Origin of the sequence: Nostoc sp. (assembly GCF_036917375.1) — a bacterium.
Lineage (GTDB): Bacteria > Cyanobacteriota > Cyanobacteriia > Cyanobacteriales > Nostocaceae > Nostoc.
On the sequence record NZ_JBALDN010000015.1, the window covers coordinates 115343 to 173013 of the forward strand.

The following is a 57671-nucleotide window of genomic DNA, read 5'->3' on the forward strand; positions in this document are numbered from 1 at the left end:
TTATTAACTGCCCACGCCAATAAATTGACCCCTTCTACAGTGGTTTGGCATAACACAGGTAAAGCACTATCAGTTAAAAGAGGCGTTAATTTGACCAATTCTGTCTGCAAGAGATTGATAGCTTGCCGTCTTTTAACCTTTAAAAAAGATTGGGTGATTTGTGAATGCTCTGATATTTCCATTAGAGATAGAAGAAAGACTGAACTTTTGATAGTTGTCTGAATCTAAATTTTGGAAGTTAATAAAGATGGTGAAATTTTATTCTTATAGCCACTCTGAGTAATAGCATATAATACAACTTCTTGATTGTTCTCTTCATAAATTACTTTTGCTTGAAATGTTAAGCCTACTTTTTCCATGACGCGAATCGAAGCTAGATTTGCAGCAAAACCAACGGCAACTATACGTTCTACTCCTTCATCAAAACCCTTTTTAATTAATGCTTTTGAGCCTTCTGTTGCGTAACCTTTACCCCAAGCAGTTTTTCGTAGACGATACCCTAGCTCAATATCATTGGCGTTCACAAATTGAGGGTTGAAGTAAGAGGCGTGAATGATAGGTTTAAAGAGAAACCAGCCAATAAATGCTTTACTGGACTTTTCTATGACTCCCCAGTAACCATAATTATTATATTTCTGATAATACTGAAAAAGTTCAGGTAAAAATTCTGTTGTAATAATTGAGTATGGAGTTGGCTGTCCTAAATTGGTCGTCAACCTTACGACTTCAGGATCGCTATCTAATTCAAATAAGTTATCAGCATCAGCTTCTGTGAATTGCCGCAAAATCAAACGTTCGGTTTCTAATAAAATCTCCATACTAGCCTCACATTAATTATGTCTAAAACATACTTGTTATCAATTTAAAATTGATAAGATGCTTTGCGTTTTGCTAATTTTAGCTTTTCGACAGAACTTTTTTCTAGTTCTTGTTCTTGAATTATCTGTTTTTTTCGATCGGCATTGACAATAATTTGAATTAGCTCCTCTACTCTGCTATCAGGCTGTTCTACAACATGACGTAGGATAATTTCAAAATGATTGTTCATGCTAGCAATCGTCACAGCATTAAACAAATCTATCTTATACTCCATTGAACCTTTAAAACCTTCTGAATTTTCCCAAATACTAAATTTCAAATCAAATTTAGAAGTACCAATATCTACCTCTTGAGGATATATATTCAAGTTGCTGATTTCGATAGCTGGTATCGGTGCATTTTGCAAAATAAACATTACCTGAAACAAAGGGTTATAACTCAGGTTGCGTTCTGGTTGTAACTCCTCTACCAGTTTCTCAAAAGGTAAGTCTTGATGGGCGTAAGCATCTAATGCACAAGCACGTAAACGTTGCAGGACTTCTCGAAAACTAGGATTTCTACTAAAATCTGTGCGGAAGACTAAGGTATTGATAAAGAAGCCAATTAAGTTTTCCGTTTCTCGCCAGTTCCGGCCTAATACGGGTGAACCAACTAAAATATTCTCTTGTTTACTATAACAGTAAAGCAATGTTTTAAACACTGCTAAAAGTGTCATAAATAAAGTTACACCTTCTTGTTTATTTAAGTTTTTTACTGCTTCTTTGATTTCTCCTGTAATAGTGAAAAACTCTTTTTTACCTTTGAATGTCTGAATTGCTGGTCTAGGTCTGTCGGTGGGAATTTGAAGTAAAGGTGCGCTATTATTTAGCTGCTGTTTCCAATAATCTAACTGAGGCTGGAGAACGTCTGTTTGTAACCATTGTCTTTGCCAATAAGCATAATCGGCATATTGGATGCTCAGTTCAGGTAAAGGTGAAGGTTTACCAACAGAAAACGCAGCATAAATTGTTGCTAGTTCTTGAATAAGCACACCAATTGACCAACCATCAGAGATAATGTGATGGGTGCTAATTAACAACAGATGTTCATCTTCTTTGAGATGTAGAAGTGTTGCTCTTAATAGCGGTAGTTGGGAAAGGTCAAATGGTTTTTGGCTTTCTTGCAAAATTAAACTTTGAATATCAGAGTCGAAATTTTGCATAATTGATAATTTTAATTCTAGAGTCTCATGGATAACCTGAATAGGTCTTCCGTTTATAGTAGAAAAGGTTGTCCGTAAACTTTCGTGACGCTTGATGATTTCATTCAGACTTTGTTCGAGGATCGCTGGATTAAGTTTACCAGTTAATCGAATAGCGATCGCAACATTATAAAAAGGATTTCCCGGTTCTAACTGGTCAAGAAACCATAAACGCTCTTGTGCTAAACACAGAGGTAATTCACAATCGCGAGAAACAGGTTGAAGTTGTGTGTTTATAGAGGTTATGTCTGTAGCCAATATCAGTTTAACTATCTGAGCAATACTCGCTTCAAACAAATCAATAGCCGAAATAGATACCCCTACATCTTCCTGAATGCGATTTTTCAAATCAAATGCTTGTAAGGAATCTATACCCAAATTGCTCAAAGGTTGTTGAATATTTACCTGCTCTAAGGGTACTGATAAGACTTGAGCTACCAACTGTTGTAAGTAAGTTTCTATATTTGTCGGTTGCTCTTTGGGCAAACTCACATCATAACTATCCAAAATACTGCTTTGGACAACATTGAGAGTCCCTGCTAAAAATTCTGCTTTGGTAGCGCGACGTTGTATTTTACCACTAGAAGTTTTAGGAATAGTACCAGCTTTAATTAACACCACTGCATAAACTTGCATCTCGAATTCTTGAGAAACCGCCTGACGAATAGCAGCAGTAACTTCCTCTAGATTTGGTTTGGCGCGGAATTCTAACTCCTGCACTACTACCAACTTCTCTTCGTTCTCTACCTCAACTGCAAATGCAGCACTACTACCCAAACGTAAAGCCGGATGAGAGCGTTCTGCGGTGAGTTCAATATCTTGTGGGTAAAGGTTGCGGCCGCGAATAATAATTAAATCTTTGGCTCTACCCGTAATAAAGACTTCGCCACTATCCAAAAAGCCTAAGTCGCCGGTGCAAAGAAAAGGCCCTAACGCTTCGCTAACTCCTGTATCTTGCAAAAAGGCACGAAAAGTCTGTTCTGTCTCTGTTTGACGATTCCAATAGCCTTTGCCAACACTGGGGCCAGATACCCAGATTTCCCCTATTTCTCCATCTTGACAGCGAGTTAAAGTTTCTGGATTGACAATTACAATCTGTTGTTGTGGTACACTCCGGCCACAACTGACTAATGCTATTGAATTATCGTCGTTAGTAACCGCATCAATTACATAATTACGTTCTAAAGCGCTCTTATCTACGTGTTTGCATCTGACTAACGCAGACTTGACGCTACCAGATACCATCAAAGTGGCCTCTGCCATGCCGTAACAAGGATAAAAAGCTTCTGGACGAAAACCGCACTCAGCAAAGGTAGCTGCAAAACGCTCCAAAGTTTGCTGGCGAATTGGTTCTGCACCGTTAAAAGCTACACTCCAACTGCTTAAATCGAGAGTTGAACGTTGTTCAGGAGTAATTTTTTCAATACAAAGTTCATAAGCAAAGTTGGGAGCGCCACTGCTAGTTCCTCTATAACGGGAAATTGCTTGTAACCAACGATAGGGACGCTGGAGAAAGGCTGCTGGCGGCATCATGATACAAGGAAAACCCCCATATAAAGGTTGTAGTACGCCGCCAATCAGTCCCATATCATGATAAACAGGCAGCCAAGTGACAAACTTACTACTGGCGGAATGTTCCATATACTGACGCGTCACCACAGCATTGTGCAGTAGGTTGCCATGATTGAGCATCACACCTTTGGGTGTACCAGTGGAACCGGAAGTATATTGCAAAAAAGCCAGAGTTTCTCTATCAATCAAAGGCTCTTGCCAAGACTCTTCTATACCAGGTGCGAGGTTATCAGTAGTCAGCCAGCGAATACTATCTAGATCGAATTTATCAGCAAGTAAAGACTTCAACTGAGACAAGATAGCCGTTGTTGTCAGAATTACCGCCGTTTGTGCATCTTTTAAAATCGCCAAGATTCTGGGGGTGTTGCGCTGATTGCGTGGTGGATAAGCTGGGACTGCTACCACCCCAGCATATAGACACCCAAAGAAGGCCGGTAAGTAATCTATGCCAGGTGGGTAAAGTAGTAACGCCCGTCCAGTTAATTCTAAAATTTGGAGTTGAGATGCGATCGCTCTACTATATCGATCTAACTCTCGATAATTTAGAGTCACTGCTTGTGCTTCTCCATCGTGCAGAAAGGTAAAAGCCTCAGTGTTTGCTTGCTCTACCGACCTGTAACGCAGTAGCTCCACAACTGTAGAAAACTTACAGACCATTTCTTCTAAATCGTTGACACATTGAGTCATTGCACTTTCAAAATCCTGATGCACAAAGAATTCTCGGATATCAAGCCGTTACAGCCTTTGCCAAAAGAATGACAAACTTTAACCGCCTTCTATTGGCGTAGAGCTTATTTTTCAGTGTTGCTGAATCGACGGTATGAATCTGGATGTAGAGATACGTCCCTACAAAGATTTTGAAATTACGCAAAATTATTTTTCATACCGCAATCAGCAACACCATTTTTCCAATCCCCCACCGTTATTGCTATTAATTTGCAATTACTTTTATGACTTTAAAGCAACTTTGCTCAGATAGCAAGCAAATTTTAATTAAAAACTATTATTACCTTTTACTCAAAAAAATAGCTTATAAAAGTATATCGATAGATAGATGTAAAAAGCTTAAGTTAGGTAATTCTAACTTTATGCAGACTATGGCAATGCCTTATAAAGGCTTATATATAAGGGTTTTTTGCCCAAAGCTAGTCAGATTTATAAAATTCCAAAGATTTGATAAATGCTTGCTCAGGCGTAACCTTTATGATAATGTCTCCTAATAGCACTAGAGTTAGATGCAAACTAGTCGCAGATAGCTTTTGAGATTTCTAGAGCTAGTGTCAAGCATTATTGATAATATATCGCGTCATTAATATCAGACGTGATATTTTTCATGGGCTGTGAGAATGAGTATCAATATGCAACTAAAGCTTTACTTAAAAGCCTGTTAATTACAGGTTCAGTTCAAGGAGAAACAAGAATGAAGGGTGGGTTAATGAGTGAGATACGTTCGGTGGCATTAGCATTAGCGGTAATTAGCAGCTTAGTACAACCAGCCCATGCAGGAACACAGACAGCCGAACTATCTAGTCAGAAATCTCACTCTACCAGAGCGGCACAATTGCTTGTGCAAAGCAGCGACGTTAATAAAGTTACAGGCATTAAAATAAATTCTACTGATAAAGGCATTGAAATCATTTTAGAAAGTGCCAACGCCGAAGCACTCAAACCAGTCAATAATAATCAAAGCAACAGTTATATAGCAGATATACCCAATGCAGTGCTAGCACTGCCCGAAGGTGGAAACTTTAGCCAAAATAATCCTGCACCAGGCATTGCATCAGTCAGCGTCACTCAAGCTAACACCAATACCTTGAGAGTAACGGTAATTGGTGAGGGAAGTTTACCTAATACAGAGTTATTTGATAGCGACCAAGGTTTGATTTTTGCAGTTACACCAGTTGCATCAGCCACTAAACCACAGCAGCCAACACAGGCCGTGGCAGAAGTTACAGAAGTCAAACTTAATCCCACCAATAACGGTTTAGAAATCATCTTGGCAACTCCAGATGGTGAAAAATTACAAGTATTGCCTAAGACTGAAGGCAACACATATATTATCGAAATTAACTCCGCTCAACTGCGCTTACCCAGTGGTGGCACATTCCGCCAAGAAAAACCTATTGCTGGAGTTAGTGAAGTCAGTGTGACTAACTCCGATGCCAACACTATCAGAATGGCTGTAATTGGAGTAGACAGTATCCCAAAAGTAGAGTTATTTGATAGTGACCAAGGTTTGATTTTCGGTGTAGCTTCAGCTGCATCCTCTACCCAAGCACAGACGCAACCCCAAACACCAACAGAACCAACCCAGCCAGAACAGCCATCGGCCTCTGACGAGCCAATTGAGTTAACAGTCACAGGTGAGAAAGACGGGTATCGCGTACAAGATTCATCAACTGCAACAAAAATAGATGTTCCGCTACGTGACATACCTGCATCTGTACAGGTAATACCCAAAGAAATCATTCAAGACCGACAAGTAGTCAAACTCAACGAGCTAGCAGACAATGTTAGTGGTGTACGTAGTCAAGAGACTTATGGTGGACTTGCATCTCAAGGCTACTTTATTCGTGGTTTTGCGACAGAATTTCAGACTCTGCGTAATGGCTTCAAAGATTTTGGCTTTATTAGTCCGCGTGATGTTTCTAGTATCGAACGTGTAGAATTCCTCAAAGGGCCAGCATCAATTCTATATGGTAGTATCAGCAGCCCTGGTGGTGTCGTCAACACAATTACTAAACAGCCCCTACCAGACCCTTTCTATCAAATCAATGGCACTATTGGTAGCTACGATTTTTATCGCACATCAGTTGATTTGACCGGGCCACTTCTAGAAAATCGTTCTGCTCTCTACCGTCTGAATGTAGCTTACGAAAATGCTGATAGCTTCCGTGACTTTGTTAATAATGAAAGTACTTATGTTGGGCCAATAATTACCGTAAAAGCGGGAGAGAATACAGATATTACCTTTGGTTATGAATACCAAAAGTACGACTACACTTTTGACCGAGGTTTTCCGAATAATAACAGAGTAGTTTTCGACCTCCCCATCAGCCGATTTTTAGGCGAACCCAGTCTCAATAGAGGTGAATTTACATCTAATAACTTTACTTATGTTCTAGAAAGCAAATTTGGCTACAACAATAATTGGAAATTCCGCCAAGGCTTCAATGTCGTCAACGTTAACGGTAGTGCAGGAGATGTTCAAGCTAATTCTATTAATGATGATGGTTTCACTGTGGCGCGGGGATATCGAGTTAGTAATGATGAATCAAACAACATTTCATTTCAAAATGAAGTTAGTGGCAAATTTAATACCGGATCAATTCGTCATAACATTCTTGTGGGGCTAGAGTTATCCAATTACGAATACCAGTACGAATTTTTTCGGGGAACTATTGCAGATTTAGATATTTTTAATCCGATTTATGGCGCACAGCCAGAATCCGTGGAACGGGCATTTTTTGAGAAGTATGGTGGAAGTAATATTGGGCTATATTTGCAAAACTTAGTTGAGATAACACCAAATCTTAAATTGCTAGCTGGTGGACGTTTTGACTGGGCTGATTCCTTTTATAGAAACCTGGAAACAGGTACAACTATCAATGAAACTTCAGATTCTAAATTTTCACCACGAGTTGGGATAGTTTATCAACCTACTGATTCCACTTCAATTTATGGAAGTTGGACAAATTCCTTCAATCCGCAAGTATTCGGGAGAAGTATTAATAACGAAGCATTTAAACCAGAAACAGCAGAACAATTTGAAGTTGGCATTAAACAAGAATTTCTTGACAAACGTCTCTCGGCAACTTTAGCTTATTTTGACATCACAAAGAAAAATGTTTTGACAACAGATCCTACAAATTCTGACTTCCAAATCCAAACAGGTGAACAAAAAAGTAGCGGAGTTGAACTCGATGTAGTTGGAGAAATTCTTCCTGGCTGGAAAATAATTGGCACATATACTTATACAGATGCCTTTATCAACGAAGATAATGACCCAACATTAGTTAATAATAGATTAGCTGGCGTACCCTACAACAGTGCTAGTTTGTGGACTACATATGAATTACAAAAAGGTAGTTTACAAGGTTTAGGGCTAGGATTTGGTCTAGTTTATGTAGGTCAGCGCGAATCTGCTGTACCTAATAATATCAAAATTCCTTCTTATTTGAGAACAGATGCCAGTGTTTTCTATAAACGGGATCGTTGGCGAGTTGGTGTCAACATTAAAAACCTATTTGATACTAAATATTATGAGTCTCAAGGATTTTACATTGTTCCGGCTGCACCATTCACTGTCCTGGGAACTGTTTCTTTCGAGTTTTAATTTGGGAGTTTTTGTAAAATGTGATACTTTCATTTCCTAAAAATTTTACTGAATGGGCGGGGTTTACCTGCCCAAAATTTGCTTTATTGTTCATACATAATATTGGTTCATCAATAACTGAATTGTTTTGCTTACATAAATAATATGGTTGAGGTCAACAAATATCTACCCTAAAAAAATAGGGTGATAATGAAAGTTCTAATACTAGATTATCCGGTTATTTCATCATGGCTAATTCTTTTTGTGCTTTAGAGTCTCGTGATGTTGGAGAAGATCCAATTGCCAATGCTTACAATTTTGATTTTTTTGTGATGATTGAATGTCCAATTCCTTGGATAAATGAGACATTTAATTCTAAACAAGTTCCTGATAATCTCCGAAATATAGTCAAAGAATTTGCAGAATCTGAGATAACTGTAGAGTTTTTATTAATTTATAGCAAGGAATTAAAAGAGCCAGACAAAACAAGAGTTTTGATATTTAATCAACCCACTGGTTTTGCTCAAGGATATAGCAAATCAGAGTTTTTATTATCTGATATTAATGAAGCAGCACCTCTGATTAAAAAATGCTTATTGGAGAAAGATTTAGATACTTGTATTGACGAACTTAATACAAGAGATATTTTTATATGTACTCATGGTAGCCGCGATCAATGCTGTGCTAAATTTGGTAATCCCTTTTATCGGCAGGCAAAAAATATAGTTAAAGATTTAGGAATGAATAATGTCAGAATCTGGCAATGTACTCACTTTGGCGGTCATCGATTTGCACCTACTGCTATCGATTTTCCAGAGGCTAGATACTATGCTAGGTTAGATTCTGAATCATTCACTTCCATTTTGACCCGTACTGGAAATCTTGAATTTATTCAGCATACTTATCGTGGGTGGGCAATATTACCAGAAGCTGCACAGGTTTTAGAAAGAGAAATGATTCTTATCTATGGTTGGCAATGGTTGACTTACAAAGTTGATTATCAGATTATCCAACAAAGTGAGAATGGAGAATTTAATCATATAAAACTAAATTTTATTAAACCAGATGGTAACTTGGTTAGTGTAAAAGCTGATGTGTTAGTTGATAAAGGTAAGACTCTATATCTAAGTGATTGTCATAGTGAAATTGTCGAAACAATTCCTCAATTTTATATAGAAAATTTGTTGGTAGATGTGCATGAATAAAAACTACATAATATGAAAAAAAGATACGTATATTACTGCAATTTATGTATTTTGATGGCTCTTTCGTTATTCTTTTTTGCCGCTTGCCACAGTGGTTTAGAGCAAAACATAGGTGAATATAAATCACACTTATCAGGAACAGAATGTCGTTTATTTAAGCATGAATTAGGTGAAACTTGTGTACCTACTAACCCGCAGCGTATTGTTGTTGCAGAGCAAATTACATTAGAACCTTTAATAGCATTAGGATTGAAACCAATAGGTGTACCTGACCGTGCTTTTGTAGCTAGTAAAACTAGTTTTCTCAAAAGTCAAATAGCTGGTATAACTTATATAGGCAAAGAGGGTCAGTTGAATTTAGAAAAAATATTGAAATTGCATCCAGATTTAATTATTAGCTTGTATGATATTAACTCAGAATCCTATCAATTATTTTCACAAATAGCTCCTACAGTTAAATTTAAATATGTCCATGCTCAATGGCAAGAATCTTTTCGGCGGATTGGTCAAGTATTAAACAAAGCTGAACAAGCTGAAAAATTACTCAATCAATACGAACAGCGATTAACAAAATTGCGGGCTAATCTAGATGTTCGCCTAAATAAACTCAAAGTTTCTGTTGGTCGGTTTCATGGAGGAGTACAACTACCTGAGTTTCGTTCTCAATTTTCATTCCCTGGCAGTATTTTAAAAGAAGTCGGAATTGCTATACCAGATGCTCAACGTCAGTTAATTAAAAATCCTGACGATACTTTGGTAATACTGAACTTAGAACGTATAGACTTACTTGATGCTGATGTTTTATTTGTAGCGGTAGATCCTGGGGCTAGAGAATTATTCCAAAAATATCAAAAGACTCGTCTTTGGCAAACTCTTAATGTTGTTAAAAATCAGCAAGTTTATAGTGTTGATTCTAGTTACTGGATTTTTGGAAGTATTCTATCAGCAAATGCAATACTTGATGATTTATTTAAGTATTTGCTCAAGGCAGCGTGACAGTGAATTAATTAGTCAATCATAAGGAACGCTGCTCATGAAAACAGAAATGAAATTTAGTAGTTTTCGTAATTTTATTATTGTCTGGATTGGTCAGTTTGTTTCGGCTATGGGCAGTAGTATGACCAGCTTTGCCCTGAATATTTGGGTCTGGGAATCTACAGATCGGGTAACAACATTAACACTTGTAGGTTTCTATACGTTACTTCCCAGTATTGCGATCGCTCCAATTAGTGGAGTGATTGTAGATCGGTGGAATCGGAAGTTACTGATGATTGTAGGAGATAGCGTAGCTGTAGGAGTAACAATAGCGATCGCACTGCTATATCTGACCAATCATTTGCAAGTTTGGCACTTATATATCACAGGAGCAATTACAGGAGTTTTTAATGAATTACAGTCTCTAGCCTATTCTGCATCTGTGGGATTAATGATACCTCCAAAGCATTATTCCCGCGCTAGTAGTATGGAATTTTTATCAGGTTATGGTGCAAAAATTATGGCGCCAGCTTTTGCTGGTTACTTATATCATGTAATCGGATTGGTGGGAATTTCGCTGATTGATATCCTGACTTTTACTTTTGCAATTATTAGTGTGCTTTTAATACACATCCCACAACCACCATCTAGAGAAATTCACAGTCAACATCCAGAAAATATTTGGCAGGAATTGGGATTTGGTTGGCGCTATATCCAAGCACATAAAAGCCTTCTAGCTTTGTTAATGACCGGAATGGTGTTTTGGTTTTTTCACGATGTCGGTGGTGCTGTTTACACACCGATGATTCTGGCACGTTCGGGCAATAATACTCTTTTGTTGGGCAGTTTAGCCTCAGCAGCAGGTATAGGTGGTGTGATGGGAGCATTAATCATGAGTGTTTGGGGTGGATCTACTAAGCATCGAGTTAAGGGCTTTTTATGGGGAATGGTTGGTGCAGGGTTGAGTAAAACTATTTTTGGGTTGGGAAATACAGCCTTCGTTTGGATTGGCGCTCAATTTTGTTCTTCGCTCAATTTCCCCTTAAATGGAAGTTCAGAAAATGCCATTTGGCTAGCAAAGGTTACTCCTGAAGTACAAGGTCGAGTTTTTGCGGTGCGATCGCTACTTTTACAGGTATTCTCAGCTATAGCCTATTTAATTGCCGGGCCTCTGGCGGATAAAGTTTTTGAACCAGCAATGAAATCAGATGGTCAGCTAGCATGGCTGTTTGGCAATATATTTGGCATCAACAAAGGTGCTGGAATGGCACTGTTATACGTTCTATGTTCTTTATGTATGTTGCTGGTGGGTGCGTTTGGATTTAATGTCCGTTTGTTAAGGAATATAGACGAAAGGCACTAAATTTTTCCAGTCAAATTAATTTAATCAAAACTATCATGTTGAATATTAGGGTGTATTTGTGGCTATTTAACCAGCCAATACTGAAAAGAAAATTATTTAGATTTTTAGCTTTTATCCTCAGTGCCATTTTAGTTGTCGTTTTGGCAAATAACAGTTTTGCCACTGCACCCAAAACTACAGACATATTATGGGATACTTACGGCATACCACATATATATAGTAAAGATACTCCAAGCGCTTTCCAGGCATTTGGTTGGGCACAGATGCAAAGTCACGCTAACTTGCTGTTGCGCCTCTACGGTCAAGCTAGGGGAAAAGCAGCCGAATATTGGGGAGAAGAGTATTTAGAATCTGATAAATGGGTACTGACGATGGGAGTGCCCAATCGTGCAAATTCTTGGTATCGGGCACAAAGTCCAGCTTTTCGTAGTTATATAAATGCCTTTGCCACTGGGATAAATACTTATGCCAAAGACCATCCCGATCTAATTGATGAGCAAGTAAAAATAGTATTACCTGTAAAGCCAGAAGATGTATTAGCGCATTTGCAAAGAGTGCTGTATTTTACTTTTATCGTCAATCAAGAACAGGTAGCAGATATGGCTCATACTCAATCTGAAGCTGGTTCTAACGGTTGGGCGATCGCACCGAAACATTCTGCCAGTGGAAAGGCGATGTTGCTGGCAAACCCTCACACGTTATGGTCGGATTTATTTGTCTGGTACGAAGCCCAAATTACGACCCCAGGGATGAATGCTTCGGGAGCAGCGCTGGCGGGAATTCCGGTTTTAGCGATCGCCTTTAACGATTATTTGGGTTGGACTCATACCGTCAATACCCATGATGGTTGGGATATATACAAGTTGAAATTGGCTGATGATGGTTATCTTTTTGATGGCAAAGTCCGTCCTTTTACAACATCAAAGTTTTTGTTAAAAGTCAAGCAAAAAAATGGCTCGTTAGCCGAACAACCATTATTAGTCAAAAGTTCCATCCACGGTGCAGTCGTTCAAGAAAAAGATGGGTTTGCTGTGGCGTTGCGGGTTGTCGGTGCAGACCGTCCCGGTGTGTTGGAGCAGTGGTGGGATATGGCACGTTCTCAAAACTTCAGCCAATTTCAAAAGGTATTGAAACGCTTGCAACTACCGATGTTTACTGTCATGTATGCAGACCGAGAAGGGCATATCATGCACCTATTCAACGGTCTGGTTCCGATTCGTCAACAGGGAGATTTTCAATACTGGGAAGGTTTAATTCCTGGTGACACATCCAAAACTTTGTGGACAAAAATGCACCCATACAAAGATTTACCGCGTGTAATTGACCCGCCTAGCGGTTGGTTGCAAAATGCCAATGATGCACCTTGGACAACGACTTTTCCACCTGCCATCAAAGCAGATGATTATCCTGCTTATATGGCTCCACGAGGAGAGATGTCTTTCCGGGCACAAAGTTCTGCAAAAATGCTGGCTGAAGATCCAAAAATCTTTTTTGAGAAAATGATTGAGTACAAACATTCCACCACAATGGAACTTGCAGAACGCATCCTCGATGACCTAATTCCTGCGGCTCAAAAGTATGGCGATGAATTAGCCCGTCGTGCTGCTGATATTTTGGCTGCTTGGGATCGGAATGCTGATGCTGATAGTCGAGGCGCGGTATTGTTTTCCTTTTGGTGGGAAGAAATGGATGAAAAGCAAACCTTCAGTATTCCTTGGAGTGAGAACTCTCCACGCACCACACCCGATGGTTTAAAAGACCCAGAAAGTGCGGCGAAAGCGCTACAAATAGCAGCAGCCAAAGTCGAAAAAGCTTATGGAAAGCTAGATATTGCTTGGGGTGAAGTCTTCCGAGTGCGTAGCGGCAACTTAGATTTACCTGCTAATGGTGGCGCTGGGGATCTAGGAATATTCCGCGTCCTCCATTCTGCTCCAGCTAAGGATGAACGCTTTCATGCCGTCGCTGGTGATAGTTATGTTGCAACCGTTGAGTTTTCGCAACCAGTAAAAGCAATGGCTCTGATCGGCTACGGTAACGCGACTCAACCCGGTTCGCCCCATATTACCGACCAACTACCACTGTTTTCTCGCAAGCAACTGCGTCCTGTTTGGCGAACTCGGAAAGAAGTATTAGCACATTTGGAGGAACGCAAAACTTTTTGACAGCTATGAGTTATGAATCAATTGCCTGTCTGTACAGTTGGAAAATTTTTCTACCTCTACCAGCGTTGTCAGAAAACAAACAACAATTACACTGCTTGAAGCCAGTAATTTGAACAATGAGTAGATCGGTTCCCTCACCAGCCAGAGGATTTTTATCATTCCTAACATTTCCCATTGCGGGTTTAATTGTCGGATTGCTAATTCTTCTGATTTGTCTAATTTTCAGCGTTTCATTTGGCGCAGCAGATATTCCCCTGCATCAGATCCTTACTGCGTTTATTCAGTTTGACGGTTCCAGAGAACATTTAATTATTCAAACTGTTCGCTTACCGCGATCGCTTTTAGCAATGTTGGTGGGTGCTGCAATGTCTACCGCTGGTGCAATTATGCAGGGTGTGACTCGTAACCCATTAGCCGATCCTGGTATTTTGGGGGTAAATGCAGGTGCAGCTTTTGCTGTAGTCATTAGTATTTTTCTATTTGGAACATCCGCACCAAGTGTTTATATTTGGTGTGCGTTTATTGGTGCAGGTGTCGCGGTTGTCAGTGTCTATATTTTTGCTTCTTTGGGACGTAACGGTATAACTCCCTTAAATTTGACAATTGCAGGTGCCGCTATTAGTAGCTTACTTTCTTCACTCACAACAGGAATTTTAATAGTCAGTCAGCGAACTTTGGAAGAAATTCGCTTTTGGTTGGCTGGTTCCTTGGCAGGTATGAATGAAGGTATTATTTTTCAAGTCTTGCCTTACATTTTTAGTGGCACAATCTTGGCATTTGGTTTAGCAAGACAAATCACTATTTTAAGTCTCGGAGAAGATATTGCTAAAGGTTTGGGTCAACAAACTTTATGGATAAAAATTGCCGCTGCTGTTAGTGTTTTACTTTTAGAAGGTAGTTCCGTTGCTGCTGCGGGGTCAATTGGATTTATTGGATTAGTTATACCCCATATTGTTAGGTTTGTAGTTGGGGCGGATTACCGTTGGATATTACCTTATAGTGCAATTTATGGGGGAATATTGCTGTTATTGTCCGATATATTGGCGCGATTATTAATTCGACCACAAGAAATACCTGTGGGAATTATGACAGCTTTAGTTGGTGCGCCATTCTTCGTTTACTTAGCCAAATATCAAGTAAAAAAATGAAGAAAAATTCATTGATTTTTCGTTCTACAAAACTAGGATTTTCCTTTCGGATTCAAAACCAAGTTCCCAGCATTTTATTTATCTTGATAATGATCGCCTTAGCAGCGATGGTAATTAACACTTCAGTGGGAGAATATCCAACACCGCCACTAGCTGTAATTCAAACTGTACTGGGAATAGATACAGTAAATCCTGATTATGCTTTTGTAATTAATACTCTACGTTTGCCCAGAATCTTAACCGCTTGTTTGGTCGGGATGGCTTTAGCAATTTCTGGCACGATCGTGCAAAGTTTAACTCGAAATTCTTTAGCTGACCCCGGAATTATTGGTATTAATTCAGGTGCAAGCCTTGCAGCGGTAAGTGTAATTGTATTATTACCAAATTTTCCAGCAGGAATTTTACCTTTATCAGCTTTTGTAGGTGCGTTAGTTGCATCTTTATTAATTTACTTTTTAGCATGGGATCGGGGGCTTCATCCCGTTCGCTTAATTTTAATTGGTGTGGGAATTTCGGCTGTAGCTAGTGCTTTTACTAGTTTAATCGTGACATTTGGTCAAATTGACGATGTAAGTCAGGCTTTAGTTTGGTTAGCTGGTAGCGTTTACGGTAGAACTTGGGAACAGGTTTTTGCTTTTTTACCTTGGATAGTTATATTTGTACCTTTGGCTTTAATCAAAGCACCAGAATTAAATGCTTTAAATTTAGGAGATGATATTGCTAAAGGTCTAGGTAATAAAGTTGAATGGCAGCGTAGTTTATTATTATTAATTAGTGCAGCACTTTCTGGTGCAGCAGTCGCAACTGCGGGAACAATTGGATTTGTGGGATTAATTGCGCCCCATATAGCCCGTCAATTAGTAGGTGGAAATCATCAAGGTTTGATTCCAGTAGCGGGAATGACAGGAGCAATGATTGTGGTTTTATCTGATTTTATCGGCAGAATGATTTTTGCTCCTATCGAAATTCCTTGTGGAATTGTTACTGCTGTGATTGGTGCCCCATATTTTATTTATTTATTAATTAACAATCGAAAAAGTAAGACATAATTCAGTATACTTAATACTAAGTAAATAGAAATAAATTCTTTTTTAGGTGTAGCATTAATAAAAGCGAATAGTGTGATATATCATCTCTAGGTAATTAGTTATGATTCTCATAGTACTTGCACCCTACGCGCCAGTTGCTCATGCCATGACCGCGCTGGCTTCCTTTAATCCCCTATCTACCTGTGGGAAGGGGAAACGTGCTAATTTCGTGGGGTGGGATTCTTTGGGTTTAATTAAGTAATCAAGCAGATATGATATTACATACTTACAAAATTATCAAAGATTCTCTTAAGTTTAATTATGTCAATGTCATTATTGAGCGATAATTTACATTACCAACTGTCAGCGAAGAATTTGACTTTGGGTTACGATCATATAACTATTATTAAGCATTTAGATTTAGATATATCACCAGGAAAAATAACTGCTTTAGTTGGTGCAAATGGCTCTGGAAAATCCACTTTATTACGGGGTTTAGCCAGATTATTAAAACCTCGTGTTGGCACAATTTTTTTAGATACAACAGATGTATTTAAGCTATCAACAAAAGAGGTTGCTAAAAAATTAGGAATTCTTACCCAAGGCCCCGTTTCACCAGAAGGATTAACCGTTCGAGATTTGGTAGCTTGTGGAAGGTTTCCTTATCAAAATTGGTTGCAGCAGTGGACAAAAGAAGACGAAAAATTAGTAGAACTAGCGTTAGAGATTACTGGGATTAAACATTTGGCAGAACGCGAGTTAGATACTCTTTCCGGTGGACAGCGACAACGTGCTTGGATTGCAATGGCACTAGCTCAAGATACAGATATTTTATTGTTGGATGAACCAACTACTTTTTTAGATTTGGCACACCAAATAGAAGTTTTAGATTTATTGTATGATTTGAACCAAAACCAGCAACGAACGATTGTCATGGTGTTACATGATTTGAATCACGCCTGTCGTTATGCTGATTATTTGGTAGCGGTGAAAGAAGGTCAAATTTTTGCTGTTGGCGAACCTAATTTGACGATCACTGAGAAGATGGTAAAGGAGGTGTTTGGATTAGAATGTCGGGTTATCCCAGACCCAGTTTCCGGTACACCGATGTGTATACCAATAGGAAGAAAGGGGAGAACGTAGAAACAAATCAAAACCTTACACAGTAGAATCCAGTTCAGTTAAGCATTTCTTCTTTCTTGTGTTGCATAGTAGGGAATAATTTTTCTGACTAGTAGTCTGGCAAGTCAACAATGCTTGGTGAGACAGATTTTTGATAAGCTATTTGAAGTGTGGCTGCGGGTAACATCATGGCAAAGAAGTATACAGTAAATTTGAGTAAAGAAGAAGTAGAAAAACTGCGATCGCTAATCAAAACAGGCAAGAGTAAAGCAAGGAGTATGACTCGCGCCCATATACTGTTGATGGCATGGGAGGGAGAAATTGACAAAGCGATCGCAGAATGTCTAAGAGTACACGTTTCAACCGTAGAGCGTACTCGTGCGAGATACGTAGAGGGAGGAATTGAATTAGCTGTACAAGACCGGCCTCATCCACCAAAACAACGAAAATTAGATGGTGAACAACAAGCATTTCTGATTGCAACAGCTTGTTCTAAAGCACCATCAGGAAGAAATCGTTGGACGATGAAACTATTAGCAGAGCGCATAGTAAGTTTAAACATCGTAGATTCAGTTTCTAAAGAAACTGTTCGTTCCTATTTAAAAAAAACGAAATTAAACCTTGGTTAAAGGAACAATGGTGCATTCCCAAAGTAGATGCCGAGTATGTTTTACGGATGGAAGATTTACTAGATTTATATAGCCAACCAGATGACCCAAAACATCCAGTAATTTGTTTCGATGAACGCCCATATCCTTTATTAGAGGATATTAGAGAACCGTTACCACCTGAACCAGAGCAACCTCTTCGTTATGACTACGAGTATAAACGCAATGGGAGTGTCAATTTATTTGCAATTTTTGAACCTCATAAAGGTTGGCGGCATATTGAGGTTACACAACAGAGAACGAAAAAAGATTTCGCTTTACAAATGAAGAATTTAGTAGATATTCATTGTCCACAAGCCGAATCAATTCGTCTGGTAGTTGATAACCTCAACACACATAATCCAGCTGCTTTGTACGAATTCTTTCCACCAGAAGAAGCACGTCGAATTGTCCAAAAACTAGAATTTCACTACACGCCTAAGCATGGGAGTTGGCTAAATCAAGTTGAGATTGAGTTATCCGTTTTAGCACGTCAATGCTTAGAAAGACGAATTGCTGACGTTCAAACACTATCTCAAGAAATCGCTTCTTGGCAGAGCGATCGCAATTCTAGTAAAGCAAGTGTAAATTGGCGCTTTAAAATTACGGATGCACGTAAGAAAATGGGACGGTTATATCCGGATGTCTCACCAAGCATTGTTGACTTGCCAGACTAGTAGTTTTTTCATGATGATTTCTTAGAATAGGGCAGCGTAAACTCCACAGTTTCGCTAGTGATTACTTTGTGCGTGGGGTCAGCTAGTTCGATCAGCACCTTGTGTACGCCAGGTTCTAGTCCGACCAAGATGATCGTTTCTCCACTGGCATCGACAAAGTGCCACGGCGCGTCGTCAACGGTGATGTGGATATGACCGATGCGCGGCGATACTTCGAGGGCACCTTTGCCAAACACTGGCAACACACGCAAATTCTCCGTCCGGTACTGGATGAAGACGCGTCCCTGTGCTAGCGGTTCGGGAAGCGGTGGATCGACAATCAGCTTGGGTGGTGCTTCGTTTTCAATCGCAATCAACGGTGATGATCCGATAATGTCTCTAGCGCTCGGTGTGTGGCTGTTCATAGCAGGTAATTACCTGAGAGTAGTTTGTATTACGGTCAAATGGCACTAAAATAAGCCGAAAGTCTTGTTTCACCTCGTTCCCAGCCTACAGGCTGGGAATGTATTTCGAGAGGCTCTGCCTCTCATCAACCCTTTGGAGGCGGAGCATATCAGAATTAGTTCCTAGCCTGGAGGCTTGTTCCAGTCACGGCAAGGGCTATGTCTTAACTTAGTCCCATTCCGCTTTACCCTTTTCCCCTGCGCTAACTCGGTAAGCAGCAAAGCGATGGAAGAGCGTCTTTTCCTTTCCCCAAAAACATCGATCGCATCCTATTGCAGATGTTTCTTCAATTGAGCAGCAGCTTGAACAAACAGAGAGCGGACTTGTGGCAGCTCGGCTAAACCATTGAGCAGTCCAAAGTCATGAATCATGCCGTTGTACTGCACCGTTGTCACCTCTACCCCAGCTTCATCGAGCTTGCGTCCGTAGGCTGTGCCTTCGTCATGCAAAATATCGCTCTCTGCAACCACAATTAATGCTGGAGGCAAGCCTTTGAGTTGCTCAACCGTCGCTTGTAAAGGAGATGCGTAGATGTCTTTGCGCTTTTCTGGGTCAGGGATATACATATCATACATCCACTTCATCGTGGGTACGGTTAAGTACCGTTTATCGCCGAATTGATGATAAGAATTCGTTTCAAAATCGGCATCGACGATCGGCCACATCATGATATGTAGCTTGATGTGTGGCCCTCCGTTTTCTTTCGCCTTCAAAATAGTGACTACTGTCATATTTCCGCCGACACTGTTGCCGACCACTGCCAGATTCTTGCCATCCACCCCAATCTCCTCACCATGCTCGGCAACCCATTTGGTCGCAGCATAAATCTCATTGATCGCCTGTGGGTACTGAGCATCTGGCGTGCGCGTGTAGTTGACAAAGACCCCTGCAAACCCTGAAAGCACAACCAGATCGCGAACCATGCGCTTGTGTGTTGGATAATCACCCAACACCCAACCACCACCATGAATAAAGATGAAAACAGGCAATGTGCCTTTGACGCCTTCCGGTCGCACGATATTGAGCGTAATCGAATAACCGTCAGCGATAATTTTCTTCTCAGACTCTTCAATGCCTGAAAGGTCTACTGGAACAGAAGCCTGTGCATCCGCGAGTACTTGACGTGCTTCGATTGCAGTGAGTGTCTCCAGTGGCACACCTCCTGAATTCAGCACTTTCAAAAATTCCTTCACCCCACTAGAAAGACGTGGATCGTTTGCAACTTCCAAAATTTTTGTTGCTGGCGAGTTTGTTTGAGCAACCATGACATTCTCCTTTGATAAGTAGTAAACAATCTGTTGAAATGACACTGCTAAGTGAATTGATTTAACAGTGATAGTTGATTCAGCAGTGATTGTGAAATGGCAATCACTTTCTACTGACATCGTTTCCCAGCCGGAATTATTCTTACTGGTGAAAAGGTTGTTGACCTAGCGGGTCGCTGCCTCGATCGGTTGTTTCCACACCGCAGCAGCATAGAGCGAGTTCTCAAAGTCGGGGGCGATATCGCCTGTGATACGTGCCTCATGATGCGCCCAGTCCTCAAAGAACAAGTCGTGACTGATGCACGATACTATTGCAGGTATGTCGCGGCGGATGCTAAATATGTCACCAATTGGCAAGCCAAAGCTGACGAAACCAGCAGGATTAAATACATGAATGTCTTTCAGGTAAGGGGCAGTGCCAGGTACTTTTTCTAGGTATTCGCGGGCGTTACCGAAGTAAGGGTGGGTTCCCAAATAGTCGTCGCGCAGGTCTTCTGGTGGCTCGTAGCGATCGCGCCAAAGGGCAATGTGCTGGGCAAAGTCGGCTAGTTCAGGACGCTTTGTTGGGTCAACGAAGTAACCAGTGCCAGCGATCGCAAAATCAAACTCGAAAACATCATCATTCACCTGGGTGACAATGCGATTGCCCATTTCCCGTGCCGATTTCACCTGTGCTGATAAGTGTATGTGAAAGTTCGGGAAGGCGATCGCTCGCTCAATCGCGTTCCGTGATGGCGTGGAGCCTGCTTGACGAAAGCGCCAAGCTTGGAACCATCGGGCTGCATCGGGTAGTTGGGGATAGTTGCAGTAAGCACCAGGGTATTCCCGTATCCGAAGGATTGGTAGAGATGGAAGCGCCGACCGCCGTACAAACAGGTGTACTGCTTTGGCTCCCGATTCCAGCGCCACTCCTGCGGCATTGAAAGCTGAAGCCGCCCCACCCAGCACCGCCACAGTCTTACCGCGCAGTGCTTCAAAATCGATGGCATCGGCGGTATGTGCGTACAGGGTGCGTGGTAAGTCAGCCAGTACTGGAGGTATGTATGCACCACCAGTGCCAGCCACACCATTGGCGAAGATAATTTTGCGCGTAGTCTCTAAGAGCGGGACACCGTTTACCTCAAGATGTAGGCGGAAGAAACCTGCGGCTGGTTCAATCCGCACCAACTTCGTCCGGTAACGAACCTGGATACAGAGGAAGTGCCGATACCAGCTGAGGTACTCAGCCCATGTCACTCGCCTAATGCGATCGATCGCCGCGTAAGCTTCCGCACCATGCCGCGCTTCGTACCAGGCTTGAAAGGATAATTCTGGGATGCCTAGTTCTGGGCCAGGCACATTTTTCGGCGTGCGGAGCTTTTCCATCCGCGCTCGTGTCAGCCACACGCCTGCATGAGCCTCGTCATCGGCTGCATCGATTGCCGTCACGCGACCGATACCAGCACGCCGTAGCGCAAATGCAAAGGCGCTACCGCTGCCGCTGCCACCGATTATAGTGACATTGCGATCAATGCCAGGGCGATCGGGCACCCAGTTTTCGGGATCGGGGCCGAGCAGGCGTAGTGCCTCGCAAGCAGCAAAATCGGAATCGGTCATTGTTGTCATGTCGATCTCCTCATATCTCGTTGCGATGGATGGAAAAATCGGAATAGCAAACAATTAAGCTGTTAAGCTAACGCGCCTACATATTGCACAAACTCCGTGTAGACCATCATTAGTCATTAGTCATTTGTGTTTACTAAGGACAAAGGACAACCTCACCAGTTGATATGCAATCTTATTTGCGTAACAGCTTAGTAGGTTTCAATACTTATTCCACTTCATCAGCACCCCATCTACGCAAACAATCCCCCAGCATGGAAACTTCACCAACAACTTCTCGATCGCGATCGCAAGCGTCGCGTCATCCCTTCAGCACGAGAGCAAGAATTCAAACCCCGGATTCTGCCCCGAATTCGCCGCAACGCGTGAGCGTAAAACCCCCGAATTATATTCGGGGGATATAAGTACTTTTTACGAGCGTTAGAGATTGCTTATACACTTATTTCTTCCTTTTCCTCTGCCTCCTCTGCAACGCCAGCTAACCCATCTCACTGTTAGAGCATTGCTCCCGACAGGGGTGAGCCTTGCTCACTCCTATCTCCCCCAAATTATCGTTCAAATCACAGTCGCTACCGCTACAAAGAGAGCAATTGCGGACGTAATTGATAATTGATTCAAAAAGTATGCTTATCGTGTCGGATCGTCGCTGACTTGAACAATCAGCTTGCCGAAGTTTTTCCCTTGTAGTAAGCCGATGAGGGCGTGCGGGGCGTTTTCCAGTTTCTGTACAACATCTTCCTTGTACTTGAGCTTACCTTCTTGCAACCACCCAGAAACATCTTTGACAAACTCTGCCTGCCGATGTTGGTAATCACCCACAAGAAATCCTTTGATTAACGCCCGTTTAACCAACAGCGGCATTAAATTAGGGCCAGGAGGAGAATTTTCGGCATTATACTGTGAGATTAAACCAACCAATGGAATTCTTGCTCCTTGATTAATGTGCTGCAACACCGCTTCTAAAATCGGGCCAGCTGTATTGTCAAAGTAAATATCCACCCCGTTCGGACAAGCAGCTTTTAGGGCTGAACTCAGTTCTTGAGTTTTATGGTTAATACAGGCATCAAACCCTAATTCTTTTACCACATAATTGCATTTTGCATCACTCCCAGCCACTCCCACCACCCGACAGCCTTTGATTTTGGCAATTTGACCCACTACAGAACCGACTGCACCAGAGGCGGCAGAAACAACAACCGTTTCGCCAGTTTTGGGTTGCCCAACATCAAGCAGAGCAAAATATGCCGTCATTCCGGGCATTCCTGTTACGCCCAACGCATAGGAAATGCGAGCTTGATTGGGGTCAAGCTTACGCAAAGTTTCGCCTTTCGATATGCCATAGGCTTGCCAGCCGTCATAACCAAGCACAAAATCTCCGGTTGAAAATTGGGGATGGTTAGATTTCATCACTTGGCTAACTGTGCCACCGACCATCACAGACCCCAGTTCTACTGGAGCAGCATAAGACTCGCGATCGCTCATACGACCGCGCATATAAGGGTCAAGGGACAGGTAGATCGTCCGATTGAGGACTTCACCTTCCCCTGGTTCTGGAATTGCTGTTTCGACAAGAGCAAAGTCGCTCTCTTTCGGTTCTCCAAGCGGACGGCTTTTAAGTAAGATTTGTTGGTTAATTGAACTAGTCATTGGTTGTGCCTGCTTATTTACTCATTTTTTCTATCAAAACTACAAGTCGTCTTGAAAGCACCCTTATTACAGTAGCTTGTCTGATGTAATGAGCAGATTAGTCTCTTTACTAGTCAATTCCGCCCAGTAGTCCTGTTTGATTACCTCATATTCTTGGGCAACATCCCAAAACTCCTGCCAGCTACACGTAGGCTTTGACAGCACCCGTCTGATATCACTAACCGCTTGAGGTAACATTGACAATTGCTTGGCTCGATAGGCAATCGCCGAAGGCGGGTCTTCGACCATCGCAGTGAATATTTTGGTAAACACTACTTAGCCTATGGTGTCCTCAAATATAGTACTAAAGCCTGGAATCCCCCCAGAAAACTGGGTTTCTCCAAAACGAATCGCACTTACTTGTATCTCGGCTCAATATCGGTTTGATTTAAGCAGGCTCACGATCGCGCTGACGAATTGTTCTGGCTCCAGCGGTTTCCTTAGGTGCATCTGAAATCCAGCTTGAAGTGTTCTTTTCTGGTCGATTTCTGCGGCATAAGCCGTCAGCGCGATCGCGGGAGTCGCTCCTCCCTGAGTTGGTGGACGCGATCGAATCTGCTGCATCAGCATATAGCCATCGATTTGAGGCATCCCGATATCACTGACAATCACATCTGGAATTAACCGATCCAGCACCTGCAACGCTTCTAAGCCAGAGACAGCCGCGACCACTTTTGCCCCGTTTTGCTCCAGCAGGAAAGCTTGAAATTCGCGGGTATCCGTATCGTCATCCACCAGCAAAATTTGAACATTTTTTAAGAGCGTTTCTGAGTCTGCTTGAGTCTGGATTGGCTCAGGAACGAGCAGTATTGCCTGTTGCAGCGTCGGCAATTGCACAATAAAGGTGGTACCTCGCTCCTCACCCTGACTCTTTGCTTTGACCGTGCCACCATGTAGTTCTACAATTTGCCGAACGATCGCCAGTCCCAATCCCAAACCGCCAAACCTGCGGGTGGTTGAGGCGTCTTCTTGCCGAAAATACTCAAACACATGAGGCAAAAATTGCGGATTGATTCCCTTTCCAGTATCAATGACTCGAATTTGAGCCATCTGATTGCGAAGCTTGCTGCCTTCGGCATCGACTCGCCTCAGTTCAACCGTCACCTGTCCGCCGTTAGCAGTAAATTTAATGGCATTAGTCAGCAGGTTCCAGACTACTTGCTGAAGTCGGGCAGCATCGCCAGAAATAGGAGTAACTTCCGAATCAAGGTCAAGTGTAATTTGAATATTCTTCGCGCCTGCCGCCAAACTCACAGTTTCAATCGCAGCAGAAATCACAAATGCCAAATTGACCGGAGCCGCTGTTAAGGTGAGCTTGCCCTGCATGATCCGGGAAATGTCAAGCAAGTCCTCGATCAGTTGCGATTGCAGTTTAGCATTGCGCTCGATCGTTGCTAAGGCTTCAATTTGACGGGCTGGAGTGAGTTTGCCGTTTTGCAGTAGGCGCGTCCAACCTAAGATTGGGTTGAGAGGCGATCGCAATTCATGCGACAGCACTGCCAAAAACTCATCCTTGATCCGGTTGGCGCGGTCGGCTTCCGTTCGGGCGGCTTGTTCGCGGGCAAGGAGTTGTTCGCGTTCGGCCTCAATGCGTTTTTGCTCAGTGATATTGAGTACAGTGCCAATAAAACGTTGCGGGTTTCCATCTGCATCAAAGTAAGCCTGTCCTCTTGCTGCAATCCACCGTTCCACCCTATCCTCAATCCCAATCGTCCGATATTCTACGTTATACTTGCCTCTGCTTGCTGGGTTCAAAGTCCATTGCACTACCTGTTCTAGTCGTTGGCGATCTTCAGGGTGCAGTCCGGCAAAAAAGACCTCAATGCTGCTTTCGGCTTTTGGTGGTAAGCCAAACATGGCTTTGCAACCCTCATCCCAAATCAATTGATTGGTAATCAGATTCCAGTCCCAGGTGCCTAATTGGGCAGACTCGATCGCCATGCGGAAGCGGTTTTCACTGTCGCGCAGGGCTGCTTGGGTCTGCCGTTGCTCAATCAGGTCAGCAGCTTGGCGAGCAAGTAAATCAAGAAACCGCAACTCGCGATCGCTGGGTCGGTGGTACTCTCGCCAATGCGTGGAAACCATGCCGATCGGTTTACCAGAACGGGCGATCAGCGGGGTGGACTGCCCAAAGAGGTATCCAGCCTCCACATGTATTCGCAATGAACCATCAGGGTCTTCGCTCTCCGGCACATCGAAGTCAATGAAGGTGCGATTGCCATTCCTGAGGGCGATGCCGCAAGACGTGTTAGAACTGATATTTACGCGGTAAAAATGCTCAGTCATGTTTGGCTCAAATCCCTGGGTGGCAAGCAGCAGCAAGTCTTGTGTCACGGTATCGAGAATTTGCACCGTTCCGGCATCTGCTCCTGTAAGCACGATAGCGGTTGCCATAATCTTGTCATAAAGTACCTGAATATCGGTTTCGTTAATGAGTTGTACGCTTAAGTCATGCAACAGTTGTGTATCTCGAAGGTCGGCTGCAATGGCTGCTTCTGCCTGTTTGCGATCGGTGATATCTCGCGCCACGCAGTAGAGGAGTCCTTGCTCAATAAAGGGGACAACATTCCACGAAATCCAGCGGTAGGAACCATCACAAGCGCGGTAACGGTTTTCAAACTCGATCGTGGGCTTGCCCTGGGCAACGACTTGGGCTTCAGCTATCGTCTTTGCTCGATCGTCTGGATGCACAAATTCGATGTAAGGCTGTGCGCCTAGCTCTTGTAGAGTGTATCCGAGCGTTTCTGTCCAGGCTGGATTTAGCTGGATGAAGTACCCATTTTTGTCAATGGTCGCCAGCATATCGTGGGACATCTGGAAGAAGCGATCGCGGTCTGACTCAGCCCGTTTGCGCTCGGTAATATCGGCAAGCGCACCGGGAAATGCAATCGGGTTGCCTGCGGTATCATATTCAACCTGCCCGCGTGCAGTGAGCCAACGCTCCTCGCCAGTGGCAGTATGAACGCGGTATTCAGCCGTATACTTCTCTCCCGTCTCGATCGCCTGCTGGATGGCGGCTAAAACGCGAGGACGGTCTGACTCATGCATCGAGTTGATAAAGAACTCGATTGGCAACCCTGCCGTCGTTGCGTCTGCTGGGTCTACGTCAAACAGGTGAGCTAAGGCAGCATTGACAACAACGCGATCGGCCGGAATGTTCCAACGCCACGTATAGACCGATCCTGCCGCTAAAGCAGACTCCAACTGCACGTGCGCTTCTTGCAGCACCATTTCTGCTTGCAGGCGTTCGGCTTCTGCTTGTTTAGAATCGGTAATATCTCGTGAAATTGCCACCAGTTGCACAACCTGTCCAGAAGCATCTCGCACAGGTGCGATCCGACTATCCCACCACTTCGGTGTGCCTTTGGCAGTGGCGAGATAACCTTGGAATTGTCCGATGTTGCCCAGGGTAGCAGCTGCGATCGCAGCTTGGGCATTCTCGTAATCTTTGCCCTGCCAGCGATCGACCCAAATTGTATTCAAGATAGTAGTCGGCTCATCGATTTCCAAGAGACACAGCCCACCGGGACTGATGTAGACGATTTCGCTGTTCAACGTTAAAACTTTGATGCAGTCTCTACTGCTGTCGAGAATGCGTTGCTTTAGCTCCTCAGATTCGTGTAGGGCAATTTCTACTTGCTGACGCTCTAGTTCTGTCGCAATCCGATCGGCGCAGACTTTTAGCAACGATTCTGCTAGATGCACATTCTCTAGTGGCTCACCATCCATCACCCCTAATAACCCTAAAGGTGTGCCATTCGAGTCAAAGAAGGGAGTCGCTACATAACTTTCGATCGCAAGCTGTTTAAGCAAGGGCGCATTCGGAAATTGAGCCTGCACATTGCGCGGGTAGCAGCAAACTTTTCCCTGCTCAAGCACTTCCCAGCATGGTGTATCTTGCAGGAAATATTCAAAGTTTTCCACGATTCGACCGTGAGCGTAAGTGGCGATCGTTCTCAGCCGTTTGAGCTCATCACTCTCGACCAAGCCAATGTAGACATAATCGGTGTCTAAAACATTGGCAAAGTGCTGTACCAATGCATCAAAAAAAGCACTACCTGTTACTGTCGCTACGCCTTGCGTGATTTCCAACAGCGCCGCATCGACTTGAGCAATTTTGTGAGATGCCAATCTCAGTTCCAGTTCATCGACTACCATTGCTGCCAGATCCACCAGAGTGGCTTGCTGCTCTTTGCTCAAAGGGTCGTGGGGCTGACTGTCGAGCAGACACAGTGTTCCCAGATTGAAGCCATCTTGACTGAGCAGGGGCGCACCCGCATAAAACCGTACTTCCGGTTCAATCTGCACAAAAGAATTGCAGGCAAAGCGATCGTCGAGTCGAGTATCAGGAATAATCAGTGGCTCGTCTGTTAACACCGCAAAGCTGCATGTATCATCACGCGGTACTTCGCGGGCATCAAAACCAACGCAGGACTTAAACCAGGCTCTTGATTCATCAACCAGAAAAATTAGCACGGTCGGCATATTAAACAGCCGTGCTGCCAACCTAGTAATTCGATCGAATGCTACTTCCGGAGGGGTATCAAGAACCCTGTAGCGATGCAGCGCGGACAACCGCTGTGTCTCGTTTGCAGGAACAGACTTAATTAATCGCTTTTGTGGCAATGCCTCAGACATATTTTAATGAAGGCGCTGTATCTGGCGTTTAGTAGTGGAATTTCTTCTCCTACCCAAGCTAATCACAAAGGTTTAGATACTCTCATGTTACCTTACTCGTCGAGACGTGAGACGTTCAACTCTGATGAGTAACCGAAAAATGTATAGCTGTTTTAGGGGGTAAATGAGCAATCGATACTGTTGGCGAACTTAACAATTCACTGGAGAGAAGATAGGAAGTTAGTGAATTGACAGAGCCTATAAATGAAAGTGTACAGTGACTTTGTTATTTTTAGTCTCGGTGTTTTTTTGTGACTTTTTTGCTGATTCTAAATCAATCTTAGCGATCGCCTTGTCCTGCTACCCGATCGCAGTCCTGCCTTTTCGGAGATGTATTTTGAATTAGAGCGAAGCGACATATTCATCGACTATAAGCACGCTTTGATCGAATCCAGTTTTTTTGAGTGTTTCTAATACCATTTCCTGGGGAGCAACTATGTAAATATCCGCAGCCGCATCTATTGTTTGTTTGGCAAAAATGAGTACCCGCAGACCCCCACTGGCCATGTATTCTAAGTCTTCCATCAACAACACGAGGTGTTTTGGATGTTCAGCTACTGCTTTCTCTACCTCTATCTTGAAAATCGGTGCAGTCATGGCATCCAATTCTCCAGACAAAGTGATTTTAGCGACATCATTGCTAATTTTTAGTGTGGCACTGAAAGCCATAATCTTTTCCTTATATTAATTCTACAACTGCAAATTCTGAATCACTCGCGATCGATATTGTTTCAGCACTGAAAGACTGCCTTCTAATATGACGCTTAGAGGTGTAGTTAGTTCGCAAAACTGACTTTCGTCATTAGCATCAAAGGAAGTATCTCCTAATTTATTGGTTAAAAGCACCACTGCAAACACTCGATTTGTGCTATTGAACATCGGTAAGCAAAGGATATTACGAGTATGATATCCAGTGACTCGATCGATTTCTCGATAGAACCGAGGATCGTTCTGAGCATCAGTTACATTCATACTTTCACCCTTTGTGGCAACATAACCAGTAATGCTACCATTCATCGGTAGGAAAATTTCTAATGCTTCTTCGTTTTCATTGGGGACAACCTTAGCCCAGAGCTGATTTTTTACCTCATCAACGACAAAGATCGTAGCTCGATCCGCAGCCATAATTTGGGCGATTTTCAAGGATAAAGCTCTAATCACTTCCTCAATATTTGCTTCTAGCATTTGCTCGCTGAGAAGATCCATTGCTTGCAAAACTTGTTCAAATTCTTGTTTGAGCTTTTGCAACAAACTTAAAAATTGAGGGATGGTTAATTCTTGGATCTTGCGGCTCAATTCCTCTTTATTTGCTTTAACTAATGAGGTCGTTGTACTCTCAATGTCTAGAATTGCTTGCTCTGTAGGCGAGGCTAAACGCCCATCTTCTAAATGAACGATGCGATCGGCAATATCTAAAATCCGGTTGTCATGGGTTACGAGCAAAATCGTACAATTTTGCTGCTTTGCCAGTTTTTGCATCAATTCCACCACATCTCGACCACTGGCTTTGTCTAGCGCTGCTGTTGGTTCATCTGCCAAAATCAGTTGGGGTCGGTTTACTAGTGCTCGTGCGATCGCCACTCGTTGTTTTTGTCCGCCCGATAACTGGTGCGGATAAGAATGAATTCGCTTTTGCAGTCCCACTTGCTCTAATATTGCTTGCGATCGCTCTTGCGCTTCTTCCATTGCGATCGCATCATTCAGCACCAAAGACATTTGGACATTTTGGTTTGCGGTTAGGGAACCTAACAAATTATGAGCTTGAAAAATGAACCCTATCTGCTTGCGGACATTTTCCAGCAACCGATTACTCACCCCGCTTAACTCGTGTCCTAGTACTTGAAGGCTACCTTCCTGAACAGAACGCAATCCCCCAATTAAAGTCAGCAGGGTTGTCTTCCCAGACCCGGAGGGGCCGGACATAATCACAATCTCTCCAGGATAAATCTTCAGAGAAATATCAAATAATATTTGTTTGCGTAATTGACCCTTTCCATAATAATGATTGATGTTTTTAATTTGAATAACTGGTTGGGTAGACATTAGTTTAAATCAACATCTATTCAAAGTTTTTATTAATAAATATCAGCCGGATCTATCTTTTGCAGCTTTCTGGTTGCTATCAGTCCGGAAATAACACACATTAAAATCGTTAAACATAGCACAAAGCTGATAACGTTAAAATTCATCTCTAATTGCAGCCCTGTAGCCGTAGTAATTAACTTATAAAAAATAAAGCTTAAGCAAAAACCCGGAAAAAAACCAAAAAATGAGAGAATAATAGATTGTAAAAAAACAATACTGACAAGATAAAAATTAGAATGACCAATGGCTTTCAAAGTGCCATATTGAGGTAGATTATCTGCAACATTACTATAGATAATATTGTAAACTACGACAATACCAACCACAAAACCGATGATTGTTCCTAGTCCAAAAATCGCCCCAATTCCAGATGATTGCATCCAATAATCTAGTTCTTTGGCAATAAAATGTTGTTTCGTGTAAACAACTATATCAGATGGTAAAGATTGATTCAAAAATTTTTCTAGGCGATCGCTATTTGTTCCTGGTGTCACTTTGATTAGACCAATATCAACGTCGTTGAGCGATGAACGAAACTTGGAATCAATGCCAGAAGGTCTAGTTGCAAAGATTCTCAGAAAATTAAGATCGCTGATAATTAAATTACCATCAGTTACAAAGTCAGCACCCAGTTCAAACGTGCCAATTATTTTGATGTTGACACCAGAAAGCTCAGTCGTCACACCCGGTTGCATAGAACCATAATCTTTGCGAGACCTGCTATCGGTCAATACAGTGTTGGGCATTTTGAGAACGGATTCAGCGGCTTGAATCTCAGGCAAAAGAAAAACAGGATCGTCTAAATTAAATCCCAGTACTCGGATAGATCTTTCCTCAGCAGTTCCATAACGTCTCCAACTACCGAGAGTGATATAAAGAGGATAAGCGGCGGCAACGCCCTCAAATTGTCTAGCTTGATATAATCGAGTTCGATTAAAGGTTTCGTCAATAACGGTAACATAGCGTCGCTGACTGAGCATGATTAAATCAGCATTTAATACCTGAATAAACGCAACGTTACTATTCAACATTGCATTCTGAAATCCGAGTTGGGAAAACATCAGAAAAACTGCAAAGGCGATCGCGGCTAATGCTGTGAAAAACTGCGATCGGCGCTGGATCAGGTTGCGCCAAGCAAGGGAAAACTTAAAAAGGACAACTCGAACCTTTTTCCTAGAAAACATCAGCGGGATCTGCAACTAATACTTTGCGAGCAACAATAAGTCCAGACGCACTACATGTCAGAATCGTCAAGCCAAATACTAATAACATCCGGCTAACAGTCATGGCGACTGGTAGTCTTGTGGCAATAAAAATGGCATGGTACATGCCCAAAGCAAGAAGACAACCAGGAATAAACCCCAGCGCCGCCAGCACAACCGCTTCTTGGACAACGACTGTCAACAAACGCAGATTAGTATATCCGATGGCTTTTAAAGTTGCGTATTCGTGCAAGCGTTCAGTGACATCAGAACTCAGGACTTGATAGACAATGACAGTCCCAACTAAAAAAGCCATGACAACGGCAACACCAATGATATAACCGAGCGAAGAAGATTTAACCCAAAATTCCTGCTCTCTGGCCATGGCTTCCTGGCGATCGAACACCTTAATCGTTGCCGGCATGATTTGGCGTAAGCGTTGTACGACTTCATCAACATTTACACCCGGCTCAACTTTCAGCAGGCCCAGACTCACATCATTTAGCGATCGCCCCGGATTGAGACGAATAAAATTTCCATCGCTAACAATCACAGTGCCATCAGCACGGATAGTGTTATTTAAGCTAAACAACCCCACAATCTCAACTTGTCGCCTGCTCAGTTCGGTTTTCAGACCTACTTCTCTCGGGCCAAATTCGGAGCGTGAAAAGCGATTCATTAGCAAGGTATCTTGGCGTTGCAGGTCTTGTAAATACGGATAAACTTCTGGCACGCGCAACACACGATCTCGATAATTAAACCCCAAAACCAAAAGCGCTCGTATTCGCGTCGTTTCTACATTGCGCCACGAGCCAAATGACAGGTATAGCGGTCTAGCAGCAGCAACGCCATTCATCCCTCCCGCCTGATACAAATAACGTCGGGGAAAGGGTGGAACATTGGTAGACTCTGGCGACTTGGATGAAATCAATACAATGTCAAAATCGAGGCTGTCATAGAGGAGCGTCGCTCCCTTCATCACTCCGCCAAAGAGTCCAAGTTGCATAAATATTAAGGAAACCGCAAAGCTAATGGCTGAAACTCCCACGCTTAAGCGAGCTTTACTCTGCATTAAGTTGCGCCATGCCAACGGAGGCCCTTTCCAGTGTTTGCGGTGCTGACGTTTAGTCACATTCCCTGACTCCTGATAATTTAGACATCTGCAAAAATTGTTAAAGTCTAAGTTCCCTATTCCCTATTTAGCGAATTAATTCAAATCAATCTCGGTATCTACTTGCAGATTACTTAGATCGGAGACAAGTTTGCTTCGATCTAAGCGGATTTTCACTTCTACCACTCGGACATCTGATTTTGCTGTCGGATCGTCCCCAATAATGTCGTTTTTGAACACTAGTTGACCAATTTTGGCGACAGTGCCAGTCATTTTTTCTTCAAAAACCGGACTGGTAATCGTTGCTCGCTGTCCGACCTTAATCAACTTAACGTCTGTTTCAAAAACCTCTGCCACTACATACATATTACGTGTGTTGCCCAGAGCCAGAAGCCCGCGATCGGAAATCACTTCTCCAGCCTGGGTGTAAATCTTCAGGACTTGGCCGTTTTTGGGCGCACGGATAATAGTTTGCTCTAACTGTGCCTGGGCCAGTTTTAAATTTTGGATGGCTGAAGTCAACCCACTATGGCTAGCGACTCGCTTTAAATTCATCTCTGAGCGTTTGAGGTTCTCTTGAGCTACTTTGATATCTTCTGTGCGGGTCGTGGTTAATTGATCTAACTTGGCTCTGGCTTGACTTAAATTCTCCTGGGTTTGTACAACCAGTAACTTCCTAATCTCATAATCTTCTTTAGGAACTGCACCTTCAGCATAAAGTTTTGCATAGCGATCGCGTATGATAATTGCTTGATTCAACTCTGCTTGCGATCGGCGAACAGCAGCCTCTTGAGAGCTAATTTCTTGCAAACGAGGAGTAGAAATCTGACCAATCTGTGCTTGTGCCTGACTAATCTCAATTTTATTGAGGGAGCTATCTGTTTGTATCTGTTTTTGCACCTCCTCTAACTGGCTAGCAACCAAATTTCGTTTAGCCAGCATTTCTGGGTGACTTTTGAGATAAGCCAAAACTTGTCCGGCTTTAACCCAATCACCCTCAGAAACTTTTAACTTATCAATCTGTGCCCCCACTGGAACTGCAACCTTAGTAATCTCCCCCTCTGGTTCCAACCGCCCCAATGCCAGGACTTTTGTTTTTTCAGGGGGCAACGATAACGAAGATGACGAGGCGTTGTTGGCGGGTGGCTGGCTAGATACTTTCAACAGGAAAACGTATCCAGCCCCGATACTTAAGGCAAGTAGACCAGCAAAGATACTAAGATTGCGAACAGTAACAGTAGGGGTCATAAGTAGTGAAAATTACCAGTTCTTATTCGTTCTTCAAGTTCAGCCCCGATCGCTGAATTTCGCTTTTAAGTTCGTCTAGAGATTGCTTGAGATTCCGAATTTCTTCAGATGTCTGTTCTTGAACTCCCCGTATTTGTTCTTCGGTGGTCATGACAATCCCAGCTTCTTGTTCTTGGAGCATTTCTTGTAAAAAGATGCTGAGAATTCCTCTAATGGGTTGCCACAATTGATGCCACCGTTTTTTATCTTCTTCTAGCAGTTGAATGTAGGTATCGAAGCTGTGAGGGAAAGGAACGCCTCCCATAAATTCTGCCGCTCCCCCAAAATTCAGAGAGACACCGTGATTTCCCAGTCCAATTACGTGATGAACTTCTCCCACATGTTCGTAATTGCCTAAGTAAAGTTCCCCCAATCTCAAGCCATTGCCAGCAACCATACTTAAAGGGAAAGGAAGGCTAAAAGGTACTAGAGTAAACAGATCCAGTTGATTTTCGATGCGGTAACTAAATCCTTCTCCTAATTGTTCGTTGTAGTAATTGGCAAAATGCCGATTGCCAACTTTCACAGATCCAAAGGTGTATACTTTGACTCGTAAAGCTGACTCTCCTAAAGAACTAAAACGGCGTTTTAAGAACAGAGCGCCGAGTTGAGCTAAACCACCGCCCAAACTATGGCCTCCCACGTAAACCTCAAGACGGCTGGTATTTTTAGGTATCTTAGATATAGAATTCAAGCTAGCGCCAGCCCTGCGACTATTCGATAACTCACTCATTTCTCTAGAGATGTCTTCAAAGTTCAACAGTTCATCGCGGGCAAAACTCCAGGCTCGATTCAGGTTGCCGATCGCATCATAAGAGAAGACTTCCGAAATTAGTTTTTTTAATCGGCGCTCAAAGGCCAGTCCGAATCGGATTCCTCCAGCCGCAGCAATGGCATGGGCAATAGCAATTTGTTTGCCAGAATTCAAGGTTTGAAATATCTCAAAATCTTGAGCATTTATTTGACCTAAGAGAACCTGAAAAAAGGCAGCAAGTTCATCTTTGACAGCTTCAAATCCTTCAAAAAATCCCCGTGCGACTTTGACTCGCGTATCTGGTAGAGAACCATAGTTAATTAATGACCAATTGAGATCGGTCAAAATATCCGTTAATTCAATTTGACCGCGATCTGTAACAATAGAGCCTCGAAAAATCACCGCAAATTGATTACTTCCTTCTCGTTTAAAAATGAAACCTCGGATATTAGTTTCATTATTGTGCAAGCTATGAACTAATTTCCAGCCCTCATTCTTATACAGAGAGTTATAGATATCTTGGACTTCGGCATCCTCAACAGAGCCTCCTCCAACTTGAAATATTTCATAACTTCGTTTGGAGAACTTAGCCATTAAAATCGCTTCATCAAAGCTAAAACCACTGCGAAGCTTTAAAGGTATACTCATAAGAAGTAGGTCGGTGTGAATATTTATTATTGGGATAAAGCAGAAGGCAGCAGGAAAAAGGGTTTAAGCCTATTTCATTTTTCTTTACATAGTTTGGTTTTTTGAAGTCGCTCTACTTATGTTTGACTTTTATCCTCTGAATATAGATGGTGACTTGATAGGATAATATCAGTTAGTGCTGTTTTATAACTATCAGTAATCAAAGCGAATATTTTAGTTATTATTTATTTTTATAAATATCCTGATAGTATTATCAAGCTAATACAAGCCTCCTAGAAAAGGGTAAATCTACAACACCTCCATCTTTTGAACCTGCACGCGATCGAGACAAGCTTTTAGCTTTTCGGCAAGTACCTCTACATGAGGTGGGAGAACTAAATTCAGATGGTTTCCCGGAATTTGATGAATCTCAACTCCGCCGATCGCTAGATCGCCCCAGCCAAGGGTTGCATCTTGGGGATTTTTTCCAGTTTGTTTGCTCGTCCGAAAGAGAGTAACTTTACCTGGATAAGGCTGTGGCTTGTATTTGAGAAGAGCTGAGTTGTTAGCTTGCATGACTTGAAATAGCCGTCGCGCAGCTGGTTGGAAAAGCTTACTCAGCCTGGACTGGTGGGCAACAACTTTAGCTATACTTCCTGGCTCAATCAAAAAATGCAATGGCTTCGAGGTCTTAGTTCCAATCTGTTGGGTGAGTTGTCGTTCTTCGACAGCAGTGAGAAAATGGTCTACTGTCTCATCAAGATAAGGGCTAAGATTGCGAAGCACGGAATTCAGTAAAAATTTAGCCATCTGGAAGAAATTCTGAGTGCGATTGTCGCAAAAGGCGGGAGTATCAATTAGTGCCAGTAAGGCAATGGACTGCCCTGCTTGCTGTAGCTGTTGGGCCATTTCAAATGCCACCAGCGCCCCAAAAGACCAACCTCCTAAACAATAGGGGCCTTCTGGCTGCACCTGTTGGATACCGTGGATGTACTCAGCAGCAATGTCTTCTATACAATCTTTTGATTTGCCTTCGCCAGTAATCCCGGCAGATTGTAGCCCATAAAAAGGTTGCTCTTGACCCAATAACTCTGCCAAGTCGGAATAAACGGAAGCGACACCCATCACCGGATGAATGCAGAAAAAGGGTAGCTTTTCGCCTTGCTGCTGAGAATTTACTCCTGTCAATTGTCTGAGAATTTGAGCAGCGAGATTTGCGATCGTCACACCTTCTAGAAACTTGACCACAGGAACATTGACTTCTAGATCGACTTCGATTTGATGTTTAATCTCAATTGCAGTCAAGGAATCAAGGCCTAGCTGATGCAAGGGTTGTTGGGGATGGAGTTTTGCCAAGTCAACTTTCAGTCCCCTGGCTAGTTTTGCTTGAATGTAAGACTCTAAATGCTGCTGTCTTTCTGGGGGAGCGATCGCTAACAGTTCTGCTGCTGTGAGTTTATATTCGCTATCTCCACCATCCCATTGGGGCAAGATGTCAGCAGCAATCATATCCAAACTACCTGTTTGAAATCCATTGCGGCAAGCAGTACGGGAAATCTTACCACTCGAAGTTTTGGGAATGCTGGCAGTCTTGAGCAGCAACACTGCATAAACTGATAACTCATGAACCTGTGACACCGCTTGCCGAATTGCCGCGATCGCTTCCTCGGCATTGAGCTTTCTTAAATAGGTGCGCTCGATTTCTTGAGCAACGACGATTCTTTCTTCCCCTTCTACCTCAATGGCAAACACTGCTCCACAACCGTGCCGGAGAGCTGAATGACTTTCCTGCACCGTCAGTTCAATGTCTTGAGGATAGTAATTGCGACCTCGAATCACAATTAAATCCTTGAGTCGCCCGGTAACAAATAATTCACCATTATGCAGAAATCCCAGGTCGCCCGTCCGCAGAAACGAACCCTCGCCATCGTCTAAACAGGCATAGAATGTTTCTTGCGTCTCTTGGGGTTTCTGCCAGTACCCTTGAGCAATACTCGCTCCTGTAACCCAAATTTCTCCAACTGTATCATCTGGGCATCTCTTGAAAGATTGCGGATTGATGATCGCAATTGTTTGACCTAACCCCGTCCTCCCCTGCCCAACAATCTTGATACTATGCTGCTGTTGCTCTCCACAGAACACAACTTGATTTTGTTCGAGAGCAGCACTTTCTACATTACACACCGTTGGGTAGCACTCTTTTATCCCCCCGGAAATCAACAATGTGCCTTCAGCCATCCCATAGCAAGGATAAAAAGCTTCAGGGCGAAAGCCGTAAGGCTCAAACTTGGTAACAAATCGCTCTAGGGTCTGGGCACGAACTGGTTCAGCACCATTGAAAGCAACTTTCCAACTGCTCAGGTCAAGACCCACTAATTGTTCTGGCTGAATCTTCTGTACGCACAAGTCATAGGCAAAATTCGGGCCGCCGCTAATCGTCGCTTGATAGCGGGAAATTGCTTCTAACCAACGGTAGGGCTTCTGCAAAAACGCAACAGGCGACATCAAAATTATTGAGGAACCGACGTAAAGGGGTTGGAGGATGCCGCCGATTAAGCCCATATCATGATAAGGGGGCAGCCAAGATACGCCTAATTCGTTGGGAGTGGTTTGGAAAAACTGATGAATCAGTTCTAAATTGTGCAGTAAGTTGCCATGACTGACCATAACCCCCTTGGGTGTCCCGGTTGAGCCAGAGGTGTATTGCAAAAATGCGATCGCGTTTGGATCGAGTACGGGTTCGCGCCATAACTCTGCTTGCTGATTAGTGATGGTGTCGGTAGTTAAAATCTGTTTTGTAGCCAGGTTTGGACGATCCGTAAACTGAGTAGCGATGGTAGTGAGCAGGGAGGTTGTAGTTAGGGCAACCCTAGCCTGGGCATCTGCCATAATTGCCATCAGCCTGGAGATGGACTGATTTTGTCGAGGCGGATAAGCAGGAACGGCGATCGTACCAGCGTATAAGCAGCCAAAGAAGGCGGTAATGAAATCAAGACCAGGCGGGTAGAGAAGCAGAACACGCTCATGCTTGGCAGTGACAGTTTGCAGTTGCACTGCGATCGCTCGTGCCGATAGATCGAGTTCTCGATATGTGAGACTAATTACTTCCTGTTCTCCATCCAGCACAAAACTATAGGCGAGGCGATCGGGCTGTTGTTCGGCGCGATAACGCGTCAGTTCTACTAAATTTTTGACTGACAAACTGGATGCTAACAATTCATTGAATGCCATATTCAGCCCTCTCCAAAACCCGATCTGCTTCTGTTTTTGTACTTGTCTCAATACCGAACTGAGGCTAAAGTGTTAACTCCTCTATTTCTTCAACAAAATTAGCAATCTGAATAGTTGGGATCAAATTTTTCAAAATTAATTGTTCGTTGCAAGCTTGAGCTAATTCCGCAATGCTAGGACTAGCAATGAACTGTTCGATTGGCAGTTCAATCTTTAAATTGGTGACAATGTGATTTCTCAGACTCACAGCCATTAGAGAATCTATGCCCATACTATTAAGTGGCTTTTGGACATCAACTTGAACAGCTTCACACTCTAAGGCTTGGATAATTTGTGCTTGAATGTAAGTGCTTAATAAATCGGTGCGTTGGCTATTTGCCGCTACTGACCATTGCTTTATAATATCAATCTGAGAGCCGTTGGATATAACCGCACTAGAGGCTTGGGCAATATTATGTTCTCCTAATCTATCTTGCCGTGAGGCTTCTGATTCCTGCCAGTAACGCTGTCGTTGCCACGGATAGGACGGCAAACGCACAAAAGAACCACCATTGGGATAAAGAGCGTTCCAATCAATGGAATCTTCTAGGGTATAGCGCTCTGCTAAGGAATTCAGCATTTGAGAGCATTCAGTACCAGAATTTTCCTCCACTCTACTGTTTTTGTGTTGCTCTATATAGCCGGAAAACATTGAGGGGCGGCTTTCTTGTGCAAGAAAAGCCATTAAATGCTCGGCAAGTTGTTTCTTAGAATCAACCACTATTGCTAAACGGTGGGAGTGATGGCTACGGCGCAAACTAGTTGTGTAGCAAATGTCTGCCAAGGAAATTCCGGCGCTAGAATCCTGGGTTAAAAACTGAATATAAGCTTTAGCAAAGGCTTTGAGAGCCTCTGGGCTACGAGCTGACATTAAAAATAGTTGTGGTTGGTTAGCGATCGCAGTATCAATTGGCAAGGATTCTACACCTTGCAGAATCACATGAACATTCGTGCCCCCCAGACCAAATCCATTCACACTGACGATCGGTGGTTGATTATCCTTATTTGTTAGTGGTTCCAAAGATTGTGCCACGCGCAACCGCAGTTCTTGCCAAGGAATTTTGGGATTGGGGGTTTGAAAATGCAGATTGGGTGGAATCTGACGATGGCTAACTGCTAGCGCTGCTTTAATGAGTCCGCCAATACCGGCAGCCGCTTCCATGTGTCCAATATTTGTTTTTACAGATCCGATGGCGCATTCATTGCCCAAAGAGCGATCGCTGCCGATGACAGCCCCGATCGCTTTAGCTTCAATCTCATCCCCCATCGGCGAACCGGAGCCTTGAGTTTCTACATACTGCACCTGCTGAGGGAGAATTCCTGCCCGCTGATAGGTTTTTTGCATGACTGCCTGCTGCGCCAAAGCTTCGGGGGCTGCAAAACTGCTGCCGCGACCATTCTGGCTGACAGCACTGCTGCGGATCGTTGCATAAATAGCATCACCGTCAGCGAGGGCATGGGACAGTGGCTTGAGGACAACAACCCCCACACCTTCAGCCCGGACAAAACCATCTGCTGCGGCATCAAAAGTTTTGCAACGACCATCCGCAGACAGTAAAAATGCCTTACTCATGGCGATGCTGACTTCTGGTTTGAAGATGACATTGACCCCACCTGCTAGGGCAAGGCTACATTCTCCATTCCAGAGACTAGAGCAAGCAAAGTGAACGGCGACTAATGACGAGGCACAGCCAGCGTCAATCGGCAGACTGGGGCCTGTGAAGTCAAAGCAGTAGGAAATGCGATTTGGTACCAAGTTGAGGTTTGAGCTAACTATGGTATGGGCATTAATTGCATCGCGATTGCGCTCCTCCATTTGAATGTAACTGTAATCCCGGTTAAGTACCCCAATAAAAACCCCGGTATCGCTGCCAGCTAGATGTTCCAGCACAAGTCCAGCATCCTCTAGCGCCTCCCACGTTGTTTCTAACAAGAGTCGTTGTTGGGGGTCAATTCGAGCCGCTTCCGCACCAGAAATCCCAAAGAATTTGGCATCAAACTGGTCTATTTGGTCAAGAAACCCACCCCAACGGCTGTAGATTTTACCTGGTTCTACGGGATCGGGATGATAAAATTTGTTAACGTTCCAGCGATCGCTAGGTATTTCTGTAATTGCATCCCTGCCATTTTGCAACAGGTTCCAGAAGCTAGCTGGGCTTTGGACACCTCCAGGAAAGCGACAACCAATACCAACGATCGCGATCGGTTCTTGATTCATATCCCACTCACTCGCCGATGAATTTCAGGCAAAAGCTGAACGCCAGATTCAAAATCTATAGCTCTAGCACCCAAGTAAAACACGTACATTGTCGTCAGCCAGTTGGTAAATTCTTGCTTAGAACCTAAGTGCCGCTCCATATTCAGCATAATCCAGCCCATCTGCGACCAAGTTTGGTAACAGGTTGAGCAATCGGGATGTTCGCTGGTGCAGCATGTCCTGGTTGATTTGCCATCAGGATTGTAAGCACGAAAGTGAAGATTATAGGGTTTACCATTTTTGAATCGGGCTGCATTCTCTGGGCGATTTTCACTGATGCAAGGACAGACATCATAGCCCCAGGTTTGGTCATACATTTGCCCTGTAGTAAATACTTGATTCATGTACGAGGTCATCAAGATGCGATCGGGATAGCGGGCAATCATCCGGTCGATTTCATGACGCACATCTGCAAACCCTTGTTGATTATCATAAACACCTCCTAACCCTGCCTTATCCCCGTAAAAGTTAAACATTACGCAATTACCGTTTTCGACACATTGTTCAACAACCCGTTCAATTTCATGGGCGTTACCAGCGGTCGTTGTGTAGTACCAAAAGGCTCGACGATCGTCTTTGTAATTTTTGAGAGCCTTGCTGAAAACATCTAACTTGCCTTTTCCCCGCAGCTTTTTATCGGTTTCGCTATCTCCCCAAAGGGAAACACTAATAGCTGTATTTTCAAATCCCTCATAAGGAATTTTGATCATCCCGTTTGTGACAACAATCATCCAAAAATTTTGCGCCAGCTTTCGCAATCGATCCAGCATTAGGGTAGGCTCACCCCCAACTGCCGTAATGTAGTTAGTGCCTCTAGCTTTTTCTTGTGCAATTAAAGCCTCAAATTCAGCATCATCTTTGGGTGCTGCATTTTGATCTAGGTCATCGGTGAAAAAACAACAACCCTCACACCGCAGATTACATAGATGAGTTAAGTCTACAGAGATTCCTTTAATAGCGCCCGCGTTTCTAATCTGTGCGAACAGGTGATACAGAAAGGGGTCTTCTAAATACTCCATTAAGGGATCTTGTACCTCGGTTTCTATTACTTGAGTGGCCATAGCAATTTATTTCCTTTGCGAAAAACCGAGCAATATAGAGGGACTTCCAATTAAAAAAATAATCAATCGCTGTATAGGCAGGGGAGAAAAAGAAAACTATACATCTTAATGGATTGGTTAATTTATTCTCTGGAAGTCCCAGAAACGAATAGATCCTGAATGACTAGCAATTTACTTTACTCAGTGCTAAGTCCTGAGTGAGGAAAAAGTACTCAGTACTGATGTACACGGGTATTAGCTTTGACCCTTGGGGCAGTTTTTTACTCAGCACGCGCTAAACCTTAGCTTTTCGCTAACAAAATTCAGCACTCTTGATTCGTCGATGAATTTCTGGCAAAAGTTGCACGCCAGATTCAAAGTCAACCATGCGGCACATCAGGTAAAACAGGTATGTCGTAGTCAGCCAGTTAGTAAATTCTTGTTTGGAGGCGAGGTGTCGTTCTAGATTGATCATGATCCAACCAACCTGCGCCCAAGTTTGGTAACAGGTTGAGCAATCTTGATTATCACCTGTGCAACAACGCCGAGTTGATTTCAGATCGGGATTGTAAGCGCGATAATGGGGGTTATAACGTTTACCATTTTTAATCCGGTTTTGATTAATTTCATGATCTACAGTGAGACTGGTGCAAACCTCATAACCCCAAGTTTCATCGTAAAGTTGCTGTGTGGTAAACACGTTGCTCATGTACGATGTCATTAAAATTTTGTCAGGGTAGCGGGCGATCGCTTTGTCAATTTCACCTCGTACATCTGCAAACCCCAGATTGTGATCGTAAACTCCTCCTAAGTCAATGCGATCGCTGTAAAAGTTAAACAAGACACGATTACCATTGGCTACGCACTGCTCGACAACGCTAGCGATTTCATGGGCGTTACCGGGTGTGGTAGTGTAATGCCAAATAGCACGCGGATCGTCTTTGTAATTTTTTAAAGCTTTGCTGAAAACATCGAGTTTACCACCCCCTCGGAGTGTCTTGTCAGTTTCACGATCGCCCCAAAGAGAAATAGCGATCGGCATTGTTTCAAACCCCTCATAAGGAATTTTGATCAGGGCGTTGGTAACAACCATTAACCGAAAATTCTGGTAAAGCTTCTGCAATCGCTCTAGCATCAGGCTGGGTTCTCCGCCAACCACTGTAATAAAATTTGTTCCTCTGCTCTTTTCGTGGGCAATAAATGTATCAAATTCGGCTTCATCTTTGGGTGCTTTGAATTGATCCAATTCATCTAAAAAGAAATAGCATCCCTGACACCGAAGATTGCACGCATGGGTTAAATCAACTGATATCCCTCTAATTTGTTCAGCTTTTCTGATTTGTTTAAAAAGGTGATTTAAAAACGGATCTTCCAAGTATTCCATTAATGAATCTTGGACATCAGACTCGACAACTTGAGTAACCATTTCCACCTACTTTGATAAAAAGAATTGAGGACTTTGTAAAGAGCAAAAAATCGTCCGTCCATGCTTCAATCCCACGTTTTTAAGCGTGGGTTCCTCCTGCCTCCTCCCTTGTTGTTGAGCCTAGTCGAAACACTGCCTTCTGCCTCCTTCACTAATCGCCCTTTTATTGCGTAACTTTAACTTCTTGAGAAGCTTCGTCTTTAAACTTGGCGAACAATTCCACCAAGTCATTGATTGTCTTAAAGCTAGAAACTTCTGTTCTGGGAATTTTTATTTTGAGTTCTCGCATACAAGCAGAAACAATTTCTACGCCGTCAAGACTACTGGCTCCATATTCTCCGATGGTTTTATGCGGATCTATTTCAACATTTTCTAGTCCATCTACGTTGAGCTTGATATGTTTAATTACGACATTTAATACTTGCTCTCGATCCATGATGTCTTGTCTCCTATATTGAAAATCAAAAAACAAAATCTAGGCTAAATAAGCCGCTTCGATGTGTGATAATGTCCCTGGAACGCCAAAACAGATTTTGTGCATTAGGTGTTCGCGGGACAATGCTGCTTGGAGAGCTTGACGCCGGGGTAATGACAAGGTGTCTTTTACCATCTCCAAAACATGTCTGGGTTTTTCGGCAATTCTCCGTGCCATATCCAAGGCTAAAGTCATAACTTCCTCAGCTGGAACTATGTAGTTAAATAAACCTCGTCCTTTGAGTTCTTTCCCTTTGTAGAGCTTGGCGGTGAGGAGCATCTCGCTAGCAAAGTGATGTCCAACCATTGCAGGTAAGACAGATAAGATACCCATTCCGGGAGTAAATCCCAAATCTGTAAAATTAACTCCGTACCGACTATTTTCGGATGCGATCGCCATATCGCAGTAGAGCGCTAACGCTATGCCACCTCCCACAGCATGACCCTGCAAAGCTGCAATAATTGGTACGGGAAAGCTAAGTAGTTGGTTGGGCAGTGATAAATCTTTGACATCTGCATTACCACTCACAACTTGTTTGATGGTGTCTAAGCTTGCTCCGGCGCAGAAGACATCCGATCGCCCACTCAAAATCAAGACTTTCAAGCTCGGTTCTGTAGCTAGATCGGTCAGGGTTGTCATTAATTCATCGCACAGTTCTTCGCTCAAACGATTTTCGTTTTCAGGGTCATCGATTTGCAGTTGGAAGATGCCGTCTTCAAGATTGGCGAGCAAAACTTTAGACATGGGTTTTTCCCCTGTACTTTTGAAACCAAGGTGGCGAGAATCCCTCGGTGAAACTTTGAATTCCTTCTAAGGCCTCCGGTTGTGCTAACCATGAAACAAGTTGATTCAGGGCAATATTGGTTTGTCGCTGTAAATCTGACCCATAGAGTTGTTCAAAATATTGTTTACTAGCAGCGATCGCTTCTGGAGAAGAACGAAATAGCCGTTGTAATTGTCGGTTCAAGGTGGTAGCCATGCCTTCAGTCGCCACTTCATCCACTAACCCAAATGCCTTGGCTTCTAGGCTGTTAATACCCCGACTGCTGAGGGTTAAATACTTGAGCTGTGCTATGGTCAGACGACGCAGTAAAAAGGGTGCAATCAGAGCCGGAATCATGCCAATGATGACTTCTGGCAACATAAATATTACGTTCTCGTTGGCAATAACGAGATCGCAAGCCGCAACTAAACCCAGTCCTCCACCTGTAACATTACCTTCAACACAGGCGATTACAGGCAAGTGGGAATGACAAATTAATTGCAGACAATTTATAAAGGCTTGAAACAGTTCTATTTGAGGTCTTCCTCCCTGCTGTAATATCCATTCCAAATCAAGTCCTTTGCAGAAGTCAGTTCCTTCAGCCCGAAGCACGATCGCCCGACAAGATGAATCGGCGATCGCAGCTTGTAACGCTTGACTAAGTTGATTAATTAAAGATGGATTGAGTGCATTACCTGTTTGGGGTTGCACCAAGGCAATCTGGGCAACTCCTGAATCGATTTTATATCGGACGGCCTCTACTATTAACTCCATTGATATTGCCTATAGTAATTTTCAACATTGCTTAACACAAGTAAACCTCGGCCTCGATAGCGTTTTTCATAGCGTTCATCTAAATAGTTTTCTAAGTTAAAGTCCCGGCGATCGCTATATTTTTCACGGGTCAATTCACTAGCTTCATAATCTGCAACAGACAAACGAAGTCGCTGATTGAGATGTTCGTCAATGTTGAGCGATCGGACAATTTCAGTTGCAGCCTTGCCAATGGTGGCGCTGTAGAATTCTGCTTGACAGCCACCACCATAAGCAAACAGGGAAATGCGATCGCCCGGACTCAGATCCTTGGCATAATTCAAAAGACTTAACAAACAAATAAAATTAGAACCCCCATACGAACTACCAATTTGTTGAGCAAAATGTATACTCTCTGCAACTTTTGATTGAAAACTTAACTTAGCAGCCGCTTTCCCTACCGCTTCAAATCGGTTGAGTATGGTGCGATGTGCCTGAAACGTCATTGCTGGAAAGGGCGCATGATAAATGTGTTTTTTAAAATCAGCATCATAGTCTACAGAACCCACGATTTGCTCGTAGTGATTGAATGCTCCCTCCAAAGCATCTAAATAAGAGTAAAGACTCGTTTCACTTTTGATCACTTCGGTGTTGAAAGTGGGGCGCAGATAGTCAGAAATCTCCTTTGTCCAGTAACCCGCCTTATCCAGTTCAATTTCGAGAATTTCTGGATTGGCGCTAACGAGCATCGCCACTGCACCACCTCCGCAGATAAACTCCTGGTCGGTATTGAGCGTGACGCTGCTGAAGTCCGTGTTAATTACCAATGCCTTTTTCCCAGGTCTAGCCCCTGAAGCTACCCACGAAGCAGCCATTTTGAAAGCCGCAGTGCCACCGTAACAAGCATGTTTCACCTCGAAATTACGGCAATTAGGAGATAAATTACAAAACCGATGTACCCAGGTGGACAGAGATTTGCCACAATCAACCGCAGATTCTGTACCAACAATTAGTAGTTCAATGTCTTCCAAGTCTTGAGGTGATAAGAGTTGTTTGGCTGCATTCACCGCTAGAGTAATAGCATCTTCATAGACTGGATAAACCGATCGCGTTTTGCACATTAAACTATCGGCAATGTGTTGGAAGTTTTTACCACGCGCTTCGGCAAGATCGGCAATATCTAGATAGAACTGCCCTGAGTACAGATTGAGTTTCTCGATTCCTATAGGCATAGAATGTTGGCTAATTGCTGACTGGGAACAGTGGGATATTTTTTATTTGGGAGTCAATCAATTTTGGATTTTGAATTTCCGATTTTGGATTGAGGAATTTTTAATCTAAAATCGGCAATCTAAAATCTAAAATTCATTGTCAATCCAACAGCGTTGGCGCTGGAAAGGATAAGTGGGCAGAGCAACTCGTTGTCGAGGGGAATCTCTATGAAATTCTGACCAATTAATGTTTATACCCTTTATGTATAAAGTAGCCAGACTGTCGAGCAGCGATCGCCACTCATCGTGTCCTTGTCTTAAAGAAGACAACCAAGTAGCAGTATTTTTAGGCAGACAGCGCTTACCCATGCTTGCCAAAGTATCTGTTGGCCCAATTTCCAGAAAAATATTATACCCTGCCTCTGCTAAGGTCTGGATACCTCCATCGAAACGCACGGGCGATCGCAGTTGAGAGCGCCAGTAGTTAGCATCTAGTACCCCTGGCTCGAATTCTCCCGAAAGATGAGAGATAAACGGCAGACTTGGGGGATGAAACTGCATTTTCCTCAAAGTCTGCTCAAAGGCATTTTGGATGGGGTCTACTAAGGGTGAGTGAAACGCATGGGCAACATTCAGTTCGCGAGTCATAATGAAATCCGATTCCAGACGGGCGATCGCTGCTGAAACCGCTTGTCTATCGCCCGCAATCACAGTTTGGGTAGGGCCGTTAAAGGCAGCAATAGCAACAGTATCCTGGTAAGATGCGATCGCCTCCTCTACTATCTCTTTAGCTGCAAACACCGCCACCATTTGCCCTTCTCTAGCTTGCGTTGCCATCAGTCGTCCCGGTTCGGCGCTCAAGTACAGCCCTTCTTCTAAGCTGAATACACCTGTCACACAAGCAGCTACATACTCTCCGACGCTATGACCCATCACCGCATCAGGTTCAATGCCCCATGACTGCCACAATTTTACTAAGGCATACTCTACAGCAAATAGAGCAGGTTGGGCGTAAGCAGTTTCATCTAAAAGATGAGGCGCTAAGTTTCTTTCCCTTTCCCCTTTTTCCTTTTCCCTTTCCCCTAACATTGGATACAGTACTTCCAACAGTGGGCGATCCAAATAAGAGCGTAAGATGCGATCGCAATCGTCTAAGGCAGCACGGAAAATAGGTTGGGTATTGTAAAGTTCCCATCCCATACCAATGTATTGCGAACCCTGTCCAGCAAACAAAAATGCAATCTTCGGCCTATTCTCCGGCTGTAATTGTCCTGTTGTCTGTTTGCTAGTGGCGAATGTCCTCAGTTGGGAGATTAAATGGGGTAAATCGCCTGACGAAACGATCGCATGGCGATGATTAAAATGCGATCGACCGATATTAGTTGTGAAACAGATATCAGGAATCGATTGAGCAGCGTAGTTTTCTAAACTATCTGCATAGCAACTTGCTAGTTCCCATAACGCTGTCTCAGTTTTTGCCGAAAGCGTCAACAGCGATTTGACGTGAAAATTTGCTCCCCTGCTCCCCTGCTCCTCGGTCACTGAGCGTAGCCGAAGTGCTGCCCCTCCGCCCTCCTCTGCTGCTAATACTACATGAGCATTGGTACCGCCAAAGCCAAAGGAATTAACGCCAGCAAACCGAGGCTTGATATCTATCGGACGAGCGATTGTAGGAATCAAGAATGGTGTTGACTTGATGTCAATATGGGGATTGATGGTTTTGAAATGGGGATGAGGGGGAATTTCTCCGTGTTGCAAACAGAGGACAGTTTTGATAAATGCGGCAATTCCACCAGCAGCTTCTAGGTTGCCAATATTAGTTTTCACAGAACCGAGTCCGCAGGGTTGGTCGAAGGTTCGTCCCTGTCCTAGTACCCCCAAAATTGCTTGTAGCTCAATGGCATCCCCCATTGGAGTACCCGTACCATGTGCCTCAACATAGTCAATCTCATCGGGTGCTACTCTCGCATTTGCCAATGCTTGCCGAATCACTGCTTGTTGAGCCAACCCATTTGGTGCAGTTAGTCCAACACTGCGGCCATTGTGATTCACGGCGGTTCCCCGCAGTAACGCTAGAATGCGATCGCCATCTTTGACTGCATCTGAAAGACGCTTCAGGATAACTATCCCACATCCTTCTCCTCGGACGTAGCCATCGGCTGTAGCATCAAAGCTTTTGCAGCGTCCATCAGATGACATCATGCCAGCCTGAGAAAAGGTAATATTCACCTCCGGTAACAACATAATATTCACGCCGCCCACCAATGCGAGATTTGACTCTCGATGCCGCAGACTTTGGCAAGCTGTATGAATAGCAACCAGGGACGACGAACAAGCAGTGTCGATTGTGACGCTTGGGCCTCGCACATCCAAAAAGTAGGACAGGCGATTTGCCGCCATACTATTGGCAATCCCGGTACCGGCTCTCGTGGGAATTGCGGTCATGGCTTTGTAATAATCACAAGTGGCAATTCCCACAAACACGCCAGTCTGAGAACCAGCTAGTTGTAAGGGGTCGTATCCAGCGTTTTCTAATGCCTCCCAACTTACTTCTAATAACAGTCGTTGTTGGGGGTCAATGGTAGCTGCTTCGCTCGTGGAAATTCCGAAAAAGCCGGGATCGAATTGATTGATGTTTGCTAAAAAGCCACCCCAACGGGTGTTAGTTTTGTCATAACTACTTAAATCGGGATCGTAGGAAGCATCTACATCCCAGCGATCGCTGGGAACTTCGGCGATCGCATCACCACCATTTTTGCATAACAGCCATAATTCCTCTGGAGAGTTAACTCCTCCAGGAAAGCGGCAACCAATACCGATGACTGCAATGGGTTCAGTTGCAGCATGTTCGAGGGTATTGAGCTTTGCTTGTAGGGCTGATAGCTCCAGCAATGCGCTCTGCATCAATTGTCCATAATCTCTGGTTTCTGAAGGACGACTCATAGCAGTTTTCCCTCTCTGATTGATGCTAGTTTTGCAGCCAGCAAATCTGCAATTTCGTCAAGCGATTGGTCGGGTGATGACAATCTCGCTCTCTTTTCTTCTAATGATGATTCTTCCAGTAAGGCTTGTTCCTGGAAAGTCTCAGAATTAGAGTTAGCCTGCTGGGTTGATGCTTGTGGATCTAAGAGCGACAACACTTGCGTTTCCAGATAATTCGCCAATGCTGCTACCGTCGGATAATCAAATAGTGTGGTTGGGGAAAGCGAACAGCCTAAACTATTTTGCAATTGCTCTTTCAACTCCGTAGCAGTTAATGAATCCATCCCTAATTCAAAGAATCCTTGCTGCAAACCGATGGACTGGGGTTGCTTTAAGCCTAAAACTTTGGCTACCAATGAGCGGACATGAGTCATTAATTCCTCCTGTCGCGCTCGTACAGGCTTGGTTACTAGCGATTGGAGAAATGTTGATTGTGCCGTGTTGATGGTGGCAGCAATGGGTGATGGGAGATGATTAGACTTCTCGCATAAGTCGGGAAAAGGGGAAGGTGGGGTCCCCTCTGGGGATAAGGGGCGGGGGGGAAAGGGTAAAGGTTTTGTATTGTCTTCTTCCCCTTTAACCTTTTCCCTTTTCCCAACTCTTGCAAAAGTGTTTTTTGCAAGAGGTCTATTGTGGTTAACTGGGTTATTGGTACTGATGCTCTGAGCCAGGATGACAACCTGTTGGAATGAATCGCCGATCGCTTCGCAATCAGGCGCCAGATGCACAGCCTCTTGAAACCCACAATCAGACAACAATTCCAGCCAGTCGGTCACTGCTAACAAAGGGTAGAATGGTCGCAACTCGTAGTCTGAGAATTTCCACCACCCTGGCGTTAATCCAAAGACTAAATCTAACCAACGTCGGGGACTTGTTCCCTCCAGCAATACTAACAATCCTCCTGGTGCTAACAGGCTGCGAACATGACGTAAGGTTTGCTGTAAATCCTCAGTTGCGTGCAGGACATTTGCTGCCACAATGATGTCGTATTGATGGTTAGTAAATCCCTGAGATTGGGGGTCTTGTTCAATGTCTAAAGACTGATAGCGGACAAATGGGTAATCTCGGAATCTCTCTTGAGCCTTGGAAGTGAACCACGTTCCTAAGTCTGTGAACACATATTCAGTTCGATCTGCTGGGAGATGAGGTAGGAGGTAAGCAGTTGTTCCGCCAGTTCCGGCTCCAATTTCCAAAATGCTGACTGTAGCAGTAGAAATCGCGGTTGAGATCGCCTTTTGGACTAGCGCGTTCATCACCTTTGCACCGGGGGAATCCTGGTAAAGCTGGGTTAATGCTGTCAAATCGCTTTGGGGAAATAGTAACTCCAGTGGGCGAGTTTCACCTTGGAGTACTTGAGCCAGGTGCGAACCGCAACGCTCTAACAGTGTCAGTTCTGCATTTGCTTGGGGATATTGCGATCGCAAATTATGTAGTTGCGCTTGTGGTGTCGGTAACTCTAGTATTCGAGTTACTTCCCACTGATTCCCAATTCGCTGAAGAATCCCTTCTTCAACCAGCATTTCCAACAGACGCAAAGCGAGTTTCTGATGTTGCTCGATGACTCCTAGTTTGGTGAGTTGGGGGATGGAATAGCGATCGCCTAGCTGCAAATTCCACCCCATCTGCCGGAATGCCGCCACCACATAAAGGATACTTAGGGATTCCAAAGTACTTAGGGCTTCCCCATAGTGTTTGAGACTCAGTTGGGCTGTCAATTCAGCCAACTGGGGCACGAGCAAACGCTTGATTTCTGCTGGCGAACAGAGCGATTCTCTAGCAGTCACGTCACTAGATGCAGTTTCCATCCAGAAGCGCGATCGCTCAAACGGATAATTGGGCAATATTACCCGACGATGTTGAGAGCCATGATGAAAGCCTACCCAATCGATGGATATTCCAGACTCGTACAAAGTTGCCAAACTGCACAACATCTGCTGTGAATTTGATTCCTTTTTGAGGCTGGGAAGCCACACATACTCGTTACCCGATAAGCACTGGCGACCCATTCCCAATAAAATCGGTTGCGGCCCTACTTCCAAATACGCTAAGGCTCCTAGTTTTGCTAGAGTTGCCATCCCATCAGCAAACCGGACTGGCTGCATCACATGTTGCACCCAATATTCAGGCGTGGCGATCTCTGCTTTTGCCAGTTGACCTGTGATATTAGAAATAAAACGAATATCGGGGTTTGGCGGATAGTAGTTTACTTGCTGGACAATTTGTTCAAACTCCGCCAGCATGGGTTGCATCAATGGCGAATGAAAAGCATGGGAAACCTCAAGTGGTTTCGTCTTCACTCCCTTTGCTTCTAACCTAACCACAGCCGATGTAATAGATTGAGATCCACCTGAGACAATCAGATGTGCGCCGTTCATTGCTGCGATCGCCAAATCTGAATACTCATCAATGATGCTCGATACTTCTTGCGACTGGGCAAATACCGCTACCATTGCTCCCCCAGACGGTAACGCTTGCATCAGTCTTCCCCGTGCAGCAATCAACTTCAGCCCATCTTCCAGACTAAACACTCCTGCGACACAAGCAGCTACATACTCGCCGATACTGTGTCCCATCACCACACTTGGTTTGATTCCCCAGGACTGCCATAGCTCAGACAATGCATATTCCAGAGCAAATAAAGCAGGTTGAGTATAAGCAGTTTCATTAATAGAGGCTTGAGTTGGGTTGTCTAACTCACTTCTAGGATATAGAACCTCTAACAAAGGCTGGTTTAAGTAGGGCTGCAAGATTTCAGCGCAGCGTTCTATGGCTTGCCGAAAAACGGGTTGCGTGTTGTAAAGTTCGCGCCCCATACCGATATATTGCGAACCTTGACCGGTGAACAGGAAAGCAACTCCCTGACAACGATCGCTTGTTCTAGAAGGTGGTGAATTATAAATGAACGCTGCGAGTTCCTCGCAAAATTGCTCAGAGGATTCTGCAACCAGAGCTAGTCGATAGTTAAAATGCGATCGCCCCACATGGCTCGTATAACAAATATCCCCCAGAGATACTTCTGAATGAAACTCCAGAAACGCCACATACTGCCGAGCTAATTCCCGTAACGCTATTTCACTTTTTGCCGAAAGCGTCAGCACCGATTTGAGGTGGAAATTTCCACCCCTGTTCCCCTGCTCCTCGGTCACTGAGCGTAGCCGAAGTGCTGCTCCCCTGCTCCTCTGCTCCTCTGCCCCTCTGCTCCTCTGCCCCTCTGCCCCTCCGCTCTCTTCCGGCGCTTCCTCCAGAACAACATGGGCATTCGTACCGCCAAAGCCAAAGGAACTTACTCCTGCAAAACGTTGCTCCCCAAAACCAGACCACTTCTGAGTCTCGCTGGGAATTGAAAAAGGCGTGTCTTGGATGGTAATCTTCGGATTTAACTGCTGGAGATGAAGCGTACCGGGAATCTCTTCATGTTGCAAAGCCAGTACAACTTTAATTAACCCTGCAATTCCCGCTGCTGATTCTGAATGACCGATATTAGTCTTCACCGAACCGATCGCACAAGATTGTTTTAGAGAACGACCTGACATCAACACTGATTGCAAAGAATTAACTTCAATCGGGTCGCCCAAAGCTGTACCTGTCCCATGAGCCTCAACATAACTAATCGCTGCGGGTGCGACTCCAGCATTCACAAGGGCCTGATGGATAACGGCTTGTTGAGCAATTCCTCTAGGAGCAGTCAGCCCATTGCTGTGACCATCCTGATTGACTGCCGAGCCGCGAATCAGCGCCAGGATATTATCCCCATCTTTGATAGCATCAGTAAAACGCTTCAGCACTACGATTCCACAACCTTCTCCCCGGACATAACCATCTGCATCCGCATCAAAGGTTTTACAGCGACCATCCCCTGACATGAATCTTGCTTGGGACAGGGCGATTGTCATTTGAGGGGTGAGAATTAAATTAACACCACCTGCCAAAGCCAAGTCACATTCCCCTAACCGTAAACTCTGACAAGCCTGGTGAACTGCAACCAGAGATGAAGAACAGGCAGTATCAACTGCCCAACTGGGCCCGTGCCAATCGAATTGATAGGATAGGCGGTTAGCGGCAATGCTCAGAGCGTTGCCTGTGCTGGCATAGACATCAATATCAGATAAGCGATCGAACTGGAAGCGAGCATAGTCATTGGTACTAATGCCGATAAATACACCACTGTTGCTTCCTGTCAAGCGATCGCTTGCTAATCCAGCATTTTCTAAAGCCTGCCAACTTACTTCTAGTAACAGCCTTTGCTGCGGGTCCATCCGCTCGGCTTCACGAGGAGAAATGCCAAAAAACTGGGGATCGAATTGGTCAACTTGCTCGATAAATCCACCCCAACGAGTACTCATTTTCCCTGGTTGGGCGGGGATGGGGTTATAGAAAAGATGAGAATCCCAACGATTGGCGGGAATTTGGTCGATAGCACTTTTACCATTTCGTAGTAATTGCCAAAAGGCTTCTGGGTTATTAGCTCCGGGAAAGCGGCAGTCAAGACCAATAATTGCGATCGCCTCAACGGATTTGAAATTTTGTCTGGGTTCTGGAGATTCTCGCCGTTGCGATAAAGTTTCTGTGAGATAGGCTGATAGAGTTGCGATCGTTGGGTAATCGTAAGCCAAAGTAGGCAACAACTGACAACCTAACCAATCCTCTAAATCTGCCGACAAGCTGACTGCGGCAATAGAATCCAACCCATAGTAAGCAAACGATTCACGCGGATCTATAGATTGGGGTGCAATGTTTTGTCGTTGAGCAATCTTATTTACCAACCAGTCTTGAATTTCCGCCGCTCCCTTGTCTCCTGACTTGCGACTTCTCAATTCCCCCTGCTCCCCCGCTCCTCGGTCACTGAGCGTAGCCGAAGTGCTGCCCCTCTGCTCCCCTGCTCCCCCGCTCCCCTGCTCCCCTGCCTTCCTCCACTCTCCCACCACTTCCAAAGTCCCCGCCAAAAATCCGGCGCGGGTGGCATAGCGCTGAATCTTCCCACTAGAAGTTTTGGGGATACTGACTGGTTTCAATAGCAAGACGGCATAAACTTCTAACTCGTGTTGTGTTGTGACTGCTTGTCGGATCGAGCCAATTACCTCACTTGCATCAAGCTTCCGCACAGCAGTTCGCTCGACTTCACAGGCCACAACGAGTTGTTCTTCACCGTCTACTTCGATAGTAAATGCGGCTACTCCCTGCAATCCCAAAGCCGAATGACTATTTGTAACTGTGAGTTCAATGTCTTGAGGATAATGATTGTGTCCTCGAATAATAATTAAATCCTTGAGTCTTCCGGTGATAAATAGCTCGCCGTCTTGTAAAAAGCCTAAATCTCCTGTACGCAGAAACGGGCCTTCCCCTGTATCTGCTAAATAAGCTGCAAATGTATGTTTTGTCTCCTCATGTCGCTGCCAATAGCCTTGGGTGATACTTGCTCCCGCTACCCAAATCTCGCCGACTTCATCTGGTAAACATCGTCTCAATAATTCAGGATGAGCGATCGCAATTCGGGTATCGCCCTGCTGGCTATTGCCACATCCAACTAAAAGCCGCGCCTTGGAATTCTCTGCTGTTGCCAGCACTACCCGATTTTCTGCCAGTGCGGTTGCCTCTACCTTGATAATTATTGGCTGAGTTTGTGCCTCTGCGGTAGTCACTTTCAGCGTCGCCTCAGCTAGCCCGTATGCTGGACAAAAAGCTGTTTCTTGAAACCCACAGGAGGCAAATGCTTTGGCAAACCGTTGGAGTGTTTCTGCTTTGACTGGCTCGGCACCATTGGAAGCAACTTGCCAAGAACTGAGATTTAGGCTAGCGCGTTGTTCTGCGGTAATTTTCCGAAGGCATAGTTCATAGGCAAAGTTGGGTGCGCTGCTATGGGTTGCTTGATAGCGGGAAATAGCTTGCAGCCAGCGAATCGGACGCCCAATAAAGGACACGGGCGCCATGATATAGCTAGGAAAGCCGTAGTACAAAGGTTGGAGTACTCCATAAATTAGCCCCATGTCATGAAAGAACGGAATCCACGTCACCATCACGCTATTAGATGTGTGATTCCAACCTTGGTCAATGTAGGCTAAATTGTGCAGTAGATTACTGTGACTTACCATCACCCCTTTGGGCGTTCCCGTAGAACCGGAGGTGTATTGCAGGAACGCTAAAGTATTTCCATCAATATTAGGTGCTTGCCATTCCTGTGCGATTGCCTCAGAAATCCCATCGCTGGCCAAGACTTTTAGAGATGCTAGTTCTGGATTGTCTGCAAAGTAGTTCTTAACGATTGGTAATAGTGCTGTTGTTGTCAGGATGGCAGTTGCTTGGGCGTCGGAAACGATCGCACCCAACCTAGCAATCGACTGATTTTGCCGAGGCGGATAGGCAGGAATCGCAATCAAACCAGCATATAAGCAGCCGAAAAAGGCAGTAATAAATTCTAAACCAGGTGGGTAGAGCAGGAGTACGCGATCGCCTGGCTTTGCAAATGTTTGCAAGTAGGTAGCGATCGCTCTTGCCAGTTTATCCAGTGCTCCATACGTGAGTGTACTTCCCTCAGATTCACCATCTACCAAAAAGGTATAGCCTAGCGTCTGAGGTTGCCCAATAGCTCTGTAGCGCAATACGTCTACTAGCGTCTCACTAGTATGTTGTTTTTCCATGCATGGCTACTCCTAAAACCTGGAAATTGTTCAGACCGCTAATCTCTAGCAAATTGACAAGCAAAGCCAACATCTGCGAGTAAATGAAGTTATTGAATATTTATCAGACTGATGAAACCATCAGTCTGATAAATTTTGGTGTTCTCCGAAAAATTTTAGTGTTCTCCAAAAAATTTTGGTGTTCTCCGAGAAAATCTTGGTATTGTTTAGAATACCAAGATTTGACTCCTCAGGCACAAACTTTATAAATTCTCAACTATTTAAAGGATGACTTTTATATCAAAATAACTTAATAGTTAGCGCAGGAGACTTGTGGAATTTCTATCTAATTAGCAGATGCATTCAATCAGTTAAGAAATTCCCATGCTAAATCTTAACCTTATAATAAAGCGACAGGTCTATTTATGATCCAACAATCTTATGAAGAAAATGGCATAGCAGAGAATCAACAGCTAATTGAGGAACTGAAATCCCTGCGGCGAGAGGTAGCTGAATTAAAAACAGAAAAAGCTGCTTTTCAAGCTCAAAAAAAGCTGCTGGAGCATTCAGTAGCAACAATCATCCGCGCTTCACCCGAAGAAGAGATGTTGAAAGCTACTTTACAAGACACGTTAGATGTTTGTAGTCAGCTTACTGGTGCCCAAAAAGGCAGTCTATTTTTACTCGATCGCCAGGGTGCTGTCACCGATAGTATCCTCACGCAAAGGGAGACAGCACTAGCAGAGCGCGATCGCCTGATTGGTTGTGTTTTAGCACAGGGGCTTGCTGGTTGGGTATACAGACAGCGCCAGATCGGATTGATCGTAGACACTGAGACCGACGATCGTTGGTTGCAGTTGCCCAATCAGCCTTACACTGTACGTTCAGCATTAGCTGTTCCCATTCTCAGGAATGAAGAGGTCTTAGGTATTCTTACCTTGCTACACCAAGAACCGGGGCACTTTAGCCCAGAAATTGCCCATCTGATGCAGCTCACTGCTGACCAAATCGCTATAGTTCTAGAAAATGCCCAGCTATATGGGAAAATTGAAACCTATTCCAAAGCACTCAACTACGAATTAGAAAAAGGGCGACAAATCCAGAGAGATTTTCTACCCAACGAAATCCCACAGCTACCTAATTTAGAGATTGCCACGTTTTTCTCTCCTGCCCGTCAAGTAGCTGGCGACTTCTACGACGTTTTTATGCTACCTGGCGATTACTTGGGGCTAGTGATTGCTGATGTCGCCGATAAAGGTGTAGGCGCTGCGTTATTTATGGCTTTGTTCCGGAGCTTAATCCGTATTTTTTCGGGACAAATTAGTTTGGGCGGACTCTCTATTATAGCCAATGAGGCGGAATTATCGATTTTGATTGAGTCAGAGATGGCAACCAATTTATACCAAATTAACCCCCTGAAAGCAGTAGCGCTCACGAATAATTACATCGCCCAGCAGCACGCGCAGATGAGTATGTTTGCCACGCTGTTTTTTGGCGTGCTAGATCCGGCAACTGGCATTCTCACCTACATCAATGGTGGACACGAAACTCTGTTTGTTGTCGGAGACAGTGGTATCAAAGCCAGTCTCAACTCAACCGGGCCAGCAGTAGGGATGATGCCTAATATGAAATTTAAAATTCAACAAGTACAGTTGGAACCAGGCGATATCTTAATTGGCTATACCGATGGGGTAACTGAGGCACGCAGCCCCAGCGGTAAGTTTTTTACTGAAAAGCGACTGCGATCGCTCCTAGATCGATCTGCGCTTTTGCCGTCTCCTCTGCTAGAGCGCATTACAACTGATTTGTTCGCTCACATCAGCAACGCACCTCAATTTGATGACATCACAATGCTGATTGTGCAGAG

The 57671-nt window shown here is 44.0% G+C and carries 37 protein-coding genes and 1 pseudogene (2 of these 38 running past the window's edge); 12 read left to right on the forward strand and 26 right to left on the reverse strand.

All coding sequences use genetic code 11. From position 1 onward, the window contains the following. The 3 genes in view from V7K45_RS03650 to V7K45_RS03660 are tightly spaced (at most 44 nt apart) and all read right to left on the reverse strand, a layout consistent with a single transcriptional unit that may run on beyond the window. Nucleotides 1–182, reverse strand: partial view of a TauD/TfdA family dioxygenase gene (locus tag V7K45_RS03650; RefSeq protein ID WP_335000479.1) — the 5' portion only. The gene continues 868 nt to the left of window position 1, outside the view; only the first 182 of its 1050 coding nucleotides appear in the window; the start codon lies at nt 180–182; its stop codon lies beyond the left edge, outside the window. Nucleotides 183–224: 42 nt separating this feature from the next. Beyond that, on the reverse strand, nt 225–818 hold the full coding sequence (locus V7K45_RS03655) for a GNAT family N-acetyltransferase (protein WP_335000481.1): 594 nt from the start codon (nt 816–818) through the stop codon (nt 225–227). A gap of 44 nt (nt 819–862) precedes the next feature. Next, entirely contained in the window at nt 863–4318 is a 3456-nt protein-coding gene (locus tag V7K45_RS03660) for a condensation domain-containing protein (protein WP_335000713.1), read from the reverse strand. 748 nt (nt 4319–5066) lie between these two features. Between V7K45_RS03660 and V7K45_RS03665 the strand changes: the two genes are divergently transcribed. The 10 genes from V7K45_RS03665 to V7K45_RS03710 all read left to right on the forward strand — a co-directional run bounded on the left by V7K45_RS03665 (nt 5067) and on the right by V7K45_RS03710 (nt 18273). Beyond that, nucleotides 5067–7967 carry a TonB-dependent siderophore receptor gene (locus V7K45_RS03665; protein WP_335000483.1) on the forward strand — a complete coding sequence of 967 codons (2901 nt, stop codon included), beginning with the start codon at nt 5067–5069 and terminating at the stop codon, nt 7965–7967. A gap of 227 nt (nt 7968–8194) precedes the next feature. After that, nucleotides 8195–9151, forward strand: coding sequence for a sucrase ferredoxin (locus tag V7K45_RS03670; protein WP_335000485.1), 957 nt, complete (start codon nt 8195–8197; stop codon nt 9149–9151). Nucleotides 9152–9205: 54 nt separating this feature from the next. Then, nucleotides 9206–10147 carry an iron-siderophore ABC transporter substrate-binding protein gene (locus V7K45_RS03675; protein WP_335000487.1) on the forward strand — a complete coding sequence of 314 codons (942 nt, stop codon included), beginning with the start codon at nt 9206–9208 and terminating at the stop codon, nt 10145–10147. Nucleotides 10148–10184: 37 nt separating this feature from the next. After that, nucleotides 10185–11489, forward strand: a complete 1305-nt coding sequence (locus V7K45_RS03680) for an MFS transporter (protein WP_335000489.1) — start codon at nt 10185–10187, stop codon at nt 11487–11489. A gap of 35 nt (nt 11490–11524) precedes the next feature. Then, a complete protein-coding gene (locus V7K45_RS03685; protein ID WP_335000491.1) occupies nt 11525–13651 on the forward strand; it encodes an acylase in 2127 nt (708 codons plus the stop codon). Nucleotides 13652–13767: 116 nt separating this feature from the next. Continuing rightward, entirely contained in the window at nt 13768–14799 is a 1032-nt protein-coding gene (locus V7K45_RS03690; RefSeq protein ID WP_335000493.1) for a FecCD family ABC transporter permease, read from the forward strand. After that, nucleotides 14796–15848 carry a FecCD family ABC transporter permease gene (locus V7K45_RS03695; RefSeq protein WP_335000495.1) on the forward strand — a complete coding sequence of 351 codons (1053 nt, stop codon included), beginning with the start codon at nt 14796–14798 and terminating at the stop codon, nt 15846–15848. Before V7K45_RS03690 ends, V7K45_RS03695 begins: the two co-directional genes overlap by 4 nt. 100 nt (nt 15849–15948) lie before the next feature. Continuing rightward, entirely contained in the window at nt 15949–16089 is a 141-nt protein-coding gene (locus V7K45_RS03700; RefSeq protein ID WP_335000497.1) for a hypothetical protein, read from the forward strand. 59 nt (nt 16090–16148) lie between these two features. After that, nucleotides 16149–16970: an ABC transporter ATP-binding protein gene (locus V7K45_RS03705; protein ID WP_335000499.1), complete on the forward strand. Its 822-nt coding sequence runs from the start codon at nt 16149–16151 to the stop codon at nt 16968–16970. A 167-nt stretch (nt 16971–17137) separates the two neighbouring features. Next, nucleotides 17138–18273 (forward strand): IS630 family transposase gene (locus V7K45_RS03710; RefSeq protein ID WP_335000501.1). Its coding sequence is split into 2 segments (ribosomal slippage): nt 17138–17558 and nt 17558–18273, totalling 1137 coding nucleotides; the frame shifts between segments, so codons are not numbered across the junction. A gap of 8 nt (nt 18274–18281) precedes the next feature. Here V7K45_RS03710 and V7K45_RS03715 read toward each other — a convergent pair. The 3 genes from V7K45_RS03715 to V7K45_RS03725 all read right to left on the reverse strand — a co-directional run bounded on the left by V7K45_RS03715 (nt 18282) and on the right by V7K45_RS03725 (nt 21587). Next, nucleotides 18282–18677: a DUF6130 family protein gene (locus V7K45_RS03715; protein ID WP_335000503.1), complete on the reverse strand. Its 396-nt coding sequence runs from the start codon at nt 18675–18677 to the stop codon at nt 18282–18284. 309 nt (nt 18678–18986) lie between these two features. Then, nucleotides 18987–20102: an alpha/beta hydrolase gene (locus tag V7K45_RS03720; RefSeq protein ID WP_335000505.1), complete on the reverse strand. Its 1116-nt coding sequence runs from the start codon at nt 20100–20102 to the stop codon at nt 18987–18989. A gap of 45 nt (nt 20103–20147) precedes the next feature. Then, entirely contained in the window at nt 20148–21587 is a 1440-nt protein-coding gene (locus V7K45_RS03725) for an NAD(P)/FAD-dependent oxidoreductase (protein WP_335000507.1), read from the reverse strand. 164 nt (nt 21588–21751) lie between these two features. Between V7K45_RS03725 and V7K45_RS03730 the strand changes: the two genes are divergently transcribed. Next, nucleotides 21752–21988: a hypothetical protein gene (locus V7K45_RS03730; RefSeq protein ID WP_335000509.1), complete on the forward strand. Its 237-nt coding sequence runs from the start codon at nt 21752–21754 to the stop codon at nt 21986–21988. A gap of 223 nt (nt 21989–22211) precedes the next feature. Here the strand turns inward: V7K45_RS03730 and V7K45_RS03735 are convergent, their stop codons facing one another. The 20 genes and pseudogenes from V7K45_RS03735 to V7K45_RS03830 all read right to left on the reverse strand — a co-directional run bounded on the left by V7K45_RS03735 (nt 22212) and on the right by V7K45_RS03830 (nt 55825). After that, nucleotides 22212–23231: an NADP-dependent oxidoreductase gene (locus V7K45_RS03735; protein ID WP_335000511.1), complete on the reverse strand. Its 1020-nt coding sequence runs from the start codon at nt 23229–23231 to the stop codon at nt 22212–22214. Nucleotides 23232–23297: 66 nt separating this feature from the next. Continuing rightward, on the reverse strand, nt 23298–23543 hold the full coding sequence (locus V7K45_RS03740) for a hypothetical protein (protein WP_335000513.1): 246 nt from the start codon (nt 23541–23543) through the stop codon (nt 23298–23300). Between the two features lie 99 nt (nt 23544–23642). Then, on the reverse strand, nt 23643–27908 hold the full coding sequence (locus tag V7K45_RS03745; protein WP_335000515.1) for a PAS domain-containing protein: 4266 nt from the start codon (nt 27906–27908) through the stop codon (nt 23643–23645). Between the two features lie 381 nt (nt 27909–28289). Continuing rightward, nucleotides 28290–28616, reverse strand: coding sequence for an anti-sigma factor antagonist (locus tag V7K45_RS03750; RefSeq protein WP_292731024.1), 327 nt, complete (start codon nt 28614–28616; stop codon nt 28290–28292). A gap of 21 nt (nt 28617–28637) precedes the next feature. Continuing rightward, nucleotides 28638–29153 carry a GAF domain-containing protein gene (locus tag V7K45_RS03755; protein WP_335000715.1) on the reverse strand — a complete coding sequence of 172 codons (516 nt, stop codon included), beginning with the start codon at nt 29151–29153 and terminating at the stop codon, nt 28638–28640. Between the two features lie 126 nt (nt 29154–29279). Beyond that, nucleotides 29280–29990: pseudogene (locus V7K45_RS03760) on the reverse strand (DevA family ABC transporter ATP-binding protein); the annotation flags it as partial. Nucleotides 29991–30022: 32 nt separating this feature from the next. Beyond that, nucleotides 30023–31216, reverse strand: coding sequence for an ABC transporter permease DevC (devC, locus tag V7K45_RS03765; protein WP_335000517.1), 1194 nt, complete (start codon nt 31214–31216; stop codon nt 30023–30025). After that, complete coding sequence (gene devC, locus V7K45_RS03770; RefSeq protein WP_335000519.1) at nt 31206–32366, reverse strand: ABC transporter permease DevC; 1161 nt, start codon at nt 32364–32366, stop codon at nt 31206–31208. The genes devC (V7K45_RS03765) and devC (V7K45_RS03770) overlap by 11 nt, the downstream gene beginning before the upstream one ends. A gap of 75 nt (nt 32367–32441) precedes the next feature. After that, nucleotides 32442–33593, reverse strand: coding sequence for an efflux RND transporter periplasmic adaptor subunit (locus V7K45_RS03775; protein ID WP_335000521.1), 1152 nt, complete (start codon nt 33591–33593; stop codon nt 32442–32444). A gap of 22 nt (nt 33594–33615) precedes the next feature. Then, a complete protein-coding gene (locus V7K45_RS03780; RefSeq protein ID WP_335000523.1) occupies nt 33616–35034 on the reverse strand; it encodes a lipase family protein in 1419 nt (472 codons plus the stop codon). Between the two features lie 288 nt (nt 35035–35322). Next, nucleotides 35323–38244: an AMP-binding protein gene (locus tag V7K45_RS03785; protein ID WP_335000525.1), complete on the reverse strand. Its 2922-nt coding sequence runs from the start codon at nt 38242–38244 to the stop codon at nt 35323–35325. Between the two features lie 64 nt (nt 38245–38308). After that, nucleotides 38309–40501 (reverse strand): type I polyketide synthase, encoded by a 2193-nt coding sequence (locus tag V7K45_RS03790; RefSeq protein ID WP_335000527.1) that lies wholly within the window; start codon nt 40499–40501, stop codon nt 38309–38311. Beyond that, nucleotides 40498–41601 carry a radical SAM protein gene (locus V7K45_RS03795; RefSeq protein ID WP_335000529.1) on the reverse strand — a complete coding sequence of 368 codons (1104 nt, stop codon included), beginning with the start codon at nt 41599–41601 and terminating at the stop codon, nt 40498–40500. The genes V7K45_RS03790 and V7K45_RS03795 overlap by 4 nt, the downstream gene beginning before the upstream one ends. A 292-nt stretch (nt 41602–41893) precedes the next feature. Further along, entirely contained in the window at nt 41894–43006 is a 1113-nt protein-coding gene (locus V7K45_RS03800) for a radical SAM protein (protein WP_335000531.1), read from the reverse strand. Between the two features lie 163 nt (nt 43007–43169). Continuing rightward, complete coding sequence (locus tag V7K45_RS03805; protein WP_292809529.1) at nt 43170–43442, reverse strand: phosphopantetheine-binding protein; 273 nt, start codon at nt 43440–43442, stop codon at nt 43170–43172. Nucleotides 43443–43481: 39 nt separating this feature from the next. Then, nucleotides 43482–44225 (reverse strand): polyketide synthase, encoded by a 744-nt coding sequence (locus V7K45_RS03810; RefSeq protein WP_335000533.1) that lies wholly within the window; start codon nt 44223–44225, stop codon nt 43482–43484. After that, entirely contained in the window at nt 44218–45018 is an 801-nt protein-coding gene (locus V7K45_RS03815) for an enoyl-CoA hydratase/isomerase family protein (RefSeq protein WP_335000535.1), read from the reverse strand. Before V7K45_RS03815 ends, V7K45_RS03810 begins: the two co-directional genes overlap by 8 nt. Continuing rightward, a complete protein-coding gene (locus V7K45_RS03820) occupies nt 45009–46229 on the reverse strand; it encodes a hydroxymethylglutaryl-CoA synthase family protein (RefSeq protein WP_335000537.1) in 1221 nt (406 codons plus the stop codon). The genes V7K45_RS03815 and V7K45_RS03820 overlap by 10 nt, the downstream gene beginning before the upstream one ends. Before the next feature lie 126 nt (nt 46230–46355). Further along, nucleotides 46356–49151, reverse strand: a complete 2796-nt coding sequence (locus V7K45_RS03825; protein WP_335000539.1) for a type I polyketide synthase — start codon at nt 49149–49151, stop codon at nt 46356–46358. Beyond that, nucleotides 49148–55825, reverse strand: a complete 6678-nt coding sequence (locus V7K45_RS03830; protein WP_335000541.1) for a beta-ketoacyl synthase N-terminal-like domain-containing protein — start codon at nt 55823–55825, stop codon at nt 49148–49150. The genes V7K45_RS03825 and V7K45_RS03830 overlap by 4 nt, the downstream gene beginning before the upstream one ends. 404 nt (nt 55826–56229) lie before the next feature. Between V7K45_RS03830 and V7K45_RS03835 the strand changes: the two genes are divergently transcribed. Next, nucleotides 56230–57671: the 5' portion of a PP2C family protein-serine/threonine phosphatase gene (locus V7K45_RS03835; RefSeq protein WP_335000543.1), read on the forward strand. Its footprint extends 16 nt past the window's final position; 1442 of the gene's 1458 nt are visible here — the first part of the coding sequence; it begins with the start codon at nt 56230–56232; its stop codon lies beyond the right edge, outside the window.

Bases quoted from the DNA above. Each gene is read 5' to 3' on its own strand.
- V7K45_RS03655 (WP_335000481.1), bottom strand. From the start codon at position 818: ATGGAGATTTTATTAGAAACCGAACGTTTGATTTTGCGGCAATTCACA.
- V7K45_RS03660 (WP_335000713.1), bottom strand. From the start codon at position 4,318: ATGACTCAATGTGTCAACGATTTAGAAGAAATGGTCTGTAAGTTTTCT.
- V7K45_RS03665 (WP_335000483.1), top strand. From the start codon at position 5,067: ATGAGTGAGATACGTTCGGTGGCATTAGCATTAGCGGTAATTAGCAGC.
- V7K45_RS03670 (WP_335000485.1), top strand. From the start codon at position 8,195: ATGGCTAATTCTTTTTGTGCTTTAGAGTCTCGTGATGTTGGAGAAGAT.
- V7K45_RS03675 (WP_335000487.1), top strand. From the start codon at position 9,206: ATGGCTCTTTCGTTATTCTTTTTTGCCGCTTGCCACAGTGGTTTAGAG.
- V7K45_RS03680 (WP_335000489.1), top strand. From the start codon at position 10,185: ATGAAAACAGAAATGAAATTTAGTAGTTTTCGTAATTTTATTATTGTC.
- V7K45_RS03685 (WP_335000491.1), top strand. From the start codon at position 11,525: ATGTTGAATATTAGGGTGTATTTGTGGCTATTTAACCAGCCAATACTG.
- V7K45_RS03690 (WP_335000493.1), top strand. From the start codon at position 13,768: ATGAGTAGATCGGTTCCCTCACCAGCCAGAGGATTTTTATCATTCCTA.
- V7K45_RS03695 (WP_335000495.1), top strand. From the start codon at position 14,796: ATGAAGAAAAATTCATTGATTTTTCGTTCTACAAAACTAGGATTTTCC.
- V7K45_RS03700 (WP_335000497.1), top strand. From the start codon at position 15,949: ATGATTCTCATAGTACTTGCACCCTACGCGCCAGTTGCTCATGCCATG.
- V7K45_RS03705 (WP_335000499.1), top strand. From the start codon at position 16,149: ATGTCAATGTCATTATTGAGCGATAATTTACATTACCAACTGTCAGCG.
- V7K45_RS03715 (WP_335000503.1), bottom strand. From the start codon at position 18,677: ATGAACAGCCACACACCGAGCGCTAGAGACATTATCGGATCATCACCG.
- V7K45_RS03720 (WP_335000505.1), bottom strand. From the start codon at position 20,102: ATGTCAGTAGAAAGTGATTGCCATTTCACAATCACTGCTGAATCAACT.
- V7K45_RS03725 (WP_335000507.1), bottom strand. From the start codon at position 21,587: ATGACAACAATGACCGATTCCGATTTTGCTGCTTGCGAGGCACTACGC.
- V7K45_RS03730 (WP_335000509.1), top strand. From the start codon at position 21,752: ATGCAATCTTATTTGCGTAACAGCTTAGTAGGTTTCAATACTTATTCC.
- V7K45_RS03735 (WP_335000511.1), bottom strand. From the start codon at position 23,231: ATGACTAGTTCAATTAACCAACAAATCTTACTTAAAAGCCGTCCGCTT.
- V7K45_RS03745 (WP_335000515.1), bottom strand. From the start codon at position 27,908: ATGTCTGAGGCATTGCCACAAAAGCGATTAATTAAGTCTGTTCCTGCA.
- V7K45_RS03750 (WP_292731024.1), bottom strand. From the start codon at position 28,616: ATGGCTTTCAGTGCCACACTAAAAATTAGCAATGATGTCGCTAAAATC.
- V7K45_RS03755 (WP_335000715.1), bottom strand. From the start codon at position 29,153: ATGGATCTTCTCAGCGAGCAAATGCTAGAAGCAAATATTGAGGAAGTG.
- devC (WP_335000517.1), bottom strand. From the start codon at position 31,216: ATGTTTTCTAGGAAAAAGGTTCGAGTTGTCCTTTTTAAGTTTTCCCTT.
- V7K45_RS03775 (WP_335000521.1), bottom strand. From the start codon at position 33,593: ATGACCCCTACTGTTACTGTTCGCAATCTTAGTATCTTTGCTGGTCTA.
- V7K45_RS03780 (WP_335000523.1), bottom strand. From the start codon at position 35,034: ATGAGTATACCTTTAAAGCTTCGCAGTGGTTTTAGCTTTGATGAAGCG.
- V7K45_RS03785 (WP_335000525.1), bottom strand. From the start codon at position 38,244: ATGGCATTCAATGAATTGTTAGCATCCAGTTTGTCAGTCAAAAATTTA.
- V7K45_RS03790 (WP_335000527.1), bottom strand. From the start codon at position 40,501: ATGAATCAAGAACCGATCGCGATCGTTGGTATTGGTTGTCGCTTTCCT.
- V7K45_RS03795 (WP_335000529.1), bottom strand. From the start codon at position 41,601: ATGGCCACTCAAGTAATAGAAACCGAGGTACAAGATCCCTTAATGGAG.
- V7K45_RS03800 (WP_335000531.1), bottom strand. From the start codon at position 43,006: ATGGTTACTCAAGTTGTCGAGTCTGATGTCCAAGATTCATTAATGGAA.
- V7K45_RS03805 (WP_292809529.1), bottom strand. From the start codon at position 43,442: ATGGATCGAGAGCAAGTATTAAATGTCGTAATTAAACATATCAAGCTC.
- V7K45_RS03810 (WP_335000533.1), bottom strand. From the start codon at position 44,225: ATGTCTAAAGTTTTGCTCGCCAATCTTGAAGACGGCATCTTCCAACTG.
- V7K45_RS03815 (WP_335000535.1), bottom strand. From the start codon at position 45,018: ATGGAGTTAATAGTAGAGGCCGTCCGATATAAAATCGATTCAGGAGTT.
- V7K45_RS03820 (WP_335000537.1), bottom strand. From the start codon at position 46,229: ATGCCTATAGGAATCGAGAAACTCAATCTGTACTCAGGGCAGTTCTAT.
- V7K45_RS03825 (WP_335000539.1), bottom strand. From the start codon at position 49,151: ATGAGTCGTCCTTCAGAAACCAGAGATTATGGACAATTGATGCAGAGC.
- V7K45_RS03830 (WP_335000541.1), bottom strand. From the start codon at position 55,825: ATGGAAAAACAACATACTAGTGAGACGCTAGTAGACGTATTGCGCTAC.